The 51,971-nt window shown below is 59.7% G+C and carries 38 protein-coding genes and 1 pseudogene; 17 read left to right on the forward strand and 22 right to left on the reverse strand.

Annotated features, from left to right (window positions below; all coding sequences use genetic code 11):
- Nucleotides 1–274 precede the first annotated feature (274 nt).
- The 6 genes from P406_RS06665 to fadD2 all read right to left on the reverse strand — a co-directional run bounded on the left by P406_RS06665 (nt 275) and on the right by fadD2 (nt 15,863).
- The gene (locus P406_RS06665) at nt 275–1,402 is read right to left on the reverse strand and encodes a GNAT family N-acetyltransferase (protein WP_046235735.1); all 1,128 of its coding nucleotides are present in this window, start codon (nt 1,400–1,402) and stop codon (nt 275–277) included.
- 39 nt (nt 1,403–1,441) lie between these two features.
- Nucleotides 1,442–6,337 (reverse strand): NEL-type E3 ubiquitin ligase domain-containing protein, encoded by a 4,896-nt coding sequence (locus P406_RS06670; protein WP_046235736.1) that lies wholly within the window; start codon nt 6,335–6,337, stop codon nt 1,442–1,444.
- Between the two features lie 120 nt (nt 6,338–6,457).
- Nucleotides 6,458–7,579 (reverse strand): beta-ketoacyl-ACP synthase III, encoded by a 1,122-nt coding sequence (locus P406_RS06675; protein ID WP_003412820.1) that lies wholly within the window; start codon nt 7,577–7,579, stop codon nt 6,458–6,460.
- 241 nt (nt 7,580–7,820) lie between these two features.
- Nucleotides 7,821–11,732 (reverse strand): ATP-dependent RNA helicase HrpA, encoded by a 3,912-nt coding sequence (hrpA, locus tag P406_RS06680; RefSeq protein ID WP_046235752.1) that lies wholly within the window; start codon nt 11,730–11,732, stop codon nt 7,821–7,823.
- A gap of 396 nt (nt 11,733–12,128) precedes the next feature.
- Nucleotides 12,129–13,820, reverse strand: coding sequence for a long-chain-fatty-acid--CoA ligase FadD1 (gene fadD1 / locus P406_RS06685; protein WP_046235737.1), 1,692 nt, complete (start codon nt 13,818–13,820; stop codon nt 12,129–12,131).
- Between the two features lie 354 nt (nt 13,821–14,174).
- Nucleotides 14,175–15,863: a long-chain-fatty-acid--CoA ligase FadD2 gene (gene fadD2, locus P406_RS06690; RefSeq protein WP_046235738.1), complete on the reverse strand. Its 1,689-nt coding sequence runs from the start codon at nt 15,861–15,863 to the stop codon at nt 14,175–14,177.
- A gap of 368 nt (nt 15,864–16,231) precedes the next feature.
- Between fadD2 and P406_RS06695 the strand changes: the two genes are divergently transcribed.
- Both P406_RS06695 and P406_RS06700 read left to right on the forward strand, forming a co-directional pair.
- Nucleotides 16,232–16,702, forward strand: a complete 471-nt coding sequence (locus P406_RS06695) for a MaoC family dehydratase (RefSeq protein ID WP_003314447.1) — start codon at nt 16,232–16,234, stop codon at nt 16,700–16,702.
- A 170-nt stretch (nt 16,703–16,872) separates the two neighbouring features.
- Nucleotides 16,873–18,498 carry a pectate lyase family protein gene (locus P406_RS06700; protein ID WP_046235739.1) on the forward strand — a complete coding sequence of 542 codons (1,626 nt, stop codon included), beginning with the start codon at nt 16,873–16,875 and terminating at the stop codon, nt 18,496–18,498.
- 218 nt (nt 18,499–18,716) lie between these two features.
- Here P406_RS06700 and P406_RS06705 read toward each other — a convergent pair whose 3' ends face one another.
- Together P406_RS06705 and P406_RS06710 are read right to left on the reverse strand one after the other, a co-directional pair.
- On the reverse strand, nt 18,717–18,875 hold the full coding sequence (locus P406_RS06705) for a hypothetical protein (protein WP_011268687.1): 159 nt from the start codon (nt 18,873–18,875) through the stop codon (nt 18,717–18,719).
- A gap of 100 nt (nt 18,876–18,975) precedes the next feature.
- Nucleotides 18,976–19,317 (reverse strand): hypothetical protein, encoded by a 342-nt coding sequence (locus tag P406_RS06710; RefSeq protein ID WP_003418438.1) that lies wholly within the window; start codon nt 19,315–19,317, stop codon nt 18,976–18,978.
- Nucleotides 19,318–19,550: 233 nt separating this feature from the next.
- On the opposite strand from P406_RS06710, the gene rapA reads away from it, so the two are divergent.
- Together rapA and P406_RS06720 are read left to right on the forward strand one after the other, a co-directional pair.
- Nucleotides 19,551–22,397, forward strand: coding sequence for an RNA polymerase-associated protein RapA (gene rapA, locus P406_RS06715; protein ID WP_046235753.1), 2,847 nt, complete (start codon nt 19,551–19,553; stop codon nt 22,395–22,397).
- A gap of 349 nt (nt 22,398–22,746) precedes the next feature.
- Nucleotides 22,747–25,038, forward strand: coding sequence for a putative bifunctional diguanylate cyclase/phosphodiesterase (locus P406_RS06720; RefSeq protein ID WP_046235741.1), 2,292 nt, complete (start codon nt 22,747–22,749; stop codon nt 25,036–25,038).
- Nucleotides 25,039–25,188: 150 nt separating this feature from the next.
- Here the strand turns inward: P406_RS06720 and P406_RS06725 are convergent, their stop codons facing one another.
- Complete coding sequence (locus tag P406_RS06725; protein WP_003418442.1) at nt 25,189–25,494, reverse strand: DUF2288 domain-containing protein; 306 nt, start codon at nt 25,492–25,494, stop codon at nt 25,189–25,191.
- Between P406_RS06725 and P406_RS27240 the strand changes: the two are divergent.
- From P406_RS27240 to P406_RS06760, 8 genes and pseudogenes are all read left to right on the forward strand, one after another.
- Nucleotides 25,493–25,744, forward strand: a pseudogene (locus P406_RS27240) (hypothetical protein); the annotation flags it as partial. The gene P406_RS06725 and the pseudogene P406_RS27240 sit on opposite strands and share 2 nt — an antisense overlap.
- Before the next feature lie 75 nt (nt 25,745–25,819).
- On the forward strand, nt 25,820–26,944 hold the full coding sequence (locus tag P406_RS06730) for a branched-chain amino acid ABC transporter substrate-binding protein (RefSeq protein WP_003412836.1): 1,125 nt from the start codon (nt 25,820–25,822) through the stop codon (nt 26,942–26,944).
- A gap of 227 nt (nt 26,945–27,171) precedes the next feature.
- Entirely contained in the window at nt 27,172–28,095 is a 924-nt protein-coding gene (livH, locus tag P406_RS06735; RefSeq protein WP_003314436.1) for a high-affinity branched-chain amino acid ABC transporter permease LivH, read from the forward strand.
- Entirely contained in the window at nt 28,092–29,357 is a 1,266-nt protein-coding gene (locus tag P406_RS06740) for a high-affinity branched-chain amino acid ABC transporter permease LivM (protein WP_003418445.1), read from the forward strand. The genes livH and P406_RS06740 overlap by 4 nt, the downstream gene beginning before the upstream one ends.
- Nucleotides 29,354–30,121 carry a high-affinity branched-chain amino acid ABC transporter ATP-binding protein LivG gene (gene livG, locus P406_RS06745; RefSeq protein WP_003314434.1) on the forward strand — a complete coding sequence of 256 codons (768 nt, stop codon included), beginning with the start codon at nt 29,354–29,356 and terminating at the stop codon, nt 30,119–30,121. Before P406_RS06740 ends, livG begins: the two co-directional genes overlap by 4 nt.
- On the forward strand, nt 30,122–30,823 hold the full coding sequence (locus P406_RS06750; protein ID WP_003314433.1) for an ABC transporter ATP-binding protein: 702 nt from the start codon (nt 30,122–30,124) through the stop codon (nt 30,821–30,823).
- A gap of 254 nt (nt 30,824–31,077) precedes the next feature.
- Nucleotides 31,078–31,758, forward strand: a complete 681-nt coding sequence (locus tag P406_RS06755; RefSeq protein WP_003314432.1) for a COG3650 family protein — start codon at nt 31,078–31,080, stop codon at nt 31,756–31,758.
- A 97-nt stretch (nt 31,759–31,855) separates the two neighbouring features.
- The gene (locus P406_RS06760; RefSeq protein ID WP_046235742.1) at nt 31,856–33,469 is read left to right on the forward strand and encodes an NAD(P)/FAD-dependent oxidoreductase; all 1,614 of its coding nucleotides are present in this window, start codon (nt 31,856–31,858) and stop codon (nt 33,467–33,469) included.
- Between the two features lie 106 nt (nt 33,470–33,575).
- Here P406_RS06760 and P406_RS06765 read toward each other — a convergent pair whose 3' ends face one another.
- The 5 genes from P406_RS06765 to dinG all read right to left on the reverse strand — a co-directional run bounded on the left by P406_RS06765 (nt 33,576) and on the right by dinG (nt 39,824).
- Complete coding sequence (locus tag P406_RS06765; RefSeq protein WP_003314430.1) at nt 33,576–34,040, reverse strand: outer membrane lipoprotein; 465 nt, start codon at nt 34,038–34,040, stop codon at nt 33,576–33,578.
- Nucleotides 34,041–34,187: 147 nt separating this feature from the next.
- Entirely contained in the window at nt 34,188–34,835 is a 648-nt protein-coding gene (gene pdxH / locus P406_RS06770; protein ID WP_003363512.1) for a pyridoxamine 5'-phosphate oxidase, read from the reverse strand.
- A gap of 296 nt (nt 34,836–35,131) precedes the next feature.
- Complete coding sequence (locus P406_RS06775) at nt 35,132–36,268, reverse strand: OmpA family protein (RefSeq protein ID WP_046235743.1); 1,137 nt, start codon at nt 36,266–36,268, stop codon at nt 35,132–35,134.
- Between the two features lie 153 nt (nt 36,269–36,421).
- Nucleotides 36,422–37,570, reverse strand: a complete 1,149-nt coding sequence (locus P406_RS06780; RefSeq protein ID WP_046235744.1) for an EstA family serine hydrolase — start codon at nt 37,568–37,570, stop codon at nt 36,422–36,424.
- 109 nt (nt 37,571–37,679) lie between these two features.
- Nucleotides 37,680–39,824, reverse strand: coding sequence for an ATP-dependent DNA helicase DinG (gene dinG / locus P406_RS06785; protein ID WP_003402334.1), 2,145 nt, complete (start codon nt 39,822–39,824; stop codon nt 37,680–37,682).
- A gap of 107 nt (nt 39,825–39,931) precedes the next feature.
- Between dinG and P406_RS06790 the strand changes: the two genes are divergently transcribed.
- The 3 genes from P406_RS06790 to P406_RS06800 all read left to right on the forward strand — a co-directional run bounded on the left by P406_RS06790 (nt 39,932) and on the right by P406_RS06800 (nt 42,594).
- Nucleotides 39,932–40,396, forward strand: coding sequence for a CopD family protein (locus tag P406_RS06790; RefSeq protein WP_003314423.1), 465 nt, complete (start codon nt 39,932–39,934; stop codon nt 40,394–40,396).
- A 180-nt stretch (nt 40,397–40,576) separates the two neighbouring features.
- The gene (locus P406_RS06795) at nt 40,577–41,536 is read left to right on the forward strand and encodes a nucleoside-specific channel-forming protein Tsx (RefSeq protein ID WP_046235745.1); all 960 of its coding nucleotides are present in this window, start codon (nt 40,577–40,579) and stop codon (nt 41,534–41,536) included.
- A 26-nt stretch (nt 41,537–41,562) separates the two neighbouring features.
- Nucleotides 41,563–42,594 carry a purine-nucleoside phosphorylase gene (locus P406_RS06800; RefSeq protein ID WP_046235746.1) on the forward strand — a complete coding sequence of 344 codons (1,032 nt, stop codon included), beginning with the start codon at nt 41,563–41,565 and terminating at the stop codon, nt 42,592–42,594.
- Nucleotides 42,595–42,660: 66 nt separating this feature from the next.
- On the opposite strand, the gene P406_RS06805 is transcribed toward P406_RS06800, so the two are convergent.
- From P406_RS06805 to P406_RS06840, 8 genes are all read right to left on the reverse strand, one after another.
- Entirely contained in the window at nt 42,661–43,419 is a 759-nt protein-coding gene (locus tag P406_RS06805) for a hypothetical protein (RefSeq protein ID WP_003412857.1), read from the reverse strand.
- The gene (locus P406_RS06810; RefSeq protein WP_003402324.1) at nt 43,412–43,687 is read right to left on the reverse strand and encodes a DUF1145 domain-containing protein; all 276 of its coding nucleotides are present in this window, start codon (nt 43,685–43,687) and stop codon (nt 43,412–43,414) included. The genes P406_RS06805 and P406_RS06810 overlap by 8 nt, the downstream gene beginning before the upstream one ends.
- 242 nt (nt 43,688–43,929) lie before the next feature.
- Nucleotides 43,930–44,877 carry a DMT family transporter gene (locus tag P406_RS06815; RefSeq protein ID WP_046235747.1) on the reverse strand — a complete coding sequence of 316 codons (948 nt, stop codon included), beginning with the start codon at nt 44,875–44,877 and terminating at the stop codon, nt 43,930–43,932.
- A 15-nt stretch (nt 44,878–44,892) separates the two neighbouring features.
- Nucleotides 44,893–45,990 carry an arginine deiminase family protein gene (locus P406_RS06820; protein ID WP_046235748.1) on the reverse strand — a complete coding sequence of 366 codons (1,098 nt, stop codon included), beginning with the start codon at nt 45,988–45,990 and terminating at the stop codon, nt 44,893–44,895.
- 15 nt (nt 45,991–46,005) lie between these two features.
- Entirely contained in the window at nt 46,006–47,169 is a 1,164-nt protein-coding gene (locus tag P406_RS06825; RefSeq protein ID WP_046235749.1) for an ATP-grasp domain-containing protein, read from the reverse strand.
- Nucleotides 47,166–48,377 carry an ATP-grasp domain-containing protein gene (locus P406_RS06830; RefSeq protein WP_046235750.1) on the reverse strand — a complete coding sequence of 404 codons (1,212 nt, stop codon included), beginning with the start codon at nt 48,375–48,377 and terminating at the stop codon, nt 47,166–47,168. Before P406_RS06830 ends, P406_RS06825 begins: the two co-directional genes overlap by 4 nt.
- Nucleotides 48,378–48,391: 14 nt before the next feature.
- Nucleotides 48,392–49,279, reverse strand: coding sequence for a 2Fe-2S iron-sulfur cluster-binding protein (locus P406_RS06835; RefSeq protein ID WP_046235751.1), 888 nt, complete (start codon nt 49,277–49,279; stop codon nt 48,392–48,394).
- Between the two features lie 24 nt (nt 49,280–49,303).
- Nucleotides 49,304–49,981: a hypothetical protein gene (locus P406_RS06840; RefSeq protein ID WP_003412868.1), complete on the reverse strand. Its 678-nt coding sequence runs from the start codon at nt 49,979–49,981 to the stop codon at nt 49,304–49,306.
- 643 nt (nt 49,982–50,624) lie between these two features.
- Here P406_RS06840 and P406_RS06845 point away from each other — a divergent pair.
- Nucleotides 50,625–51,122: a DUF6231 family protein gene (locus P406_RS06845; protein WP_003314411.1), complete on the forward strand. Its 498-nt coding sequence runs from the start codon at nt 50,625–50,627 to the stop codon at nt 51,120–51,122.
- 3 nt (nt 51,123–51,125) lie between these two features.
- The gene (locus P406_RS06850) at nt 51,126–51,599 is read left to right on the forward strand and encodes a YchJ family protein (RefSeq protein ID WP_003412870.1); all 474 of its coding nucleotides are present in this window, start codon (nt 51,126–51,128) and stop codon (nt 51,597–51,599) included.
- Nucleotides 51,600–51,971 lie beyond the last annotated feature (372 nt).

A 51,971-nucleotide genomic window follows, 5' to 3' on the forward strand; every position in this document is an offset into this window, starting at 1 on the left:
CCCCTCTCACCCCAGACTTTATCTTGATCAAAGACGCAAGCGAGCTTGCTCACGAAGGTGCCAGTGCAGTCGCTGGATGTCTTCTGGATAGCTACTCACCTGTCGGTCAGGTGTACACCGAACTTGTGGGAGCGAGCTTGCTCGCGAAGAGGCCAGTGCAGTCGCTGAATGTCTTCTGGGTAGCTGCTCACCTGCCGGTCAGGTGTACACCGCACTTGTGGGAGCGAGCTTGCTCGCGAAGAGGCCAGTGCAGTCGCTGAATGTCTTCTGGCCGTTACTCCGTCTGCCGATAAGGCAGCGCGCTGCGCGCGTCCTCGGCATAGGCCATTACGCCAACTCGCTCCTGCTCCAGAAACTCGCTGACCGCGTCTTTCAGGCCTGGGTGCATCAGGTAATGCCACGAACGGGTGATCTGCGGTTCGAAGCCGCGGATCAGTTTGTGTTCGCCCTGCGCACCGGCGTCGAAGCGTTGCAGGCCGTGGGCGATGGCGTAGTCCATACCCTGATAGAAACAGGTCTCGAAATGCAGCCGGTCAAACTCGGCCAGGCAGCCCCAGTAGCGCCCATAGAAACTGTCGTCGCCAATAAGGCTGAAAGCCATCGCCACAGGCCGTGAGCCCTGCAGCGCGATGACCACACGGATCGATTCGGGCATGCGCTCGGCCAGCAGGCTGAAGAACTCACGCGTCAGGTAAGGCGCCTGCCCGCGCACCTCGTAGGTATTGGAGTAGCACGCATACACGAAGTCCCACAGCACTTCGCTCATCTGCGCGCCTTCGAGCCATTCAAACTCGATGCCCTGCCCGGCCACCTGCTCACGCTCCTTGCGCATCTGTTTGCGCTTGCGCGAACTCAATGCGTCGAGAAAATCCTGAAAATCGCGGTAGCCGCGATTCTGCCAATGAAACTGGCAGCCGATACGTTGCAGCCAGCCCGGCTGGGTTTCAAGCAAGGCATCGGCCGCCGGATCGGTAAAGTTCACGTGCGCGCTCGACAGTCCCTCACGTTGCAGGTACGCCGGCAGCTCGCCGAGCAACTCGATGCCACCCTGAGGCGTCGCGGACAGAATCCGCGAACCGCCGACCGGGCTGAAAGGCACGGCGACCAACAGCTTGGGGTAGTAGGCGATGCCAGCACGACGGCAGGCGTCTGCCCAGGCGTGATCGAACACGTACTCGCCATACGAATGCCACTTTCGGTAGGCCGGCAACGCCGCCACCAACTGATCATTTTCGTAGTGCAGCACGTGCTCGGCACGCCAACCTGATCGTGGTCCGAGACTGCCGCTGTCCTCCAGCGAGCTGAGAAACGCATGCCGCAGGAATGGCTGATTGCCAGGCACCAGCGCATCCCACTGGGCAGGCGCGACGGTGCCGAGGCTGTCGATTACGTGAACAGGCATGCAGGTTCCCCGATAGGCAGACAGGGTGAAGAATATCCCTTATTGAGCCGTCATGTTCATCGCCTCCGCAATCTGCCTGGAAAGAATGATCGCGAATTGGTTGATCGCCTGCTCACGCTCACGGGAGATCACGCCAATCTGCTCGAGGTACTGCTGATCGGATTGCTGGTCAGGCGGCAACTCATCCAGGGCCACCAGGCGCTGATTGAAAGGCTGCTTGATCGGCTCGAACTCCGGGGCGTAACGAATTTCCAGATAACTCATCCAGAACTCCCGGGCAATCATCGACTGGAAAAACTCAGGGGTGGCTTCGCGATCGATGATTTCGTTGTAAGCCGCCTGCAAATCCGCTTCGCTCACCTTGGCAATAGCGCGGAACCACATGGTTCGCGGCTGGCCCGGCAGTTCAAGCCGCGCTTGCAAACCGACGCGGTAGGCCAGGCGTACTTCGACCTCATCGACCCTTTCGCCGCTCGCCTGACGAAACGCGATATCGCGCAGGGCAATTTTCTCCACCTGGTCCAGACGGTCCAGACTGCGGGTCATCCTGAACAGCTTGTGTGGCTGCGCGGACGCCGGCGTGGATGACATGATCGAGAACAGCTGGACGCGCACTTCCATGTCGCCGAACACCAATGCCAGTCCATCGCCACACGTCTGCGGGTGCGCGGCAACATCGAAGAGCTGGGCACGCAGCTCGGCGTTGACCGACGCCGATTCGATCATCGACCAGACTCGCGCAATCAGCTCATCGCGGCTACTTGAGAAGTCGGCAGAGTGCGTCAGATCGCTCAGCATCTGAAAAAAATCCGCAGACCCGACACAGGCGCGCAGGTCTTGCCACAGCCTGATGCGGGTATTCACCTGCTCACGATTCAGGCCTGCAAGCCACGGCGCACTGTCAGGTCCGGCCTCAACCGGATTGACACTCTGGCTGACACCCCATCGCGGGCGAAGCCTGCCCTCGCGAAACAGCCTGATGCGTTCCAGCGTGGGCGAATTCAACGGATTGCCGTTCAGATGCAGGTGCAGGCGCGAGGAACTGAGGGAGCGCTCGATGTTATCGAGTTCATCGATGGATATTTCCGAGATGCGATTGTCGCGCACATCAATACGAATCAGCTCAGACCGCAGCCAGTTCCACGCCGGCAATGCGCTAATGCCGGTGCCGCGCAGAAACAGCAGGCGCAGCGAGTTCAGTGCGGTGATGGGGACGTCCGAGCCGAGCGAGCAAAAATTGAGGTCCAGAATTTCCAGCCGGTTCAGGTTCTGCAACGCGACGTTGGCGGACTCTGTCCAGATCAGCGGATTGTGGCTGATGGACAGCTCTGCAAGCTGAGGCATTTGCCCTATCGAGGTCGGCAAGGATCGCAGGTCATTGAAGTCCAGGCTCAGCGAACGCAGCCTATTGAAGTTTTTCAGCAATGCATTCGCTTGTGAATCGGTAAGCTGCATGGCGCGGACTTTCAGCACCGCCACATGGTCGAAGTTGGCCGTGATATCCGGTAGCTCTCCGATACGCAGATTATCCAGATCGAGCGCATACCCTAAAAAATCACCCTGAAAGTTTCGGCACTGAAAGCTCAAGCGTTTCCAGCAGTCGTGAATGCGCGTCGCGGCGACCTCCCTCGGCCTGCGCAACGAAGAAAAGGGCGTTTCCGCAACCCAGGTGTCCAGGGTAACCTGAAGCGTTCGCAATTCATCGGCGAGGCCGCTCAGTCTTTGCCGGACGAAAGTCGACAACTCCCGCGCCGGCCCGGTGTGTTCGGCGCGTAACGCGCTCAGGAAGCCGGACACTTCTGCATCGGAAAAACCCGGGTACAGACTTCTTACCGCAAGCTCCGGCGAGTGCCTGGACGCGCCAATGCCCAGACGACGAAAGAAACCTCGCAACCGTCCGCTCAGCGGGTAGCCGATACGACCATGGGGCAAGCGCTGCGGCCATTTGATACCCGGCTTGATCGACTGCAATTGCAAGATGGCAGCCATGCGCTCACGTCGTTCGACTGCCGTATTGCGCAACAGACTGCGCAGTTGCTGCTCATCCGCGCCATCAGGCAGCTGAATGTCGAGCCGAACCTGTTCGGGAAGCGCCAGCAACAACGCCCTGAAAAACTGCTGATCGATTTCACCGAGCGACTCACCTGACGGATCGAAGCACTGAACACCCGACTCGGTGCTGACCAGCAGCCGATGCGATGAGGCCTGATCGCTGTCGAGACTGGCAATTTCGTCGCCCTCCAGCGAATCCTTCAGCAGATCGATCGATACATCACCCCGCCAGCCTGGCACGTATTGCAGCATGCCCAGCCCCGCCGCCTGCGTGTCCAGATTGTCGGTTACCGCCCGATAGAAGCCTTCGTTGGCGCGGTTTATCCGCAGTTGCTGCTGGTACTCGCGGGCATGCTCGGCAAGTGTCAGAGGAATGCGTTTTTCCGTGGTCATCCGCGCTTTGTCAGCGTCGCTGGCCATGCCGATGAGTTCGAGCGCCACGCTGCTCGGCAAGCTGCCGAAGTCGCGCTGTATCAGCTGAACATGCGGGTCATCGCTGCGATCCTTGAGCGCCTGCACGTCATCCAGCAGGCGCCCCACGTGCGTCTGGGCGTAATCGGCCAGATAGCGTTTGAGGCCGCGCAGTTGAACGGCCTTGTCGGCACTGTCGCTCCCGGTCAGACGAGTGACTTCATCGGCGGGCAGACTTTCCAGCAACTGGCCGAGCACTTGACTGAGGTGCCCGGTCGGCCCTGTGACATGGGACGACAGCGTCATCTGCGATCCCGCGTTCCAGGATTCCAGCAGCGCCCCTTGGGCGTCGATGAGTAACAGGCCGCGGGGCTCATGCCAGCGCGGTGACGACACCAGCAGTTTCAGCCACGGCTCAAGATGAGAAACATGGACCTCAGACACGTCGGCGGCCTGAAGAGCGTCGATGCAGACGTGCAGCTGCCGTTCTGTTTCAACGCGCTGAATCGCGTCCTTCAGCAAGGCCGGAGGCTGGAGGTTCTCGACATGTATCTGGCGCAGCAACGCCTCGTGGGTGCCGGTGATGCGCAGGACTTTCTGAATGTCTTCTTCCGGGAGCGCATGACACGTCGGGTTCAGGCGCCTGAACGCCGTTACCTCATCCCAACCCATGGGGTTTTCCCATTCATGGCGCCAGGCGCCGGCACCGTTGTGCTTGAGCTTCGGCGCGTACGAACGCTCATTCAAAGGATGCCTGACGCGCCATTGGGTGCCGGCGGCATCGGACTCGACGCGATACAGTTTGCCGTCCAGTGGCAGCCAGGTCTTGCCATCGTGCTCATAAAGCCCAAGGGCGTTGCTGCTCAGGTTGTCGGGCAACGACACCGCATGCGCATAGGCATCGATGCTCGGCTTGCCGAGACGTACGGCCCCGTCGACACGCCGTTGCACCAGGCTTTCGATGAACATCGAGGGTTGCAACCCGCTCACCGCGCCCACCACGCCGCCTACCACCAGCATCTGTGCAACGTTTTCGCCGATGTTGTAGACATGTTGCATGGCGTCTTCGACTTCATCGTGCTTCCAGTCTTCGTAAGCGACGAACGCTTCGCTGGCGAGCTGATAGAGGGCGACCACGGACATGATTTCACCCAGCACCGGCACAAAGAACCCGGCCACGTTGAGCAGGTTCATGCCATTGTTTTCAAGGCTTTCGATCAGTGCATCGTGAGCCTGCTGGTCCACCTGAGCGGAAGGCACCGCGATAGCCTTTGAGTCGTCATAGGTTTTGGCCAGCAAATGGTCGTACAGCAGCTCGAATGGCGGTTTCGAGAATGGCTGTGCCTGCACGACCAGGTCGGCGTCGGGGTCCAGCTTGCGATCCCCGGCCGGATACAGCCGCGCGTCCAGTTTGGTAAAAAATGCCGGAGCCTGGCTGAGGCTGACGAAACGGCTGAAGTAGCGTCGATAGTGTTCGCCGCCCAACGCCGTCACCAGCCAGGCGTTGAAGGCCCGCAACGATGCGAACTGCTTGATCGGATGCGAGGGCTCGGAAGGCAGGTAGACCAGACAAGGACCGTCATCGGGCCTGGCGCCATCTTGCTGTATGAGCAAAGCACCCCGTAACAGCGAGCCGGGGAACGTATAGGTGTCGAGCATGTGCAACTGGCAATAACGCACGCCCTTGCCATCCCATCGCGGCTGGTCAACGGACTTCACCATGTCCAGCAGGGTCTGGTACGCCGCTTCCGTGATATCGCCTTTCATCACAGCGATATGCGCAAGCACCTCGACGGCAGCCCGCTCGCTGTCCATGAATGCGCTGGCAACCGCTTGCGCAGCCGGGCCTGGCGGCTTGAACACGCTGTCCAGATGGGTCTGATACTGACGGCCCAGATCCAGCTCATGGCAAAAATCAGCGAACTGCTCAAGATCGATCGCCTGACGGTCGCGGTATTCCACCTTGTAGCGGCGCTGGGCGCTGTCGATCAGCCAGTAGCGCAGGCCACCTGTACGCAGGATTGCCGAGTAGGGATCGAAGCGGCTTCTGTTGCTCGGAGCGAAGTTCTGCAAGGCCGCCTGGAGCAAGGTCTGCTCGAGCGGGGCCGGGTTCCAGGTGCTGTCGTAGCGCCAGGTCATCAGTTGAAAGGCTTCAACGTCAAGGTCGAGCTGGAAACGTTCGACAAAGGCTTTCGACAGCAAGGGCGCTGCAAACTGCTGCGCCGATAACAGCCGGTTGCGCACCGGCTCCAGCGCCTGCGCGTAACGGCGGGCGCCTTGCTGGCTGGCATGCAGCGCCTGGCGCAGTGCCGTGGGCGCAGCCACATACCAGTCTGGCAAGTTGAGCCTGATGAATTCGGTGTTGGCGTGCTCCGCTTCGAACGGCGCAGAGTCCTGCGGTGGAGGCGTTACAGAGGCGTGTGCAACGGACGATTCTAGTGTTTCAAAGGGGTTGTATCTGAGGGTGAACATGGTCGATACCGCTAATGGCTTTGTGAATAGCCAATACGATAAAGACCCAACGGCCTGCACATGACATAACGGGATATGACAGGTAGCGCCCGTCTCGAGAGCGCTACCCGTCGAACGCGATCAGCGCTTGCGCAGAATCACGCTGCCGATCGAGTAACCAGCGCCGAACGAGCTGAGTACCGCCAGCGCGCCTTGCGGCAAGTCATCCTGATAGGTGTGAAACGCAATCACCGAACCCGCCGAACTGGTATTGCCATAGGTGTCGAGAATCACCGGCGCTTCTTCGACGCTGGCGTCGCGGCCCAGCAGCTTCTTGACGATCAGATGGTTCATGCTCAGGTTGGCCTGGTGCAGCCAGAAGCGTTTGACGTCAGTGATGTTGATGCCGTTGTCCTGCAAATGCGCAGCGACCAGCTCGGCGACCATCGGGCACACCTCGCGGAATACCTTGCGGCCTTCCTGCACGAACAGTTTGTCCGGCGCACTCTGGCCCTCGTCCGAGGTACGGTTGAGGAAACCGAAATTGTTGCGGATGTTGTTGGAAAACTGGGTCAGCAGCCGGGTACTGACGATATCGAACTGATAAGGCGATGTGGCAAGGTCGGCGCGCTCGACCACCACCGCCGTGGCGCCGTCACCAAAGATGAAGTGGCTGTCACGGTCACGGAAATTAAGGTGCGCGGTGCAGATTTCCGGGCTGATCACCAGCAAGGCGCGAGCCTGACCCAGTTGCACGCTGTTGCAGGCTGCCTGAATGCCGAAGGTGGCCGACGAACAGGCCACGTTCATGTCAAACCCGTAACCGGCAACACCCAGCGCCTGCTGAATCTCGATGGAAATCGCCGGATAAGCCCGTTGCAGGTTGGAGCAGGCAACGATTACACCGTCGATGTCGGCAGCGGTTTTGCCGGCGCGTTGCAGCGCCTGTGTGGCGGCAGCTACACCCATCTCACAGAGGATCGACCATTCGTCATTGCTGCGCTCCGGAAGGTTGGGCTTCATGCGCTGCGGATCGAGAATGCCCTCCTTGTCCATGACGAAGCGGCTTTTGATACCCGAGGCCTTTTCGATGAAAGCGGCGCTGGATTCACTCAGCGCCTGCACGTCGCCACGTTCGATAGCGGCGGCATTATCGCTGTTGAACTGTGCAACATAGGCATTGAAAGACTGCACCAGCTCTTCGTTGGAGATGCTGTTGGCCGGGGTAAACAGGCCTGTGCCGCTGATGACGACGTTGTGCACGGTCGTTCCTCTCTTATTGAGTTGCAGGTAATGACCTGCTCAGGCACGGCAATCGAAGGCCCACTGCTTTTTGGGACCTGCGTACCAGTGCGACTGTAAAAGCTGCCCGTAACCGGGAGCAGCATTTCATGACACGGTGAAGACAGGCGCGGAGTGTGCCACAGAGCCCGGTTTTGGCGCTATCGGGCCAATGAATATAGGCACGATAGACGCCTTTTACTTCGTGACAGAAAGCAGCGGATCAGCTCTCCACCTGACTCCACTGCTTGCTCAACCGTTTGTCCGACACCGGCATTTTGGTGCCCAGTTGCTGGGCGAACAGCGAAACGCGGTATTCCTCCATCCACCAGCGGTACAGCGCCAGTTCCGGGTCGCGCTTGCCTTCTTGCGCGTGCTTGTCGGCGCGTGCCTGGTATTGCGTCCACAGACCTGCCAGCTCGATGCTCCACACCCGGTCCTTCTGCACCTGAGACGGCAGTTTTTCCAGACGCATCTCGATGGCCTTCAGATAACGCGGCAGCTCCTTGAGCCATACCGCCGGGGTCTCGCGGACGAATCCGGGGTACACCAGCTTGCTCAGTTGCGCCTTGATATCGTTGAGCGCCACCGCCTGGGACAGGTCGATCTTGCCTTTGAAGCGCTTTTGCAGACCGTGCCACAGCTTGAGAATTTCCAGCGTCAGCTTCGCGAGCCGCTCGGCATGCTCGGTCCAGTCGGCGCGCTTGCGTTCAGCCAGTGACAGCAGGCCGGCACCGTCGCGCGGCAACTCGGCTTCACCTTCCAGCACGCAACTGTCGAGACTGGCCAGCAGGATGTCTTCGATCAACGCATCAATGCGCCCCAGTTCGCGATGCAGCAAGGCCAGCTCGGTCTGCCCCGGCAATTTGTTGCGCAGAAACTTGGCGGGTTCGGCCAACTGCTGCAACAGCAAACGCTGCAAGGCGCGGCGATGCTGATACTCGGCCTCGGCCTGGGTCGAGAACCGGCCTTCCTTGACCGCGCCGCCCTCTTCGACCAGCGCCGGATAAACTGTCATCGACAGCCCGGCGATGTTCTGCTGGGTTTTCTGCGCCACCGCTGCAAAGGCCTTGGCCTGCACCGGCTGCTGGCTTTTTGCGGTTTGCGGCACGGCCAGCGCGGCCTGGCTCGCCTCGGCAAAGCGCGCGGTCAGCTCGGCCAGATCACGCCCCTCACCGAGAAACTTGCCGCTGCCATCGACGATTTCCAGGTTCATTTTCAGATGGCCTTCAAGCTGCTGTGCCGCCTCGGCCCAGGCTTCGTCGCTGACCCGCACGCCGGTCATGCGCAGCAGTTCACGGCCCAGCGCCTGAGGCAACGAGCCTTCGCCGAAAGTAATGCGCTGCAACGCCGCCTTGATGAAATCCGGGACCGGCACGAAGTTCTTGCGCACCGCCTTGGGCAGGTTGCGGACCAGCGCGATGCACTTGGTCTCGAGCAACCCCGGCACCAGCCACTCAAGGCGCTCGGCAGGCAGCGACAGCAACAACGGCGCGGGAACGCGTAAGGTCACGCCGTCACGCGGGTGATTGGGTTCGAAGTGGTAGCTCAGCGACAGGCTCAGGTCGCCCAGCCGCAGGGTGTCCGGATATTGCGCGGCGGTGACTTCGCTGGCCTCGCGCGCCAGTACGTCCTCTTCGCGCATGATCAACAGCTGTGGATTCTTCTGGCTTTCGGTTTTGTACCAGCTGTCGAAGGTGGCCGTCTGATGAATCTCGACCGGAATGCGTGCTTCGTAGAAGCTGTACAGGGTGTCTTCGTCAGCCAGAATATCGCGGCGTCGAGCCTTGGCTTCCAGCTCGTCGAGCTGTTCCAGCAAGCGGGTGTTGGCGCTCAGGCACTTGGCTCGCGACAGGATATCGCCACGCACCAGGCCTTCACGAATGAACAGCTCGCGCGAAACCACCGGGTCGATCGGCCCGAAATGCACCGGGCGACGGCCCACCACGATCAGGCCGAACAGGGTGATCTGTTCGAACGCCACGACCTGCCCGCGCTTTTTCTCCCAGTGCGGCTCGAAGTGGTTTTTCTTGATCAGGTGGCCGGCCAGCGGCTCGATCCAGTCCGAATCGATCTTGGCGACCATGCGCGCGTACAGTTTGGTGGTTTCCACCAGTTCGGCGGTCATCAACCACTGTGGACGCTTCTTGCCCAATCCGGAGGACGGGTGAATCCAGAAGCGCCGCTGCCGTGCGCCGAGGTAATCGCCCTCGTCGGTCTTTTGCCCGATCTGACTCAGCAGACCGGAAAGAATGGCCTTGTGAAACTTCGGGTAATCGGCCGGCTCCTTGTTGACCGTCAGTTGCAGGTCGCGACAGATCAGGCTCAATTGCCGATGGGAATCGCGCCACTCACGCAGGCGCAGGTAATTCAGGAAATTGCGTCGGCACCAGTTACGCAGCGGGCTGGCGGTCAGGGTCTGGCGCTGCTCTTCGAAGCCGCGCCATAGATTGACCATCCCGGCGAAGTCCGAGTCGGCGTCCTTCCATTGCGCGTGGGCCTGATCCGCAGCCTGCTGACGCTCGGGCGGGCGCTCGCGCACGTCCTGTACCGACATGGCGCTGGCGACGATCAGCACTTCCTGCAGGCTGCCCTGCTTCGCCGCTTCCAGCAGCATGCGGCCCATGCGCGGGTCCACCGGCAGACGCGCCAGTTGGCGGCCCAGCGGGGTCAGCTGATTCTCGCGGTTGACCGCCGAGAGCTCCTGCAACAGGTTGAAACCGTCGCTGATCGCCTTGCCGTCCGGCGGCTCGATGAACGGGAAGTCGGTGATCTCGCCCAGGCGCAGGTGCAGCATCTGCAGGATGACCGCAGCCAGGTTGGTGCGCAGGATCTCGGGGTCGGTAAACTCCGGCCGACCGTTGAAATCCTCTTCGCTGTACAAACGCACGCACAGGCCGGGCTCGACCCGTCCGCAACGGCCTTTGCGCTGGTTGGCGCTGGCCTGCGACACCGCTTCGATCGGCAGGCGCTGGACCTTGGCGCGATAGCTGTAGCGACTGATGCGCGCCGTACCGGTGTCGATCACGTAACGGATGCCCGGCACGGTCAGCGAGGTTTCAGCGACGTTGGTCGCCAGTACGACGCGACGACCAGGGTGCGATTGAAAGATACGCTGCTGCTCGGCCGGCGAAAGACGCGCGTACAGCGGCAGAATCTCGGTGTGCCTGAGCTGCGCCTTGCGCAGCACCTCGGCGGCATCGCGGATCTCGCGCTCGCCGGGCAGGAACACCAGCACATCGCCTGGGCTCTTGCGCTCGCTGCGCTCGAAGGCCGCCAGTTCGTCCAGCGTGGCCAGAATCGCCTGATCGACGGTCAGGTCCTCTTCAACGCTGTTGCCGTCTTCGTCCTGCTCGCTGGTCAGCGGGCGATACCAGACGTCCACGGGGAAGGTACGCCCGGACACTTCGATCACCGGCGCATCGTTGAAGTGCTCGGAAAAGCGCTGCAAGTCGATGGTCGCGGAAGTGATGATGACCTTCAGGTCCGGACGACGCGGCAGCAGGGTTTTCAGATAACCCAGCAGGAAATCGATGTTCAGGCTGCGTTCGTGGGCTTCGTCGACGATGATCGTGTCATAGCGCTCGAGAAAGCGGTCATGCTGGGTTTCGGCCAGCAGAATACCGTCGGTCATCAGCTTGATCAGGGTATTGCTGTCGCTCTGGTCCTCGAAACGCACTTGATAGCCGACCAGCGCACCCAGCGGCGTACCGATTTCCTCGGCAACCCGGCTGGCCACGCTGCGGGCGGCGATCCGGCGCGGCTGGGTATGACCGATCAGACCGTGCTGACCGCGACCGATTTCCAGGCAGATCTTCGGCAACTGGGTGGTCTTCCCGGAGCCAGTCTCGCCGGCAATGATCAGCACCTGGTGCTTGAGCAGCGCCTCCTTGATCTCGTCACGCTTGGCCGCGATGGGCAGGTTATCGTCATAACGAATCGCCGGCACACTTTCACGCCGCGCCGTGACCTGCGCACAGGATGCCTGCACGCGCGCAACCCACTGCGCCAGCTTCGCCTCGTCGGGCTTTTTGCGCAGGTCGTGCAACTGACGGCGCAGACGATGACGTTCGCTGATCATCGCTTGGTCGAGGTTTTTCAGAAGTTGGTCGATAGAGGGCGATTCGTCGGTCATCAGGCGCGCAGGGTCTTTTTTCAAATGGCAGATGCGGATTGTCGCAGATTGCGGTGGGTCGTGACGATGGTCTGAGGTTCGGGCAGTACGCAGTATCATCCACTGGACTCCCCCTGGCGCTCAGATCCATGCACAAATCTGACTGCCTATCGTGCCAATGCTCCGCGTTGGCATGCAGTTCGTGACGCTCTGCGTCACAAATCTTCAGTCTGGCGAGACCGCGCGCATAAATGAAACTCAGGCTTTAGTGGGCCTGCATCTCGTAAAGCCTTAAGCAAGCGTCAACGTTGTAATGTGTGACACGGAGCGTGAGGAGCGAGAAGTGTCCGGGAGAACACTTCTCGTGACGATGCGCCTGGCGTGGAAATGAACGTCAATCCGGTTTCGGGCCTGCTCTTACTTCTTCACACCCAGTTTCTTCAATTCCTCATCACGCAGCTCGCGACGCAGGATCTTGCCGACGTTGGTGGTTGGCAGCACGTCGCGGAATTCGACGCTGCGCGGTACTTTGTAGCCGGTCAGGTTGGCGCGCATGTGCGCCATGACCTGTTCCTTGGTCAGGGTCACGCCCGGTTTGGCCACCACGAAGACCTTGATGGTCTCGCCCGACTTCTCGTCCGGGACGCCGATCGCCGCGCATTGAAGAACGCCGGGAAGTGTCGCCAGCACGTCTTCCAGTTCGTTGGGATACACGTTGAAACCGGAGATCAGGATCATGTCTTTCTTGCGATCGACAATGCGGATGTAACCATCAGGCTGGATGATCGCGATGTCGCCGGTCTTCAGCCAGCCCTCGCTGTCGATCATTTCGTCGGTCGCTTCCTGGCGCTGCCAGTAGCCTTTCATGACCTGCGGCCCCTTGATGCACAGCTCGCCGGTTTCACCGAACGCCAGCTCGTTGCCCGCATCGTCGATCACCTTGCACAGGGTCGACGGCACCGGAATGCCGATGCTGCCCATCTGCACGTGCTGAGAAGGATTGACCGTGGCCACCGGGCTGGTCTCGGTCATGCCGTAGCCTTCACAGACCTGGCAGCCCGTCACCTGCTTCCAGCGCTCGGCAGCAGCCTGCTGCAAGGCCATGCCGCCGGACAAGGTGACTTTCAATGCCGAGAAATCGAGGTTGCGGAAGCCTTCGTTATTGCACAGGGCCACGAACAGCGTGTTAAGACCGACAAAGCCGCTGAACTTCCATTTCGACAGTTCCTTGACCATGGCCGGCAGGTCACGCGGGTTGCTGATCAGGATGTTGTGATTGCCAAGCAGCATCATCGCCATGCAATGAAAGGTGAAGGCATAGATGTGATACAGCGGCAGCGGCGTGATGATGATCTCACAGCCTTCGTCCAGATTTGACGCCATCAGCGCCCGGCATTGCAGCATATTGGCGATCAGGTTGCGGTGCGTCAGCATTGCCCCCTTGGCCACACCGGTGGTGCCGCCGGTGTACTGCAGCACGGCAACATCGGCGCTGCCAGGCGACACCTCGGTCACCGGCTGACCACGGCCCTTGCCAAGCACATCGTTGAATTTGACGGCCTTGGGCAAGTGGTAGGCCGGGACCATTTTCTTCACGTACTTGATGACGCTGTTGATCAGCAAGCGCTTGAACGGTGACAGCATATCGGCCACTTCGGTGACAATCACCTGCCTGATCTGCGTCTTGGGTACGACCTTCTCGGCCAGATGGGCCATGTTTGCCAGGCACACCAGCGCCTTGGCACCGGAGTCGTTGAACTGGTGTTCCATTTCCCGCGCGGTGTACAGCGGGTTGGTGTTGACCACGATCAGCCCGGCGCGAATCGCACCAAAAACGGCAATCGGGTACTGCAATACGTTGGGCAGCTGCACGGCGATACGGTCACCCGGCTGCAGGTCGGTATGTTGCTGAATCCAGGCGGCAAACGCGCCGGACAGTTCATACAGTTCGCAGTAGGTGATGGTCTTGCCCAGGTTGCTGAACGCCGGCTTGTCGGCGAAGCGCTGGCAGGACTGCTTCAGGACCGCCTGGACGTTAGGGTACTCGTCGGGGTTGATATCGGCAGGGATACCGGACGGGTACTTGTCCTTCCAGAAGTTATCAATCATTCAGTCGGCTCCGTAGCGATAGCGAATTCTTCACATCGCCTGAAGCGATGATTTTCTTGTGCTTGGAATTATGCAGTAGACGCTTTTTCCGCTTTATGACTGATCAAAAAGCGCGCCGAGAGTAGCAGCTTTGCCAAAGGTCGACTAGAGGCAGAAGAAGGCTGAACAGTCACTAATGAGACTAAAAAATAACAAATGGTCACTTTAAATACACTTAATAAAACTTCATCAATACCTCAAAAGCACCGGACCAGAGCGGGCCCTCAGCATAATCGCCTTTTTCCGAAAAAAATCGACCCCGTTTGCAGCACTCTGCAAACGGGGTCAGGTACACAGATGGAGACGATTAAAGGGTCAGGCGATGTCCCGAAGCTCGCGGCGCAGAATCTTGCCCACCGGAGTCATCGGCAATGAATCACGCAAAACAATTTGCCTGGGCACTTTGTAGCCGGTGAAATTCTCTTTGCAGAAGGCCTTGAGCTCTTCGATGCTCAGCCCCGGGTCTCGCGCCACCACGAACAGCTTCACGGCCTCCCCCGAGCGCTCGTCCGGCACGCCGATACAGGCGCAGTTGGCGACTTTAGGATGAGCCATGACTACGTCTTCGATTTCGTTGGGATAGACGTTGAAACCGGACACGATGATCAGGTCTTTCTTGCGGTCGACGATACTGACGAACCCGTCAGCGCCAATCACGGCAATGTCACCGGTCTTGAACCAGCCTTCGGCGTCCAGGCATTCGGCTGTGGCATCAGGCTGGTTCCAGTAGCCTTTCATGACCTGCGGCCCCTTGATGCACAGCTCGCCACGCTCGCCGAAAGGCAACTCGATGCCATTGTCATCGATGACTTTCATCGCGGTGCCGGGTACGGGAATGCCCACGGTTCCCAGGCGCGCCAGAGTGCCGTAGGGATTGGCACTGGCAACAGGCGATGTTTCGGTCAGGCCGTAACCTTCGACAATCGTGCAGCCGGTGATCTGCGCCCAGCGCTCGGCCGTGGCCTTGACCAGTGCAGTGCCACCGGAGTTGGTGCTTTTCAGCGCGGAGAAATCCAGATTCTTGAATTCCGGATGGTTCATGAGCGCAACGAACAGTGTGTTGAGGCCGATCATGGCAGTGAACTTCCACTTGCCCAGTTCCTTGATGAAGCCGCCGATATCGCGAGGGTTGGTGATCAGGATGTTGTGATTGCCGCTGATCATCATGCACATGCAATTCGCCGTGAACGCGTAGATGTGATAGAGCGGCAGCGGCGCAATCATCACCTCTTTGCCTTCTTCAAACAGCGATCCGCCTTGCGGCCCATGCTGGCGCATGCAGGCATAGACCTGTTGCATGTTGGCGACCAGATTGCCATGGGTGAGCATCGCGCCCTTGGCCAGCCCCGTGGTGCCACCGGTGTACTGCAGAACGGCAACATCCTGCAGACCTCGCGGTACGGCCTGCATGCGGCTGTCGCGCCCCAGGCGCAGCGTTCGCTTGAAGCCGACGGCCTGAGGCAGATGGAATTCAGGGACCATCTTCTTGACCTTGTCGACAATGGTATTGACCAGCCAGCCCTTGGCAGCCGATTGCATGTCGCCCATTTTCACTTCGATCAGGTATTCGATAGCCGTGTCCGGCAGCACTTCCTGCACGAGCTTGCCGAACAGATTGAGGTAGACCAGCGCCCGGGCACCGGAGTCCTTGAATTGATGGCGCATCTCGCGCGCGGTGTACAACGGATTGGTGTTGACCACCGTCAGACCGGCACGCATCGCACCGAATACGGCGATCGGGTACTGCAGGATATTGGGCATCTGTACGGCAATGCGGTCACCCGGCACCAGTTGCGTGTGCTGCTGCAAATACGCGGCGAAGGCGGCGGAGTGACGCTCGAGCTCCGCGTAGGTCAGCGTCACGCCCATGTTGCTGAACGCAGGCCGGTCGGCGAATTTCCTGCAGCAGCGCTCGAACACCTCGACGACCGATTGGTAGGTCTGCAGATCCACCTCGGCATCGACACCCGCCGGACGCTTGTCATCCCAGAAGTCAGCTTGCATTATTTTTATCCTTTTTCCCTGCATAGGTCTGGGCGGACGTTAGCAGTTAAAGTGCCTCAGGCAAATAATCGTCCGGGCCTCATCAGCAGCATGAATCTTGTCTCTGTTCAGACTGAAATCTGTCGCCGGCGATACACTGCTCACGGCAATCGGGCGGGCAAAGACACCTGCGCGATAGCGCAGTAGCCGTATTCACACGACGTTTGCTTATTATTTGCCTTGAATGTGATCCGGGGAGCGCCAGCAAGCGTCTGAATGATCTTGTCCGCGCATTGGCGGCGACAGGTCATCAAGTGTTACAAATCAAGGCCAGGTCGGATTGCACGAACCGGCGCGCTTCAATTCATTTTTATTGTCAGGACAGCCACATGACTCAAGTCACCAACACGCCTTACGAAGCCCTTGAAGTCGGTCAGACCGCCAGCTACAGCAAGACAGTGGAAGAGCGTGACATTCAACTGTTCGCCGCCATGTCCGGAGACCACAACCCGGTCCACCTGGACGCCGAATACGCCTCCAAGACCATGTTCAAGGAGCGTATTGCCCACGGCATGTTCAGCGGCGCACTGATCAGTGCGGCGGTTGCCTGCGAGTTGCCTGGCCCCGGCACCATTTATATCGGTCAGCAGATGACCTTCCTCAAGCCGGTAAAACTGGGCGATACCCTGACTGTGCGCCTGGAAATCCTGGAAAAACTGCCGAAGTTCCGCGTGCGCATCGCCACCCGCGTTTTCAATCAGAACGATGAGCTGGTTGTAGACGGCGAAGCCGAGATTCTCGCACCGCGCAAACAGCAGACCGTCGACCTGACCGTATTGCCCGAGATCACTTTCGGCTGATACCGCGCACGGGCGTGTGCCACGCACCGCGCACGCCAGACTCGCCAGTGGCCTGAACAAAAAATTCATGATGCAACCGGAACTGCTTTCCTGCGCTTTCCACTCAGGGAACCAGTAGCGCTCCCTATCCGGGTCACGAATTGTTCATTTCACAGGCGGGGAAATCAGCCATGAATACGATCAACAGAAACTATTACCCCGTCTCCGGGGTTTCTGCGCAGGATGCCCCGGCACAGACCGATCAACTGCAGCCTCAAGGCCAAGGCATCAAGCCGGGCCACAATAGCAACCTGATCGACTTCGGCCTGACACAGCAGGCCAATGGCCCGCACTCCTCGCTGAATACACTAGGCTCCAGAGTCCAGCCGACTGACACGAGCACGTCTTCAAACGCGATGGGGGGCAACGGTGAGCAGGTGCTGAACAAACTTGTGCAAGCGATCCGCAACATCCTCAACAACCTGCTCTCGCTGCTGGAAGGCAATCTACACAACGGCTCTGGGCCTGCACAGCCTCAAAGCGAACAGACGCCGACGCTCGCTCAATCGCCCTCTTCCTCTTTCTCGTCGTCGCCTTCAACACCTCAGGGCAACGCAGAAAAACCCTTTGTAGTGCAGAACGATCACCCTTCAGAACAACCTGTATCACTGCAAAAAAATACAGAGCCGACGCCCGCTGCGCCGTCACAAACAGCACCCCGGACGGCCGAGCCAAGCAGTGCCACCCCAGACAAGACACCCGCCAGACCCGATGCGGCAAAACCGGCAGTGGTCCATGATCCTGCGTTGCCGAAAACTTCGACGGACACCACCGCCAAAACCGATAACACGGTTAACGCAGCCAAAACCGCGACCCCGGCGGCGCATAGCCAGGGTGCTGACATGTCCGGCATCGTGGGTTTCGCCAAAGAGGCCAACACCACCGGCGGTAATGGTGGCGAAGTCGTCACGGTCAATACCGTGGCGGACCTCAAGAAGTACATGGAGGACGACAAAGCCCGTACCGTCAAACTGGGGGCCAACCTGTCTGCCGACAGCAAGGTGACCATCAACTTTGGCGCCAACAAGACCCTGCTCGGCACCGACAAGGGCAACAGTCTGCACAACATCTACCTGGCCAGCGGCAAGACCGCCAGCAATGACATCTTCCAGAACCTGAACTTCCACCACGACAGCCGCTATCGCGAAAACGGCGACATGCAGATGTTCATCAGCAGCGGTCAGAAATACTGGATCGACCACAATACCTATTCAGGCACCAAGGATCAGAACCCCAAAGGTCTGGACAAGCTGCTCTATGTCGGCGGGACGGCAGACAACGTCAGCCTGACCAACTCGAAATTCCAGAACAACGAATATGGCGTGATTCTCGGTCAGCCGGACGACTCCGCTCAAGCCAAGGCCGAGTACAAGGGCTACCCGCGCATGACCATCGCCAACAACGTGTTCAGCAACCTTGATGTTCGGGCACCTGGCCTGATGCGTCACGGGCAATTTGATGTGTTCAACAACTCGATCGACGACTTCCACCTCGGCTTCACCGCTACGGGGGATGCGACGATCCTTTCGCAGGCCAACTATTTCGCAAAAGGCGTGGATGTTTCCAACAAGGCCAGCAACTCCGGCGTACTGGATGACTATGGCGATGCGCACTTCAAGGACATCGGCAGCAATGTCAGCTTCACCCAGAAGTCAGCGGTGACCGCCTGGACGCCGAGCTATCAGCGCGACATCAAGACCGCCGAAGCCGCCAGAGCCTATGACCTGGCCCATGCCGGCGCCAACACCGTGAACTGATAACGCCCGACGCTCGATACAGGGCGTGGCATACAGACGAAAAAAAGGGCGACCGAAGTCGCCCCAAGTGCCTTGCGTGCTCATTGAATGCAGTCAGGCGAGTGTCCGCCTACAGCGCATCCGATGGAACAAGATTAATGCAGCGTGCATAAGGGCGAGTTGATCCAGATCAGCTGTTGTAAAACCAGACTGATCAGATCAAGGGTGTGACGGCGGGATCAGCGCTTTTTAGGCTTTTTGCCGGACTTTTTCTGCTTGCCCAGCGGCATGGCCTGCTCGAAGGCATTGCGTACTTCATTGAGGCGCTTGTCATTCAGATCGTGGATACGCTTGGCGCGCTCGGCGCCCAGGTCGATCAGTTGTGCATCGTCGCTCATGGCTTGCGGTTCTCGAACACGGGAAATCAGGGCCAATAATGCTCAATCGCAGCAGCCCTGACCAGTCCCGTGACCCGTACAGACATGGGCGGTGCAGCGATCAGATCTGAATATCCACCCAAAGCCCTTGGCGCGGCTCGTCGTCGATGAGCGGTACGACGGGTACGGTATTGTCGGCGTTCAGCGAATCACCCGGGACCACCAGCCCCACGTATTCCTCGGCTTCTCCGCCGCCATGAGCCTGCTGCTGTTGCTGCTGGCGCTGTTGCTCTTCACGCAACAGCAACGCGCTGCGCTCAGTATCTTCATTGTGCAGGTCGATGGAGGTCTCGCTGGAGCTCTGCTGCACCGGCGCTACAGGTGGGATGTCCGGCATGCGTTTGGCCGGATCCAGCTGTGATGTCACAGGCACCACACTTAACGGAAGCATAGGTTGCAGCATGGTTTTATCTCCTCTTACCGGGGTTTCGGCCGTGCACGAGGCAACTTGAACCGGGCTGAAATAGCCAGTGGTGGTTTATAAGATCTTTTTTGACCCCTCTCAGTGAAATAAGTGTCATGGAACCAAAAATTCGATAGGTTCCGGCGCTGACCATGAGTTTTTTCACGCTGCCTTTGGCCTTCGGGGCGCGTTCCGTTAACATACTCAGCTTTTTCAAGCGGGAGACAGGCAGCATGGCGCAGCAGTATCAACCGGGGCAACGCTGGATTAGTGACAGCGAAGCCGAGCTGGGTTTGGGCACCGTTCTGGCACAGGACGGCCGCTTGTTGACCGTGCTCTATCCGGCCACTGGCGAAACACGTCAGTACGCACTGCGTAACGCGCCGCTGACCCGCGTGCGCTTCTCCCCTGGCGACGTGATCACGCACTTCGAAAACTGGAAAATGACCGTTCGCGAAGTCGACGATGTCGATGGCCTGCTGGTCTACCACGGCCTGAACGCGCAAAACGAAGTGGTCACGCTGCCGGAAACCCAGTTGTCGAACTTCATCCAGTTCCGTCTGGCGACCGATCGTCTGTTCGCCGGCCAGATCGACCAGCTGTCATGGTTTTCGCTGCGCTACAACACGCTCGAGCACACCAGCCGTCAATTGCAGTCCTCGCTCTGGGGCCTGGGTGGCGTGCGCGCACAGCCTATCGCCCACCAGTTGCACATCGCTCGTGAAGTTGCAGACCGCATTGCGCCACGCGTTCTGCTGGCCGACGAAGTGGGCCTGGGTAAAACCATCGAAGCCGGCCTGGTGATCCATCGCCAACTGCTGTCGGGCCGCGCCAACCGCGTACTGATCCTGGTCCCGGAAAACCTCCAGCACCAGTGGCTGGTGGAGATGCGTCGCCGCTTCAACCTGCAGGTCGCGCTGTTCGACGCCGAGCGTTTCATGGAAAGCGATGCCGGCAACCCGTTCGAAGACACCCAGCTCGCGCTGGTTGCCCTGGAATGGCTGGTCGAAGACGAAAAAGCCCAGGACGCCCTGTTTGCGGCAGGCTGGGACTTGATGGTGGTTGACGAAGCGCACCACCTGGTCTGGCACGAAGACAAGGCCAGCCGCGAATATTCGCTGGTCGAACAGCTGGCCGAAGTCATTGCTGGCGTACTGCTGCTGACCGCGACGCCGGAACAACTGGGCCAGGACAGCCACTTTGCCCGTCTGCGCCTGCTGGACCCGAACCGTTTCCACGACCTCAAGGCCTTCCGCGCCGAGAGCGAGAACTATCGCCCGGTGGCCCAGGCCGTTCAGGAGTTGCTCGACAAGGGCAAGCTGTCCGCAGCAGCGCAGGAGACCATTCACGGCTTCCTGGGTGCCGAAGGCGATTCGCTGCTGGCCGCAGTGAATACCGGCGACGAAGAAGCCAAATCGCGTCTGATTCGCGAACTGCTCGACCGTCATGGCACCGGCCGCGTGCTGTTCCGCAACACCCGCGCCGCGGTGCAGGGCTTCCCGGAGCGCAAGCTGCATCAATACCCGCTGCCCTGCCCCGTCGAATACCTCGAATTGCCGGTCGGCGAGCACGCCGATCTTTACCCGGAAGTCAGCTTCCAGTCGCAATCGGAAGTCAGTGAAGAAGAGCGCTGGTGGCGCTTCGATCCACGCGTCGACTGGCTGATCGATACCCTGAAAATGCTCAAACGCGTCAAGGTGCTGGTCATCTGTGCCCACGCCGAAACCGCCATGGACCTGGAAGACGCGCTGCGTGTGCGCTCCGGCATCCCCGCGACGGTGTTCCACGAAGGCATGAACATTCTCGAGCGCGACCGTGCAGCGGCCTACTTTGCCGACGAAGAGTTCGGCGCCCAGGTGCTGATCTGTTCGGAAATCGGCAGCGAAGGCCGCAACTTCCAGTTCTCCCACCATCTGGTCCTGTTCGATCTGCCGTCGCACCCGGACTTGCTGGAGCAGCGTATCGGGCGTCTTGACCGGATCGGCCAGAAGCACACCATCGAGCTGCACGTCCCGTTCCTGGAAACCAGTCCGCAGGCCCGTCTGTTCCAGTGGTATCACGAAGCGCTCAACGCGTTCCTCAATACCTGCCCGACCGGCAACGCCCTGCAGCATCAGTTCGGCCCGCGCCTGCTGCCGCTGCTGGAAAGCGGTGACGACGACGAGTGGCAAACCCTGATCGATGAAGCCCGCAGCGAACGCGAGCGCCTGGAAAGCGAACTGCATACCGGTCGCGACCGTTTGCTGGAACTCAATTCCGGCGGCGCTGGCGAAGGCGAAGCGCTGGTCGAAGCAATCCTCGATCAGGACGATCAGTTCAGCCTGCCGATCTACATGGAAACCCTGTTCGACGCGTTCGGCATCGACAGCGAGGACCATTCGGAAAACGCCCTGATCCTCAAACCGAGTGAAAAGATGCTCGACGCCAGCTTCCCGCTGGGCGACGACGAAGGCGTGACCATCACCTACGACCGCAATCAGGCGCTGTCCCGCGAGGACATGCAGTTCATCACCTGGGAGCACCCGATGGTGCAAGGCGGCATGGATCTGGTGCTGTCCGGTTCGATGGGCAACACCGCCGTGGCGCTGATCAAGAACAAGGCGCTCAAGCCGGGCACCGTTCTGCTGGAACTGATCTACGTCAGCGAGGTGGTTGCGCCGCGCTCGCTGCAACTGGGACGTTATCTGCCGCCTGCCGCGCTGCGCTGCCTGCTTGACCCCAATGGCAACGATCTGGCCAGCCGTGTGTCGTTCAACACGCTCAATGATCAGCTCGAAAGCGTGCCCCGCGCCAGCGCCAACAAGTTCATCCAGGCACAACGTGACCAACTGACCCCGAGGATCAACGCGGGCGAAGAGAAAATCACGCCGAAACACGCAGAGCGCGTCGGCGAAGCCCAGCGCCGCCTGGCAGCCGACACCGAAGAAGAGCTGGCCCGCCTGACGGCATTGCAAGCGGTCAATCCGACCGTGCGCGACAGTGAACTGGTAGCTCTGCGCACGCAACGTGAACAGGGGCTGGCCATGCTTGAAAAAGCGGCCCTGCGCCTGGAAGCGATCCGGGTACTGGTCGCAGGCTGAGGGCCGGTTACACACCCGCCTGCCACGCCCATGCGCCGCATGGGCATGGCGCTCCTGCTCAGGCTATGACGCAGAGCGTCATGAAAGGCGTTCCCGTCCACTGGAGCGTGAGGAACGATGCGTCCCGTAGCGCCTAGATATCCGCCCCCCCTATCGTGCCCATGCTCCGCGTGGGCATGCCTTTCCGGACGCTCTGCGTCCTCCCAATCATGGAGCCTGAACGCGCCAGCCATCACTTTGATGCCAAATTGGCACCTCGTGTATTGGCAGGTTGTAAACAGCTTCTATACTCAGCTTACAACGCCAGGCTTTCAGCCCTGGCGCCCTTGCAGTGAGAATAGGGCAAGCTATGGATTGGCTGGGTTTGAACGTATTCGCTGACCCACCAGCGGACGTGCAATTGTTGATCGACTGTAGTCACAACCTGTTTCTGGTCGCGCTGGCTTACGGCGTGGCCTGTGCTGCGTGCTTTGCCACGCTGGACATTGCGGACCGTGTCATCCAGGTCGACGCCCTCAAAAGCCGTCGCCTCTGGAAAGCGCTGGGCGCGCTTTGCCTGGCCGGTGGCGTATGGGCGATGCACTTCATCAGCATGCTGGCCTTCCAGGCACCGCTCAAAATCGCCTATGACCTCTCCATCACGCTGACTTCCCTGCTGATCGTATTGATCACCGCATTGGTGGCCATGCGAGCACTGACCGTCCCGGAGTTGACCGTAAGGCGCTGCCTGATCAGCGCGGTGGTAATGGGGATCGGCATCAGCGTCATGCACTACCTGGGCATGTCGGCCATGCGCTCCAGCGCCACGCAGTACTACGAGCCGCGGATGTTTGCCCTGTCGATTGTGGTGGCGGTCCTTTCCAGCATCGCGCTCCTGACCCTGTCCCGGCACTTGCGCCAGTACAACGGCATGTTTCATCAGATGTTCCGTTACGCGGTCAGCCTTCTGCTGGGCGCAGGCCTGTTGACCATGCACCTGATGGGCATGAAGGCGCTGCGGCTGGTGGTACCCGAAGGCACTGAACTGCACGGCCCCACCACCGAAAACAGCCTACAGCTGGGGCTTACCATCGCGGCCATCGCCCTGCTGATCATCGCCGGCAGCATCAGCGCGGCAATGGCCGACAAGAAACTGCAAGGCAAGGAGCATGATCTGCAGCGGGTCAATGCACTGCTTACCCAGCTGGATCAGGCACGCGTCTCGCTTCAGCAGGTTGCGCATTACGACCCGCTGACCAATCTGATCAACCGCCGCGGTTTCAATCAGATCTTCGCCGAGAAGCTGCAGGAGCACACTTACACCAAAGGCATGCTCGCAGTGATGTTTCTGGACATCGACCACTTCAAGCGCATCAACGACAGCCTGGGCCATGACGCGGGTGACGAGTTGCTCAAGGTGATCGCCGAGCGCATCCGCAGTGCTACCCGCGCCCAGGACGTGGTAGCCCGTTTCGGCGGCGACGAATTCTGCATCCTGCTGAGCATTCCGGACTACGAAGAGGCACGGCACCTGGCTCATCGGGTCATGCACAAAATGAAGGAGACCATCGCGCTGGCAGGCAGGCGCATGGTCATGACCACCAGTATCGGCATTGCCGTGTTTCCGCGTGACGGCTCGACCTGCGATGAGCTGCTCAAGCACGCGGACCTCGCGCTTTACCAGTCAAAGGACAAAGGGCGCAACGGCGTCAACTTCTTCAACCCGGCGCTCAAGACCAAGGCCAGTCTGGAGCTGCAGCTGGAAGAAGAACTGCGCAATGCCCTGCGCGAGGGCACGGGGCTGCAGGTGTATTACCAGCCTATCGTCGACATGCGCACCGGCCACGTTGCCAAGCTCGAGGCGCTGGTACGCTGGAATCACCCGCACCACGGCCTGCTGGTACCTGCACGCTTCATCGGCATTGCCGAGGCCAACGGCCTGATTGCCGAACTGGACAACTGGGTGCTGCGCCGCGCCTGTCACGACCTGCGCACTTTGCATCAGGAAGGGCTGGAACAGCTGATCATCTCCGTCAACTGCTCAGCGCTGACGCTGGGCCGCAATGAACTGGTCGAGGAGGTTGAGCGGGCGCTGGCCGATGCCGACGCAGCGCCTGGACGGCTGGAACTGGAGGTGACCGAAAATGCCTTGATGGGCAACATCAGCAACACCATCCTGATGCTCAAGCACATTCGCAGCCTGGGTGTTTCCCTGTCGATCGACGACTTCGGCACGGGTTACTCGTCGCTCGCCTATCTCAAGCGGCTGCCACTGGACACACTGAAGATCGACCGTTCGTTCATTATCGACATCCCCCAGTCCCCGCAGGACATGGAAATCGTTCAGGCAATCCTCGTCATGGCGCATACGCTGCGCTTGAAAGTCGTGACCGAAGGCGTCGAAACCCAGGATCAGCTGGAGTTTCTCAGGCAGTTTGGCAGTGATTACGTACAAGGTTATCTGTTCAGCAGGCCCCAGCCGCTGGAGCGCATCCTGCCCCTTGCCAGACAGATGAACCAGCGCGAACCCACGACCCGCTGGTCTGCCCTGCCACAACAGCACAGCCAGGAGCCGGACAGCGAAACACCGGACATTCCGGATGTGTTTGCCGAACTGTCTGAGAATGACGATTTCGCCAGCCCCAGACCTGTTCGTACCTGAAGGCGCAGCGCACGGCTTCATCGTCGAAAGAAACAGTGCAGCCCGCGAAAACCGCGACCTCCACGGTGTGGTTTTACGCTACGCGGGCTGCCGAAGAGTTACCTTCCAACTCACTCCGGAAAGCCGCAAGGCACCTGACTGGTGCGCAAATCAGTCCTGCGCCCTGTTTTGAATCAAAACCCAAGGTGCCACTACCACAGCCCAGAGCAGCGGATCTGACTCCACCAGCTCAAGCGCCTTGGTTTCAGACACCTTGCCAACCCGCCCCTCAGCCAGCCATGCAGACACCCTGGCTGCATCATTTTCGGCCACTGCCTCGGCGACTTCGATCAAATCCAGAGGCAACTCGACCCACAACAGGGCACCCTTGGCAAAGAATGGTTGCAATTCAGTCCAGGTGATTGAGGCGGTTTCGCCAAGCAGTTTGGCATAGAGGGTGCTAGGTTCTTGCGTCATGGGTTTCACCAAAAAGAAAATCGGCGCAATGATAGCGCTGACTTTCCCACCGGCAAGCCCAGAAGCAGGCGATTTATCGCAGGGAAGTGCAGATAACCTTATGGATCTGAAGTGATTTCAGACGCTCAAGCGGTTCGATTCTGTAACTTTCTTTCGATTAAGCGACACCCACAGGTTTGTCCCCAGACGCCCGGCTTTCCAAGCCAGCGAACCGCGCTCTAAACTGTTCCGGTACAGTTGGCGGCGTGGGACAACCGGTGATCGAATCGGTCCTGGAGCCTTGGCCATCAGGATTATAAAAACTACAACGCAAGAGTGGAGCATCATGACTAAGGGTACCAATAAGCTTTCAAGGCTGTTTGCCGCACTGGTTATGGCGGGGGTTGCCAGCCATTCGTTCGCAGCTGACACCATCAAGATCGGCATCGCCGGCCCCAAGACCGGCCCTGTCGCCGAATACGGCACCATGCAGTTCAATGGCGCCAAGATGGCCATCGAGCAGATCAACGCCAAAGGCGGCGTGGATGGCAAAAAGCTTGAAGCCGTCGAATACGATGACGCCTGCGATCCGAAACAGGCCGTTGCGGTCGCCAACAAAGTGGTCAACGACGGCGTGAAATACGTGGTCGGCCACCTCTGCTCCAGCTCTGCTCAGCCAGCCTCCGACGTTTACGAAGACGAAGGCATCATCATGGTGACCCCGGCTGCCACCAGCCCGGAAATCACCGCGCGCGGCTACAAACTGGTGTTCCGCACCATCGGTCTGGACAGCGCCCAGGGTCCGGCCGCTGGCAACTACATTGCCGACGTCGCCAAGCCGAAAATCGTTGCAGTCATCCACGACAAGCAGCAGTACGGCGAAGGTATCGCGACAGCCGTCAAGCAGACGCTGGAGAAAAAAGGCGTCAAGGTTGCACTGTTCGAAGGCATCAACGCTGGCGACAAGGACTTCTCGTCGCTGATCGCCAAGCTCAAGCAGGCCAACGTCGACTTCGTCTACTACGGCGGCTACCACCCTGAACTGGGCCAGATCCTGCGACAGTCCAAGGAAAAAGGCCTGAACGCCAAGTTCATGGGCCCTGAAGGCGTCGGCAACGAGTCGATCTCGCAAATTGCTGGCGAAGCTTCCGAAGGCCTGCTGGTCACCCTGCCAAAATCCTTCGACCAGGACCCGGCCAACAAGGCACTGACCGAAGCCTTCAAGGCCAAGAGCCAGGACCCGAGCGGCCCGTTCGTGTACCCGTCCTACTCCGCCGTGCAGGTCATTGCTGACGGCATCGCGGCCGCCAAGTCCGAAGACACCACCAAGGTGGCTGCTGCCATTCATGCCGGTACCTTCAAGACGCCAATGGGCGAGCTGAGCTACGACGAAAAAGGTGACCTGAAGAACTTCCAGTTCGTGGTCTACGAGTGGCACTTCGGCAAACCCAAGACCGAAGCCGCCAAATAAGCTGCTTGCGTCAACCCTCAAAGCCCACTGCCAGCGCAGTGGGCTTTGTTTTACGAATCCAGGCCCGTACGCACGTTTCGGCGATCCGAACGGCATGCACGAGGCCCCCTGAAAATCTTAAAACCGTCAATAGCGGTTCCTTGGCAGCGCAACAGGCTACGCATCGACAGAATGCCACCCCGGCGCAGGTCAGAGAAATGCAGATCAGGTTTTTAGGAGCGCGGTAAATGCCCGAGTTATTCCACTACATGCAGCAGCTGGTCAATGGCCTGACCATTGGCAGTACGTATGCATTGATCGCCATCGGTTACACGATGGTGTACGGCATCATCGGAATGATCAACTTCGCCCATGGCGAGGTGTACATGATCGGTTCCTATGTAGCTTTCATGGCACTCGCCGGTCTGGCGATGCTGGGGATTCACAGCCTGCCGTTGCTGATGATTGCCGGTTTTGCCGCTGCGATCATCGTGACCAGTGCCTACGGATACAGCATCGAGCGCGTAGCCTACCGTCCGTTGCGCAACAGCAACCGTCTGATTCCACTGATTTCTGCCATCGGCATGTCGATCTTTCTGCAGAACTCGGTCCAGCTTTCCCAGGGCTCCGGCAACTTCGCCATCCCCAACCTGCTGCCCGGCAGCCTCTCGTTCGGGCCCGGTGGCGCAGAGGAAGTGCTGATTTCCTACATGCAGATCGTGGTGTTCGTCGTCACCCTGGTGGCCATGACCGGCCTGACCCTGTTCATCTCCCGCTCGCGAATGGGCCGCGCCTGCCGCGCCTGCGCCGAGGACATGAAGATGGCCAATCTGCTGGGGATCAATACCAACAACATCATCGCCCTGACCTTCGTGGTGGGTGCTGCACTGGCCGCCGTCGCCGCCATGCTGCTGAGCATGCAATACGGCGTGATCAACCCCAACGCCGGTTTCCTCGTCGGCCTGAAAGCCTTCACGGCTGCGGTACTGGGCGGTATCGGTTCGATCCCGGGCGCCGTGCTCGGTGGCCTGGTGCTGGGCGTCGCCGAAGCCTTCGGTGCCGACATTTTTGGTGATCAGTACAAGGACGTCGTGGCTTTCGGCCTGCTGGTCCTGGTGCTGCTGTTCCGACCGACCGGCATTCTGGGTCGTCCGGAGGTTGAGAAAGTATGAGCAAGTCTTTCAAACAGGCGTTGTTCAGCGCCGCACTGGTCTGGGCTGTGGCCTACCCGGTGTTCGGCCTGAAACTGGCCTTTTCCGGCGTCACCCTGCAAGTGCAGAACGCCAGCCCGATGACCCTGACCATCATTGCCGTATGTTCGGTCCTGCTGTTTCTGCGCGTATTGTTTGCCGAGCAGATCAGCGGCCTGCGTCGCGGCTCCGACAAACCTCTGATCCCGCAAAAGACCAGCGACTTCCTGACCCAGCCGAAAACCCAGCGCTGGGGCCTTGCGGCGCTCATCGTACTGGCCTTCATCTGGCCATTCTTCGGGTCGCGCGGTGCGGTGGACATTGCCACGCTGATCCTGATCTACGTGATGCTCGGCCTCGGCCTGAACATCGTGGTCGGCCTGGCAGGTCTGCTTGACCTGGGCTATGTCGGTTTCTATGCGGTCGGCGCCTACAGCTATGCCCTGCTGTCGCACTATTACGGGCTCGGTTTCTGGATCTGCCTGCCGATCGCGGGGTTGATGGCGGCGCTGTTCGGATTCCTGCTGGGCTTTCCGGTGTTGCGTCTGCGCGGCGACTATCTGGCCATCGTGACGCTGGGGTTCGGCGAGATCATCCGTATCTTCCTGCGTAACCTGACCGATATCACTGGCGGTCCGAACGGCATCAGCAACATCGAAAAGCCGACCCTCTTCGGTCTGACCTTCGAGCGCAAGGCCGCTGAGGGCATGCAGACCTTCCACGAGTTCTTCGGTCTGCCGTACAACTCGATCAACAAGGTCATCTTCCTCTACCTGATCGCCCTGCTGCTGGCGCTGGCGGCGCTGTTCGTCATCAATCGCCTTCTGCGCATGCCGATCGGCCGGGCTTGGGAAGCCTTGCGCGAAGACGAAATCGCCTGTCGCGCACTGGGTCTGAACCCGACCGTGATCAAGCTCTCGGCCTTCACCCTTGGCGCTGCATTCGCAGGCTTCGCGGGCAGCTTCTTTGCTGCGCGTCAGGGTCTGATCACTCCGGAATCGTTTACTTTCATCGAGTCGGCAATCATCCTGGCCATCGTGGTGCTGGGTGGCATGGGCTCGCAACTGGGTGTGATCCTGGCAGCCATCGTGATGATCCTGTTGCCTGAGCTGATGCGTGAATTCAGTGACTACCGCATGCTGATGTTCGGCGCGCTGATGGTGCTGATGATGATCTGGCGTCCACAAGGCTTCCTGCCGATGCAGCGGCCCGAAATGAAGTTGAAAGCGGAGCTGCCGAAATGAGCCGCCCTTTACTGCAAGCCACTGGCTTGAGCATGCGTTTTGGCGGCCTGCTGGCGGTCAATGGCGTTGCCCTGACCGTCAATCAGGGGCAGGTCGTGTCGATGATCGGCCCCAATGGCGCCGGCAAGACAACCGTCTTCAACTGCCTGACCGGTTTCTACCGGCCGAGCGCGGGCACGATTCTGCTCGACGGTGAGCCGATCCAGGGCCTGGCTGGCCATCAGATCGCGCGCAAGGGCGTGGTGCGTACCTTCCAGAACGTGCGCCTGTTCAAGGAAATGACCGCCGTGGAGAACCTGCTGGTTGCCCAGCACCGGCATTTGAACACCAACTTCCTGTCCGGCCTGTTCAAGACGCCCGCGTTCCGCCGCAGCGAACGTGAAGCCATGGACTACGCCGAGCACTGGCTTGAGGCGGTCAACCTCAGGGAATTCGCCAACCGCCCTGCCGGGACGCTGGCCTACGGTCAGCAACGCCGCCTGGAAATCGCCCGCTGCATGATGACGCGTCCGCGCATTCTGATGCTCGACGAACCGGCAGCGGGTCTGAACCCCAGAGAAACCGATGATCTGAAAGCACTGATCGGCGTGTTGCGCAGCGAGCACAACGCGACGGTCCTGTTGATCGAGCACGACATGAAACTGGTGATGAGCATTTCCGACCACATCGTGGTGATCAATCAGGGCACGCCTCTGGCCGATGGCACGCCGGAACAGATTCGTGACAATCCCGATGTGATCAAAGCCTACCTGGGGGAAGCGTAAATGCTGCAGTTCGAAAACGTTTCCACCTTCTACGGCAAGATCCAGGCGCTGCACAGCGTCAACGTGGAAGTACGCCAGGGTGAAATTGTCACCCTGATCGGCGCCAACGGCGCGGGCAAGTCCACCCTGCTGATGACCCTGTGCGGCTCGCCGCGCGCCCAAAGCGGCAGTATTCGCTACATGGGCGAGGAACTGGTCGGGCTGGAGTCGTCGATCATCATGCGCAAGAGCATTGCCGTGGTGCCGGAAGGCCGTCGGGTGTTTGCGCGTCTGACCGTTGAAGAGAATCTGGCGATGGGCGGCTTCTTCACGGAAAAAGAGGATTATCAGGAACAGATGGACAAGGTTCTGCACCTCTTTCCCCGCCTCAAGGAACGCTTCAATCAGCGCGGCGGCACCATGTCCGGTGGCGAACAACAGATGCTGGCCATCGGTCGCGCACTGATGAGCAAGCCCAAGCTGCTGTTGCTGGACGAACCTTCTCTGGGTCTGGCGCCGATCATCATCCAGCAGATTTTCGAGATCGTCGAACAGCTGCGCCGCGATGGCGTGACGGTGTTTCTGGTCGAACAGAACGCCAACCAGGCCCTGAAAGTCGCCGACCGTGCCTACGTACTGGAAAACGGCCGCGTGGTCATGCAAGGCACAGGCGAAGAACTGCTGGTCGATCCGAAAGTGCGGGACGCGTATCTGGGCGGCTAAGCGCACGCCACGTCCCGAGAGGCCTGAGCGGTTTTGCAGGAGCGAATCGGGCAACACTTCGCTTGTTCGCGAAGGCGTTCGTTTAAACGATGTATTTTCGTCGAACAAAACGGCCCTTTCGCGAACAGGTTCTCCTACGGTCAGCGTCAAACCTGCACGATAGTCAAAGCCACTGCTCGCGCGATAAGCATCCCGACCCTTGTGATGCATCTCCAGTCTGAGTAACGTGGCGGCACTTGTCTGGAGACCACATCATGTTCGCTGCCCGTTCCGTCCTCGTATTTGCTCTTCTACCGTTGTTTGCCGGGTGTCAGTTGCTCGGTAAACAGACCGAGGAACCGAAGGTTTCCACGGCGGGCATGCTCCGTATGCAGGGCGACCTGACCGGGGAAAACGGCCAGTTGCTGTTCAAGCCGTGTAACGAGCAGCGTCGCTACGTGGTCAAGGATCGCGGCAACACCGGCATTCTGCAGGAAGCGGCCTCGCTGGCAGACAGCAAGGGCACGGTGTTTGCCGATCTGCGCGGCAGCTTTGCCGCAAGCAAGGCGGCCAACAGTGACGGTCAGCTGGATCTGCATCAGTTATACCGCGTCGAACGTCCCGGCCAGGCCTGTGAAGACCTCAATTTCAAACGCCTGACATTGCACGTCAATGGCAACAAGCCCGCCTGGAACGTCAATGTCAGCGGCAAGGGCATGGTTCTGGAGCGCGAGGGCGTTGCGCCACTGGCGCTGCCCTACGTGGAAGAGAAGCTGCCGGACGGCAGTTTCAGCGTCAGCAGCGAAGCCAACAACCAGCGCATCGAGATTTGGGTCGCGCCACAGCGCTGCGTCGACAGCGTCGACGGCTCGGTGCAACACCTCACCGCAGAGCTGCGCATCAACGGCCAGGCCCAGCGTGGCTGCGGTTATTACGGCGGTTCACGCGACGACTGATCGCCCAGGCTCGCCGCCAAAGGGGTTCAGCGCTTATAATCGCCGGTTCTTGTAGTGCTGTCGGGCTGAACCTGCGGCCCGAAAACTGGACCCCTTAATGTTACGAATCACCGAACTCAAGCTGCCGATCGATCATCCGGAAGAAGACCTGCGCGTTGCGCTCTTGAAGCACCTGGGTATCGACAGCGGCGAACTGCTGGACTTTACCCTCTTCAAGCGCAGCTACGACGCGCGCAAAAAGTCTTCCGAGCTGTGCTTCATCTACACCATCGACTTCCAGGTCAAGGATGAAGAAGCACTGCTGCGCAAGCTGGCCAATGACCGCCACGTCGGCCCGGCACCTGATGTCAGCTACAAAGTCGTCGGACACGCTCCCGAGGGGCTGACAGAGCGCCCGATCGTCGTGGGTTTCGGACCCTGCGGTATCTTTGCCGGGCTGCTGCTCGCGCAGATGGGCTTCAAGCCGATCATCCTCGAGCGCGGCACCGAAGTTCGCCAGCGCACCAAGGACACCTGGGCGCTGTGGCGCAAAAACGTGCTCAACGCCGAGTCCAACGTGCAATTTGGCGAGGGCGGTGCCGGGACGTTTTCAGACGGCAAGCTTTACAGCCAGATCAAGGACCCGAAATTCATCGGCCGCAAGGTGCTGCACGAGTTCGTGAAGGCCGGCGCGCCGGAAGAAATCCTCTATGTCAGCAAGCCGCATATCGGCACGTTCCGCCTGACGGGCGTGGTCGAGAACATGCGCCATCAGATCGAAGCGCTGGGCGGCGAAGTGCGCTTTCAGCAGCGCGTGACCGATGTGATGATCGAGGACGGCCAACTACTGGGTGTGCAACTGGACAGCGGCGAACACATCGAGTCCCGGCACGTGATTCTGGCGCTGGGCCACAGTGCCCGCGATACCTTCCGCATGCTGCACGGCCGTGGCGTGTTCATGGAAGCCAAGCCGTTCTCGGTGGGCTTCCGCATCGAACACCCGCAATCGTTGATCGACCGCGCGCGACTGGGCAAATACGCCGGTCACCCGAAGCTCGGCGCAGCCGATTACAAGCTGGTGCACCACGCCAGCAACGGCCGTTCGGTCTACAGCTTCTGCATGTGCCCTGGCGGCACGGTCGTGGCAGCCACGTCAGAGCCAGGCCGAGTGGTCACCAACGGCATGAGCCAATATTCACGCAACGAGCGCAATGCCAACTCGGGCATCGTGGTCGGTATCTCGCCGGAACAGGACTACCCTGGCAGCCCGCTGGCCGGTATCGAGTTGCAGGAGCGTCTGGAATCCCACGCCTATCTGCTCGGCGGCAGCAGCTACGAGGCTCCTGCGCAACTGGTCGGCGACTTCATTGCAGGCCGGGCCTCGACCGCTCTGGGCAGCGTTGAACCGTCCTACAAGCCGGGTGTGAAGCTGGTGGACCTTGCCGAGGCCCTGCCCGCCTTTGCCATCGAAGCGATTCGTGAAGCGTTGCCTGCGTTCGACAAGCAGATCAAAGGCTTCTCACTGCACGACGCTGTGCTGACCGGCATCGAAACCCGCACCTCGGCGCCGCTGCGCATTACCCGCGGGCCGACTCTGCAAAGCCTGAACACCAAAGGCCTTTACCCGGCCGGTGAAGGCGCTGGCTATGCGGGCGGGATTCTCTCGGCTGGCGTAGACGGCATTCGGGTGGCCGAAGCGCTGGTGCGCGACATGCTGGGTATCGAGGGCTGAGCCCAGGCTGACTATCGTTATACATAAGCCTTGTGGGAGCATTCACGCCTGGCAATAAAAAACCCCGAGCATTGCGGCTCGGGGTTTTGCTGTGCGGTGTTGCAGATCAGTGGGTAACGCGGCTGGTGCCGTTGACGCTCATGATGCGCACGCGTTCGCCGACCCGGAAAATCTCGTTTTCCTGAACCTGCTGCACGTAGGCACGCATGCTGCCGTCATCCTCACGCACGGTGATTTCGACACCTTGCGTACGGGTCAGGCCTTCCTCGGTCGCCGAACCCAACAGACCACCGGCCACTGCACCGATGACCGCTGCCACGATACTGCCGCGACCGCCACCGATAGCGCTGCCGCCCACACCACCAACGACTGCACCCGCCGCGCCGCCGATCGGGGTCTTGGTGCCCTCGATCTTGACCGGACGCAAGGATTCGATCGTCCCCATGCGAACTGTCTGTACGGTCCTGGCCTCGTCACGGGAATAGGAATCACCGGTCAGATTCGAGGTACAGCCGCCCAGCGTCAGAGCCATGGCAGTGAACGAAGCAACCAGAAGAGCAGACTTGCGCATAAAAGGAATCTCCAGAGGAATCAGTGGCCATTAGACTACCCGACAAAGGTGCTGTCACGGCCCCGAGCCTGCAAATTAAATTGATTCAGGCCTCATACAGCCACAGCCCGTATAACGCTCAGACGATTGAGCAAACGAATAATTCAATCAGGGTGCAAGGCGCTCGCGTGTCCATCTGTCGTCTATCAAACGATAGTTCAAACGGTCGTGAAGTCGACTGGAGCGACCCTGCCAGAATTCGATCCGCTCGGGCAGAAGACGATAGCCACCCCAGTGCTCGGGGCAGTGTGGCTGGGTGTCTGCGAAGCGTTGTTCCGTCTGTCTGATCAGGCCTTCCAGTTCGTCGCGATCCGCGATCACGCGACTCTGTGGCGAGGCCCATGCACCCAGACGGCTGCCCAGAGGGCGCACCTGGTAATAAGCGTCGGATTCTTGCGCTGAGACTTTCTCCACCCGGCCCTCGATACGCACCTGGCGCTCCAGTGTCGGCCAGAAGAAAGTCATCGCGGCAAATGGACGTGCAGCGATCTGCTGACCCTTGGCGCTTTCGTAGTTCGTGAAAAACGTGAAGCCCTGAGTGTCCAGGCCCTTGAGCAGCAAGACGCGGCAATGTGGACGTCCTTGCTCATCGACTGTCGCCAATGTCATGGCGTTAGCCTCGACCGGCGGCTGCTCGGTGTTCACCGCGTCGGCAAACCATGCATGAAAGAGTGCAAAGGGCTCGTCCGGCGATTGCGCTTCGGTCAACCCGTCGCGGGTGTAATCACGGCGCATGTCGGCCAGGGTCTGAGTCATGGTTTCATTCCTGCGCAGATATCATGAACGTTAGCTAACTCTCGTTACGAGGCTCGGCGCTCGCCGTTATCACACATTCGTTTTTGATTCTGGCCGAAGGCCGTGGGAGCGAACTTGTTCGCGAAGACGGTGATTCAGACGATACGTTTCGCAGACTGTACCGGCCTTTTCGCGAACAAGTTCGCTCCCACGCCCTCCGGGCAGAAGCCTGAAAGCCTTGTTTTTCAGGCTATTCAGGACTTGTGCACAACGCAAAGCGCGGAGCGTGGAGACGAAAGTCGTGAGGTAACCAGGCCTCAGTTACTGGCCTGGCTGTCATCTTTCTTGGCGGGCGCCTTGGCCTTGGTCGCTGCTGGTTTTTTAGCTGCTGCGGTGGTCTTGGCAGGCGCTGCCTTTTTGGCAGTGCTGGCCTTGGCCGGCGCTTTCTTGGCAGTGTCTTTCTTCGCCACGGCGGCTTTCTTGGCAGGCGCGGCAGCAGGTGCTGGCGCTACTGGCTTGACGTCCTGGGTGGCAACCATGACCGGAGCAACCGGCGGCAGCGCATAACGGGCCATCAGCGCGCGCATGGTGTCCTGCGGCGTCATGAGGATCTCGACCCGACGGTTGAGCGCGCGGCCCTGCAGGCTGTCGTTGGCAGCGCGCGGCATCACGGCACCCATGCCACGCTGGCTCAGGCGGTTACGCTCCAGGCCACTGAGACGGAAAATCGCGGCAACCGACTGGGCGCGCTCCTGGCTGATCTTCTGGTTGGCTTCGGTAGGACCCGAAGTGTCGGCATGACCGAGGATCAGCACGGCAGTTTTCTGATCGCCTTCGACCACCTTGGCCAGACGGGTGATCGGACCCAGCGTGTTCGGCAGCAGCATGGCCGGACGGTCAGGGTTGAACGAGCTGTCGACTGGCGCGGTGATTGCCAGCAGGTCTTCGCGACGCTCCAACTGGAACGGGCTGTCCTTGATTGCAGCGCGCAGGCGCGGCTCGTACTCGTCCAGCCAGGCCTGGGTCACTTTCGGATCAGGCATCGGCAGCGCTTTCGGCTCGTCCTTGGCGGAATCGTTGCCAAACGGCCACCACCACTTGGTGTCAGTCTCCGATTTGGCAACCATCGCCGGCGCAGCGGGCTTGGCTGCCGGCTTGTCGGCCACGGCATCAGGTTTGGCCTGCGCGTTATCGTTCGAACCGAACGGCCAGTACCACGGCGCGCTGTTTTCAGCACCTGCCGCAGGTGCCGGCGTTGCAGCAGCCTTGGCAACCGGAGCGGGCGCCGGGCTCGGTGCCGGAGCCTTGGCAGCGGTGCCTGCGTCAGCGGACTCGCTGCCGGAACCGAACTGCCACCAATGGCCTCCGGTTGCAGCAGAGTCGGATTGTGGGGTTTGGGCACAGCCGGTCACGGCGATGCACAGGGCGAGAACGAGGCTTTTATTAGACGACATGGGTAACCCGCAACGGTTTTGATCAGACAGAAGGACGTAACTACGCCGGTATAACATGCATAAAGATGCAGTTGGAAAAAGAAACCGTCGTACGGTTCCTGTTACAGCCATTTAACTGACAGTCGGTATGAAACAAGCACTTATGGCCGATACTTACTGCAAACACTCACGCAGAACCCCGACCAGTTTCTGAGCACGTGGGTCCATCAAAATGTAGGGCCCCAAGGTGTTGGTAACGAAGCCAAAGGCAACCTCGTGATCCGGATCGGCGAAACCTACCGAGCCGCCCGCCCCCGGATGGCCAAAGGCTTTGGGCCCCAGGCCGTAGGTCGCGTTGGCAACGCCCGGCTGATCGAGCATGCAGCCCAGTCCCAGACGGGTCGAGGTCAGCAATGTCTTGTCCTGGCCGAGGCTGTGTTCGCGGGTCAGCTCATTGAGCATGTCTGCTTCAAGCAGGCTGCCATCGAGCAGACCGTTATAGAAACCGGCAAGACTGCGCGCATTGCCGTGGCCGTTGGCCGCCGGTTGCTGCATGCGGCGCCACTCCGGCTTGTTGGTGCTGGTCATGATCGACGGCGGGTTGGTAAACGCCTTGGCAGTGATCGAAGCCGGCTCACGCATCGTCGCCTGCAGCACGCGCTGGGCAGCGTCGTCACCGGCATTGCCTTTGCCGCGTGCGATGTGGGCCACGCGATGAAACTGGTCATCCGCCAGGCCCACATGAAAATCCAGCCCCAGCGAGCGGGCGATACGCGCAGCAATGGATTCCCCCGGGCCTCGACCATCGGCGCGGCGCAGCATCTCGCCCACCAGCCAGCCATAGGTGATCGCCGCATAACCATGCCCCTGACCCGGTGTCCACCAAGGTTCTTCGGCTGCCAGGGCGGCGGTCATGGTGTCCCACTGGTAAAGCGCTTCGGCCGGCAACGGCTCACGCACCGCAGGCAGGCCGGCCTGATGGCAGAGCAATTGGCGCAGAGTGATGGAAGCCTTGCCCGCCGCGGCGAATTCAGGCCAGAGCCTGGCCACGGGTTCGTCCAGCTTCAACTTGCCCTCTTCGACCAGTTGCAGAACGGCCACGCTGGTAAAAGTCTTGGTGCAGGAGAACAGGTTGAGAATGGTGTCGGTGTGCCACGCCTCGGCACCGTCCTTGTCGGCAGTGCCCGCCCACAGATCGATGACGGTCTGGCCACCAACCTGAATGCACAAGGCAGCGCCGCGCTCCTGAGGGTCGTCAAAGAGCGCCGCAAAGGCTTCACGTACTGCTTCGAATTGAAGTTCGTAATGACCCTGGATCTGCAACGGCTGACTCCTGACTGGCAACATGAGCCCGACGACAGGCTAAATGGCGCATATTGTTTCAGCGATCGAGCGCTTTGGGAACAGATGTGAAACGCTCTTCATCTTTGGCTCAGGTTATTTCCCGACGGAACGGTGGCAGCGCATTGAGAATCGCCTTGCCATAGCGCTGGGTGACCACGCGGCGGTCCAGCAGCGTGATGGTGCCGCGGTCCTCTTCGGTACGCAGCAAGCGACCACAGGCCTGCACCAGACGCAACGAGGCGTCGGGCACGGCGATCTCCATGAACGGGTTACCGCCACGCGCTTCGATCCACTCGGCCAGCGCAGCCTCGACCGGGTCATCCGGCACCGCGAACGGGATCTTGGCGATGACCACGTGTTCGCAGTAGGCGCCAGGCAAATCCACACCCTCGGCAAAGCTGGCCAGCCCGAACAGTACGCTGGACTCGCCGCTGTCGACGCGTGCCTTGTGCTTGTTGAGGGTTTCCTGTTTGGACAGGTTGCCCTGAATGAACACCTGCTTGCGCCAGTCACGGTCCAGGCCGTCGAAGACATCCTGCATCTGCTTGCGCGACGAATACAGCACCAGCGTGCCTCGCGAACCCTCCACCAGACCGGGCAGGTCGCGAATGATCGCTGCGGTATGCGCCACCGAGTCACGCGGGTCGGCCTTGAGGTCGGGTACGCGCAGCACCCCGGCATCGGCGTGATGGAACGGGCTTGGCACCACGGCGGTCACCGCCCCTTTGGGCAGCCCGGCACGCATGCGATAGCGGTCGAACTTGCCCAGCGCGGTCAGGGTCGCTGAGGTGACCAGCGCCCCGTAGGCGATGTTCCACAAGTTGCGACGCAGCATTTCCGCCGCCAGGATCGGGCTGGCATTGACCTCGATATCGAACATTGCACCGCTGTCGGCCAGGGTCAGCCAGCGCGCCATTGGCGGGCTGTCTTCCGGGTCTTCGGCGGTGAAGGCTGTCCATAATTCCCAGTTGCCATGCGCGCGGGCCAGCAGGCTGCCGAACAGCGGATACCATTCTTCGGCCTGATGGCTGGCGATGCCGATGTTGACTTCACCGTCCATGCCTTCCTTGAGCAGCTCGGTCAGGCGCGTGAACAGGTCGTCGAGGCGCGCGAAGCCCTTCTTGAGCTCGATACCCATCTCGCGGATGTGCTCGGGAATCACGCCGCCGACAAAGCGGTGACGTGGACGCTCGCGGCCCTGCATGTCTTCACCGGCGCGGAAATCCGCCAGTTGCTCGCAGGCACCGAACATGAACTGCTGATGGCCTTTGATTTCGCGCGCCAGCTCCGGCACCTGCTCGATCAGCTTGCCCAGATCGCCGGGCAGCGGATGCTGGGCCAGCAGCTTGGCGAGGTTCTTGGCGGTCTGTTCCAGCCAGTCGGCGGTCGATTTCAAACGGGTGTAATGGGCAAAGTGGCCGATGGCCTTATCCGGTAGGTGATGACCCTCGTCGAATACATACAGGGTGTCACGCGGGTCCGGCAGCACCGCACCGCCGCCCAGTGCCAGGTCGGCCAGCACCATGTCATGGTTGGTGACGATCACATCGACCTTGCCCATGCCTTCACGCGCCTTATAGAAGGCGCACTGCTGAAAGTTGGGGCAGTGCCGGTTGGTGCACTGGCTGTGATCGGTGGTCAGACGCGCCCAGTCCTGATCGGCGAGTTCCTGCGGCCAGCTGTCGCGATCGCCGTCCCACTTGTTGCCCGCCAGCTTCTGCAACATGCTGGTGAAAAGCTTCTGACTGGCCTCATCGACTTCGATCTTGAAGCCTTCTTCTTCAAACAGCTGCGCGGTCGCGTTGGTCGCGTCACTTTCCTGCAGCAATGCGTCGAGCTTGGACAGGCACATGTAACGCCCGCGCCCCTTGGCCAGGGCGAAGGTAAAATTCAGACCGCTGTTGCGCATCAGGTCCGGCAGGTCCTTGTAGACGATCTGCTCCTGCAGGGCGACGGTCGCGGTGGCGATCACCAGCCGCTTGCCGGCCGCCTTGGCGGTGGGAATCGAGGCGATGGCGTAGGCCACGGTCTTGCCGGTACCCGTTCCGGCCTCGACCGCCACTACCGCAGGATCGCCCGAACGACGGCCCTCTTCATCGGTGTCAATGTCCCCCAGCACCTTGGCGACTTCAGCGATCATCAATCGCTGGCCATAGCGTGGCTTGAGGCTCTTGGCTTCGAGGAAACGCGAGTAAGCGCCCTGGATCTGGGTTTTGAGTTCGGTACTGATCATTGGCTTCGGTTCGGGGGCACGGCTAAAAAGGCTGGATAAATTTTCAGTAGTTCTGAGTGGGCGCTATCATAGCGCGCTAAATCCATCCGCGCAGAACGGAGTGTCCGATGACCGCTTTTTCTACTGTCTATACATTGCATCTGCTGGCTGCCCTGGTGTGGGTTGGCGGCATGTTTTTCGCCTGGATGGTGTTGCGCCCAGCAGTCATTGCAGCACTTGAAGGCCCTTCTCGCCTGAAAGTGTGGGTCCAGGTGTTTCCGCGCTTCTTCGCCTGGGTCTGGGCTGCGGTGGTGCTGCTGCCGATAACCGGCATCGGCATGATTCAGCTCAACTTCACCGGCTTTGAAACCGCGCCGCGTTATGTGCAGATCATGATGGGCCTGTACGTCGTCATGGTTGCGCTGTTCTTGCGTATCCAGTCATTGCAACTGCCGGAGCTGCGTCGTGCCGTGGAAGCCGAACAGTGGGCCGAGGGTGCGGCGGCATTGGGCAATATCCGCCGCCTGGTCGGCATCAATCTGATTATCGGTCTGGCCGTGGTCATGCTGGCGGCGGCGCGTCCGGGCCTTTGAGGCAAAACGGAACATCGCGGGGCACTGGCGGTGACACCGCGCACAGCTTGCGGGCGTTTTCCTGCCCGATCGGTCATCTTCTGTGCCTGATATCCAAGCCATTCAACATCTTGAAACAGTTTGGCATGGGCTGTGCAAACGCTTGCGATCAGCAGTACGCGCCCACGAAAAGGAGCTTCAATGCCACAGCCGCCGTTCACTCCACCCGCAACGCCCTCAAGATTCTTTATGCCCCTGCTGTTCGCCGCAGCCGCAGCGCTGCCCTGTACCAGCGTCCTGGCACAGCCCGCTGCGGCCGAAGACTCGGCGCAGGGCGAAGCACTCAGCCCGCCCGCCTCGCCCAAGGAAGGTAAAGGCGCGTATTTTTCAGACTGGTTCAATCAGGACCTGACGCTGATCGGCAGCAAGGACATCAGCTTCGGCCCCAAGCCCAACGATGACATCTACCTGGAATACGAATACTTCGGCCGCAAAGGGCCGTTCGAGCTGTATGGCTATGTCGACGTACCGAAGATCCTCGGCATCGGCAATGATAATGACAAAGGCGTCTGGGACCATGGCTCGCCGCTGTTCATGGAGCACGAGCCACGCGTCTCGATCGACTACCTCGCCGGGCGCAGTCTGGCCATCGGGCCGTTCAAGGAATGGTACGTCGCCTTCGACTGGATCTACGACCACGGCAGCAATACGGCGAACCGGGCCAACACCCTGTACAGCGGCCTGGGCACTGACATCGATACCCACTCGCGGGTCAATCTGTCGGCCAACTTCTATGGCCGCTACCAGTGGGAGAACTACGGCGCCAGCAACGAGTATTCGTGGGACGGCTACCGCGCCCAGCTCAAATACATCGTACCGATCAGCACGTTCGACAACGGCGCCTCGCTGACCTACATCGGCTTCACCAACTTCGATTTCGGCTCGGACCTGAAAAACGATCCGGCACGCACCGGCAACTCCACGGTCGCCACCAATGTGCTGCTTTACGCCTTCACGCATCTGCGCTTCACCCTGGTTGGCCGCTACTTCCACAATGGCGGCAACTGGCAGGACGGCAGCGAGCTGAACTTCGGCGATGGCAACTTCCGCGCGCGCTCCGACGGCTGGGGCTATTACGCAGGCGTGGGTTACCAGTTCTGAACCTTATTATGACGACAGGAGTTTTCATGAAACACACCACTCGCAACACACTGTGCGCCACGCTGGCACTGCTCAGCCCGGCTGTCTGGGCGGCTACCGCACCGGTGGCACCGGTCACGCCCAAGGTCATGCTGGTCGCCATGTTTGCGCCCGAAGCACAGAACTGGATCGACCGGCTGCACTTGACCAAGGAAATCCAGGTGCCCGGTCTTGCCGCCGAGTACCCGGCCATCCGCTGCAATGATCAGGACGTCTGCCTGCTGGTCACCGGCATGGGCCAGACCAACGCTGCGGCATCGACCCTGGCGCTGGCCCTGTCGCCGCAATTCGACCTGCGCAAGACTTACTTCATTGTCGCGGGCATTGCCGGCATCAACCCGCACCGCGGCACACTCGGCACCACGGCCTGGGCGCACTATCTGGTGGAGTTCGGCACGCAGTGGGAAATCGACTCCCGCGATGTGCCCAAGGACTGGCCGACCGGTTATCTGGGCATCAACACCAAGGGCCCGAACGAGAAACCGCCGCTGGACTACAAGACCGAAGTCTTCGAGCTCAACCCCAAGCTGCAGGCCAAGGCGTTTGCCCTGTCGCACAAGGTGACCCTCAGCGAAAGCAAGGAATCAGCCGCGTGGCGCGTCAAATACCCCTATGCGCCGGCCAACCTGCCGCCGCAGGTCACGCAGTGCGACACGCTGGCAGGCAATACCTGGTTCTCCGGGACGCGTCTGAGCGAGCGTGCGGAAGTCTGGACCAAGCTGCTGACCGACGGTAAAGGCGAGTATTGCACCACTCAGCAGGAGGATAACTCCACCTACGAGGCTCTGTTGCGAGCGAGCAAGGCCGGCAAGGTCGATGTCAATCGCCTGGCTGTCGTGCGCGCGGGCTCCGACTTCGATCGTCCGTATCCGGGTTACAGCGAAGTGGACAACCTGCTCAAGTACGCCGATCAGGGTGCCTTCGTCCCGGCGCTGGAAAACCTCTACCGCACCGGTAACCCGCTGGTGCAGGCAATTGTCGGCGACTGGAAGAATTGGGAAAAAGGCGTACCGCAATAACGTGATGTGAAGCGATTCGCGACTGTCCGGATCATGGCCTTGCGCCTGATCCGGACAGCTCGCAGGTTACAGACGTTGCAGGATCAACGCGCCTGCCGGTCCCGGAGCACCTGGCAGACCGGGCTCACCCTGTCTGCCAGCCTTGCCGCCCTCAGCGCGGTAGACGATGCAGCCTTTGGACGCACCGCCCTTGCCTGCCTTGCCGCCTTCGCCAGCCTTGCCCGCTGCGCCACCTGCGACATTCACCTTGATGCGTTCGGCCGGATAGCTCTGTGGCAGTTCAAGACGAACCTGCGCGCCCGCAGCGCCGTCATGCCCATTACCGCCGCTGTCGCCGTTATAACCACGCCCGGCCTGGCCCCAGGTGCAACCAGGGTCTTCGCCCGTGCCGCCGTCCAGCCCGGCATAGCCTGGGCTGCCTGCACCACCGCGGGCGTCAATCGACAGTTCTTCGGCATTCAGGCTCTGCAGGCGCAGGGTCAGGTTGCGCCCTGGCCGTGCCGGTTTCTCGAAAGTACCCGGTGCGCCGCGTGCGGTGATCTGGCTGCCGGTGCCGAACTCACCGTGCAGCACGACCATGTTGAACGCCTGCACACCAGGAACGATGGCAATTCGCGCTTCATGCCCCAGCACCAGCTCGCCAATCTTCACATCATCGATACCGGCCGGAATCAGCAGAGTGCCGTAGTCGGCCACTTCAAGGCGCTCGACCTGCAGAACGCTGCTGTTACCAGGCAGACGCATCAGCGAGTGCGGAGCAACGATAATTGCCTGGGCCATGGCCAGAGGGCTGAACAATGCTGCCAACAGAACGAGCTTACGCATGAGTGTGCCCCCTGACCGGACGGCCGATGGATTGAACGTGAAAGATGCCGAACAGGATGATTTTGCCCCGGTCGCGCCACGGATGCCGGCGACCGCGCAGGCTGCCGTTGAACAGAATCAGCTCCAGCAAATGCGTCAACAGCAGCACCGCGCCGGCCATGTCGATCATCACGCCAAACGGGCTGGGCGCCTCGATCGCCGCGTTGACCAGCACCACCAGCCAGAAGCCCAGCATCAATATCTTTCCCAGCCCCCAAAACACCTTCATTGCCCGCCCACCCCTTGTCATGATCCGTTACGAAATTGCAGTCTTCGCATGCTTTTCGTCGCCGCACAGTAGACGTGCTGTACGCCGAATATGCCAGCGGTGTGTTGAAAAAGATCCGCAATGATCTCGACGCAAGACAATGTTTGTGTGCGGCAGTACCGCAATCAAGGATAGCGGACACCAAAAAGCCCTGTCACAAAGGATGCAGGGCTTTTTGCAGGACCTCTGGTGTATCGAGCCTGTCAGGCCTCGCTGGGAGTCTTGGCCTGGACGACTGGACGCACCACCGGCACCGGACGCTTGTACCACCAGACACCTACCAATACCGCAGCAACGCCAACCCACTGCACGAACGTGAGCTGCTCATCGAAAAAGAAAAACCCGATCAGAATCGCCACCACCGGACGGGCCAGTGCCGAAACAGAGGCCAGCACCACATCGACGTGCCTGAGTGCATACGCCATCAGGCCATGGCCCAGAAGCTGGCTGATCAGCGCGAGCAACGCAATGACCACCCAGCCCTGGACGGTGTCCGGGAGAATCTTCGGACTGGTGAGCAAAGCGATGGGCAGTAACAGCACTGCACAGGTAAAGCTGTTCCAGATAATGATCTTGCGAGACGTGAAGCAGTCGCGCAACGACTTGATCAGGATCAGGTAGATCGCATAGAAAAGCGCGGAGTTGAGGGCCAGCAGGTCGCCGGTCACGCTCTGACTGGAAAACGCCACGCTGGCACTGCCGTCAAACACCAGCAGACACGCCCCGCCGATACTCAGGGCCAGCGCCAACACTTGATAGACGCCGATTTTTTCTTTCATGAACAGATAGGACAGCAGCGCCACGAACACCGGGGACAGGTTCATCAGGACCGAGGTGTTGGCCATGCTGGTCAGCTTGACCGCCCAGTGATTGGACAGCAGATCCACACACGACACCACGCCCGACAATACCAGCAGCCAGAGCATCGCCCGCCGGCTGCGCGCCGTACCGACAGTTCCTGTCTCAGTGTTTTTACCTGCTGGCCACGCAGCCAGCGCAGAGGCCATGCCGCTCGCCATGAACATTCGTAGCATCAGGGTAGACGTGGCATCCACTTCACTGAGCTTGACGAACGCGATGGCGGAGGCCACACCGATGGTACTTATGACCAGTGCCAGAACAGGCAGAAACGCCTTATTGCCCACTTTCATGACGATCCCTCGAAATTATAGGAGTTGAGTGGCGCAATGAATGCCGCCGAACTGCTTTTGATGCTCTGTAAAGGCGATCAAATGAACATGACAGTCAAGCTCAGCCAGCTGATCAAGCAGGCGTACCGGTGCGTTTTGATCGATCCAGACATGATTGCCCAATGAAAATGCATTCGCGCACCATGCCGCCATCATTTCGTCGTCCAGCGGTATCAGCCCGATACCCGCTACCTGTGCTGCCTGGCGAAACGTCAGGTCCTTGCCAGTCAGTTGCCAGCCCGATGACATGCGCCGATAAACGCTGACCAGGGAACGGTCGGCTGCGTCCGCTCTTGTCGCGTCGATCAGCAGGGCGTCGCGCAGCAGGCAGGCGTAGTGATCCAGGTGAAACTGTTCGGGATTACGCCATATGTCCTGCACCGCCAGCACAACCTCGCCCTTGAGCAGGTTTGAAGCCAGCAAGAACTCGAGCACCGGGGCCTCGGTACGAAAGCCGGTGTTGATCACGGATACGTGTTCGTTTTCCAGATAATCACCGCCCTCGAGCACCTGATCGAGTTCGACAGGAACGTGACCATGAGCAGCGACCACCTGCTTCACCACGTCCACCTCGCGCGCCCTGTCCTGACGCTTCAGGCGCCCAAAAACCGGCTGCCCGCCGACGTTCATGAAGTGGTCCCGCGGAAACAGAAGCCCGTACAGCGGTTGAATACGGTAGCTCTCGTAGGTAGCGTCCGGACTGATCCGGCCCAACTCGTCATCGTAATGCAGCCGTAGCTCGGGCTGGTTGATGATGATCTCGGCCAACTCCTGCCGACTGCAGCGGAGCAATTGCTGGTGAGCAAGCTGCTGGCGCCCGTGTTCGACATTGTCAGCAAAGCGCAACGCACGCCTTGCCAACTGCCGCATGTCCTCAATGGCCACCTGCGGACCGTCTTCGCTGAACAGCGCATCGGACAGGAAAACGGTCGGGAAACCCGCTGCATTGAAAGAGCTGGCCAGAGCCATGACATCGGCATCTGCCTGCCGAAGCGAATACGGCTGCTGCGATTCCATGAATACCGACATGGAAACAGGCTGCACGACAGAGGGAAGCTGCAGGAGCACTTTCATTCAGGGTTCCAGAAATCAGGTTGCGCGAATCGACGTCTGCAAAATATTCATGCACTGCACAATGGCCTGCTCTATCGCAGCCTGGCTGTCGGCGGCGAAGTGCAATCTGGCGGGGATATCCTCGTAGCTGAACGCATTTGAATCGCCCTGGGACTGCACGCTGCTATAGGTCAGCAGCGGATGGGAGAGTTCCATCAGCGGATCGAAGGTGAACCCGCCGCGGAACGGATTGGGCATCATCAGAAAACCGGTGATTCGGGTGTCTACCGGAGCGATAGCCACTTCCAGCGCGGCGCGGGTCCAGAGCTCATACAGGTCGATCCCCTCGCTGCGTAACGCGACAAACGGAATCTCACCGCCGCCGACTCGACCGCCGATCTCCAGAAACACCAGCTCGCCACGACGTTCGATGATTTCCAGGTGAATGGCCTGGTTGTGCAAGTTGAGACGCAGGCAGACTTCTTCGGTGAACGCGCGCACTCGCGCGATGAACGCCCGGTCATCGACTGTGACCGAGCCGAGCGGCAGGCCGTTGCGAAAGTCCAGGCAGGTGTTCAGGTACTTGGACACCTTGAAGTACGGCATGCTGTCGGCCGCCAGTATCGCGTCGACATGATAGATATCGCCTTCTATATATTCTTCGACTTCGTAACCATTGAAATCCGGCAGGTCGGGTATGTCTTCCAGGCGCTCGATCTTCACCACGCCGTCCGAGGCCGCGCCAACCTGGGGCTTGAGGATGACCGGAAAGCCGTGCTCATGACAGAAGGCTTCGACGCCGCCACGCGACGCTACATTCCGATACTGAGGATAACGAACCGAAGAACCGGTCAATGCTTCCTTCATGCTCGCCTTGTTACGGCACAGCAGGTTATCGGCGACCTTGGCACCGGGTATGTCGAATTCGGTACGCACCAGCGCAGCGGCGTCCAGATCGTATTCCGAAAAGGCGATCACGAAATCGACAGACTGACGACGATGAATGGCCCGCGCTTCCTGAAGTATCAGATCGGCGTCCAGTGCGTTGACTTCGACCACGTTGGCGCTGACCTGCGGATCAATCAGCCGCGAGTGCCCTGCCAGTGATATGTAGGAGACATCGACCTGTGAGTGATCGATGTAGTTGCGGTAGTCCGAAAGCTCGTCGTCATAGCGGTTGATGATCAGGACATGCTTCATACGATTCCAACCTCTGTGTGTACCCGCCCGACAAGGCTTCTTACAAGCGCCTCGTCGGCACCGCCGAACATGACGTAGCCGATTCTTGAGGTCCAGTCCTGATCGGAGCCCAGAGCGTCGCCGGATCGGTAATAGACCTGATGCGAAAGGTAATAAGGACTGTCGAAAATGTCGGAGAGCCCCTGCAGCTCGGTAAATTCGCTCTTGTCGCCTCGGGGGATGAAGGCGATGGCACTGACGCCGTTCGCACATGGCACGGCCCGACTGTCGATGTCCAGGTACTCACACAGCGTCTCTTTGGCAAGGTCAATGCCGCTGGCACGCCTGATCAGCTCGACGATATTGTCGCCTGGAAGGCGGGCCGCCAGTTCAACCGCTACCGGCTGGCCTTGTGGCGTGACGCGCAACTCCAGATGGAAGGGCCCGACGTTCAGCTTTATGGCCTCAAGCACCGCCAGCGAATAGTCGGTCAGCACCCTGCGAAACCCTTCGTCATAGCCCTGGCCCACGATGTGACCGACTTCGACGAAGTACGGCTCCGAGCCGAGCAGTTTTTCCGTTATCGACGCAAGGGTGACGCTGCCATCGCTGCGCACGATGCCTTCGACACTGTATTCAGTGCCGGGAATGTACGCTTCGACAATCAGCCGGCCACTGGCAGTAAAGCCGATGTCGTCGGGCAGTGATTGACGAAACGTCTCCACCGCTTCGATCAACTCTTCATGGCTGTAGAGCTTGCGCACACCGATGCTGCCCGCCATATCGATCGGCTTGACCACCGCCGGAAAGCTGAAGCCCTCCGGCACAGCTACCGGCGCATGGGCATCCAGAAGGAAAAAGCCGATCGTGCTCAGCCCCGCCTCCGTCAGCCGGCTGCGGAAATTGAATTTGTTGCGCACTTTCTCTACTGCACTGTCGTGCAGATGCGTTGTGCCTGACGCAGCCCCCAGGCGCGCGGCCATGGGCACGGCGTACTCCACACCGGGAAGAACGGCGCGGATGTCTCCCAACTCATTGATTTTCTTCAGCTGTGCATCAAAATCACCGGTGTCGATTTTGATCACCTGACGTACCTTGGCCCGCAACTCTGCGTTGAGCTCCTGCTCGCCACCGTCACAGGAAAACACATAGACACCGACGCCCAGTTGCTGCGCCGCATTGATATAGTTAATGCCGGATGAAACAGGATCAATGACAACGATGGACATGGCTCAGTCTCCGACTATCCAAAACTTTCAAGTTCACACAAGGGAAGGTTCTTTAACTTGCCGATCACCCCATCCGACCCGACGCCGATGGTGAGCGTGTCGTGCATCAAGTGGTCGCCAATGGCGAAGTCAGGGTGGGTCCATTCGGAAAAGGGAAAGTTGGTCACATGAACGTCGCATTCAATCGTCTTGCGGAAGACCTCTATACACCCTGCGTGATAATCGCTGAGGTCTGCACGGTTGACGGCATAAATGGCAACTTCACGAATACCGTACTTCGCCACCAGTTCCTGCGCACGACTCAATGCGGCGCCCATTCCACTTCCACCGCTCACGACATTCAAACGACTCAGGGACTGCTCATAAACAGGTAAGGCAGGACTTGCAATTGAATACTCCAGCGGTTCGCCCACTGGCCACTGCACCAGTAACGCCGAGAACAGGCCTCCCTCACGCAACTTCACATGGCAGGTCAGGCTGTCGTAATCCTTGCCACCCAAGGTGACCACGGAATAACTGCGCACCGCTGAACCCTCGGGGTATTTCAAGCTGATGACCGACTTGGCGTTATAGAAAACCTTTTTTACCTCAAGCACGACTTCCATGATTTGCCCGGACAGCATCCGTTTGCTTTTCAGCCTGGCCTTATGAAAGGTGCTGATCGCAACACGGATATCAATATCCGTTTCAGCACGACTGACGCATGGCAGAAAGGCTTCATTCAAGGCAACGACCTTTCCCTGTTCCAGAACGCGCCCCGAAACAAGTGTGCACTTGCACACTCTGCACACCCCTTTGAGACACCCCCTTACCAACGCTTCATGAGGAAGGGCATCGGTAAGGGGTTGCTGACTCTCGGCGGTGTAAGTCTGGTCTCCAATACGAACACTGTAGATTGCCATTACACCAACCCTGAGTAAGGTGTATTAAAGCGTTGCTGCACGCAGGGCCTGGAAGTACTCACCGACCATCGGTATGAATGCCTTGATATGAACGACAGCCTTTTGCAGATCCTTCTCGTCCTTGATAACCGACGCCAGCATGTTGTTCATCATGCCGCTGTGGTCCTCGGCTTCGTCGAAAGCCACGTGCGAAGCCGCTCCGCTGACTGCTGGCTGGCCCATGCTGGCACTGGCCTTCTGGGTGATGAACGAGCTGTACTTGTCGCCGTAGTATTCGAGGAACCAGTCCCAGGTAATCGAGGACAAAGGCCCGAACTTGCTGACGCAGAAGTTCAGGTAACCCATGAGTTTCCAGGTTTCCGGAAAGGCGAACTGCGCCTGAACATCGGAAGGAGAATAGCCGTACGTGATGAGGTCCTGACCGAACATTTCGTCGTGGCCGAACTCATCATACAAATAGTAAGACAATTGTTTGGCGGCGGAAATGTTGTCGACTGCCGCAACCTGTACAGCACGTGCGTCCAGTTCGTTATTCATGTGAATGCGGATCACGCACTCCAGGATATGACGCTTGTAGTAAGACTCGTTGAACCAGTCGCCTTTATGGAACTCGCCCATGACGGTGTCTTTTTTGAATTCTGCTTCCAGGCAGGCATCAACGGTGCTTTCAAGCGTCTTTAGCATCTCAGCGGTGGATATCATCGGTTGCTTCTCTCCATGTTAATCATTAATGGCTTAATGATATTTAATATTCAGCGCCCTGCTGAATCGTGTTATCCGTAGCACAACAAAACAAATGACCGACGGCCAGAACCGCGAGCGAAAGCTGATCGATAGGTCAAACAACGATTGCGTAAAATAAAAAAATGACGTCAACCAAGTGCCCTTGCCTATTGCCAGAGGCGGCAGCTAAACAACCGGTGTTTTTTAACAGCCGTCACTGACACGCCCCCGAATGGCCCGGGCAATATCATCGCTTTACGTATTCAAGGCGCACAGAAAGACGGTCCATAATAATGAACGTTGCACGTCTAATAGCCCATGGCCAGAATATTCTGCGTGCCCGCCGGACACACAGCACATACCACGCCTTTATCAAGGCATCGCAGAGATTACAATTCAGTTACATAGTAGGTGTTTATACGTCGCGTCCATGCAGCCACTCTTGGGATCCAATTTGTGTTGCGGATCCTAATGCGTCTGAAAACAGCTTGCAAGTAACTTTATAATCTAAGTATCTGCCAAATGGCTTAATAACTCGGTCGCTGCAGCTGAAAGCCCGTGAACGATGCTTTCCAGACCTCGCCGGGCAGGCTAGTCTTGTCAGCTAACCAGAGGACTTTCAATGACCGTCGGCTACTCGAACCGTACGCCCCAACAAGCGCTGGCTGCCCTGCTCGATCGCTACGCGCCGCAGCGCCTGCTGTTGATCGGCGCTCAGGCGTTTCCGGCGTTGCAAGCCTTTCAGGAGGCCCACCCGCAGACCGAGGTCGCGCTGGCCGAACCCGGTGCGCTGCCTGCTCATCTGGCCGCACAACGTTTCGATCTGGCGCTGGTGGTCGATTGTCTGGAACACATCCCCAAGCGCACCGGCCTGGAATTGTTGGGTGGCATCCGCAACCTCAACGCCAGCCGCATCGCGGTGCTCGCCGACTTGCAGGCCTGCGGTTGGCAGGAGACGGATTTTTTCTCGCTGGCGCTGCAGTCCAGCGAACGCTTCGCCCGCGACGAGCAGGTGCTGAACCTGTTTACGTACGACTTGCGTGAGTACAAACAGGTGCCCGACTGGCTGAACGCGAAGTACTGGGCCAACCCGGAGAATTTTGGAAAGTATTGGTGGTGACCTATGAGTAGTGCCATTTGCCCCTGCGGCAGCGGCGATCTGTTGCTGGCCTGCTGCGGTCGCTATCACGCAGGTCAGCCTGCGCCCGGTGCGGAAACGCTGATGCGCTCGCGTTATAGCGCCTATGTGCTGGGGCTGACTGATTATCTGGTCCAGACCACGCTGCCGGTGCAGCAAGGCGGGCTGGACCGTGAGGCTATCGCTCAGTGGAGTGCGCAGAGCACTTGGCTGGGGCTGGAGGTAGAAAGCTCGGAGGTGTTCGGCGGCAAGCCGGAGCATGCGTTCGTGACGTTTACCGCTCGCTGGCATGATGGCAATGGTGAGCACAGTCACAAGGAGCGTTCGTCGTTCGTGCAGAATCAGGGGCGCTGGTATTTTATCGATTCAACCGTGCCGTTGAAGGCTGGGCGTAATGATGCGTGTCCGTGTGGCAGTGAGCAAAAGTTCAAGAAGTGCTGTTCGGCTTATGTGGACTGAGTTGCGGCTCTTTGCTTGAACGTCGAGAACTCCGCGGTTGACTATCGTTCCCATGCTCCGCGTGGGAATGCAGTTCGTGACGCTCTGCGTCACACGGCTGTTCTGTGATGTCAGGTGGATTGAGGTTCGGCTCAGGTCACCTTTCACCCCCTGACTATCGTTCCTCACGCTCCGCGTGGGAATGCAGTTCGTGACGCTCTGCGTCACACGGCTGTTCTGTGATGTCAGGTAGATTGAGGTTCGATCTCAGGTCACCTTTTCGCCCCTCGGCGAGTCACTTTGATGGGGCCAAAGTGACCAAAGCCCCTGGCTCCGTTTCCGGCCCGACTTCGTCGGGTTCCTTCGCCCTGACACTGATCCGGGGGTCGCCGC

The organism is Pseudomonas syringae pv. coryli str. NCPPB 4273, from assembly GCF_000972175.1.
Lineage (GTDB): Bacteria > Pseudomonadota > Gammaproteobacteria > Pseudomonadales > Pseudomonadaceae > Aquipseudomonas > Aquipseudomonas syringae.

Excerpts from the sequence above, each read along its gene's own strand:
- P406_RS06755 (WP_003314432.1), top strand. The coding sequence starts at position 31,078 with ATGTTCGCTGCCCGTTCCGTCCTCGTATTTGCTCTTCTACCGTTGTTT.
- P406_RS06805 (WP_003412857.1), bottom strand. The coding sequence starts at position 43,419 with ATGCGTAAGCTCGTTCTGTTGGCAGCATTGTTCAGCCCTCTGGCCATG.
- P406_RS06800 (WP_046235746.1), top strand. The coding sequence starts at position 41,563 with ATGAAACACACCACTCGCAACACACTGTGCGCCACGCTGGCACTGCTC.
- P406_RS06700 (WP_046235739.1), top strand. The coding sequence starts at position 16,873 with ATGAATACGATCAACAGAAACTATTACCCCGTCTCCGGGGTTTCTGCG.
- fadD2 (WP_046235738.1), bottom strand. The coding sequence starts at position 15,863 with ATGCAAGCTGACTTCTGGGATGACAAGCGTCCGGCGGGTGTCGATGCC.
- P406_RS06810 (WP_003402324.1), bottom strand. The coding sequence starts at position 43,687 with ATGAAGGTGTTTTGGGGGCTGGGAAAGATATTGATGCTGGGCTTCTGG.
- rapA (WP_046235753.1), top strand. The coding sequence starts at position 19,551 with ATGGCGCAGCAGTATCAACCGGGGCAACGCTGGATTAGTGACAGCGAA.
- P406_RS06765 (WP_003314430.1), bottom strand. The coding sequence starts at position 34,040 with ATGCGCAAGTCTGCTCTTCTGGTTGCTTCGTTCACTGCCATGGCTCTG.
- P406_RS06850 (WP_003412870.1), top strand. The coding sequence starts at position 51,126 with ATGAGTAGTGCCATTTGCCCCTGCGGCAGCGGCGATCTGTTGCTGGCC.
- P406_RS06725 (WP_003418442.1), bottom strand. The coding sequence starts at position 25,494 with ATGACGCAAGAACCTAGCACCCTCTATGCCAAACTGCTTGGCGAAACC.
- P406_RS06790 (WP_003314423.1), top strand. The coding sequence starts at position 39,932 with ATGACCGCTTTTTCTACTGTCTATACATTGCATCTGCTGGCTGCCCTG.
- hrpA (WP_046235752.1), bottom strand. The coding sequence starts at position 11,732 with ATGACCGACGAATCGCCCTCTATCGACCAACTTCTGAAAAACCTCGAC.
- livH (WP_003314436.1), top strand. The coding sequence starts at position 27,172 with ATGCCCGAGTTATTCCACTACATGCAGCAGCTGGTCAATGGCCTGACC.
- P406_RS06840 (WP_003412868.1), bottom strand. The coding sequence starts at position 49,981 with ATGATATCCACCGCTGAGATGCTAAAGACGCTTGAAAGCACCGTTGAT.
- P406_RS06845 (WP_003314411.1), top strand. The coding sequence starts at position 50,625 with ATGACCGTCGGCTACTCGAACCGTACGCCCCAACAAGCGCTGGCTGCC.
- fadD1 (WP_046235737.1), bottom strand. The coding sequence starts at position 13,820 with ATGATTGATAACTTCTGGAAGGACAAGTACCCGTCCGGTATCCCTGCC.
- P406_RS06795 (WP_046235745.1), top strand. The coding sequence starts at position 40,577 with ATGCCACAGCCGCCGTTCACTCCACCCGCAACGCCCTCAAGATTCTTT.
- P406_RS06705 (WP_011268687.1), bottom strand. The coding sequence starts at position 18,875 with ATGAGCGACGATGCACAACTGATCGACCTGGGCGCCGAGCGCGCCAAG.
- P406_RS06750 (WP_003314433.1), top strand. The coding sequence starts at position 30,122 with ATGCTGCAGTTCGAAAACGTTTCCACCTTCTACGGCAAGATCCAGGCG.
- P406_RS06825 (WP_046235749.1), bottom strand. The coding sequence starts at position 47,169 with ATGAAGCATGTCCTGATCATCAACCGCTATGACGACGAGCTTTCGGAC.
- P406_RS06760 (WP_046235742.1), top strand. The coding sequence starts at position 31,856 with ATGTTACGAATCACCGAACTCAAGCTGCCGATCGATCATCCGGAAGAA.
- P406_RS06720 (WP_046235741.1), top strand. The coding sequence starts at position 22,747 with ATGGATTGGCTGGGTTTGAACGTATTCGCTGACCCACCAGCGGACGTG.
- P406_RS06665 (WP_046235735.1), bottom strand. The coding sequence starts at position 1,402 with ATGCCTGTTCACGTAATCGACAGCCTCGGCACCGTCGCGCCTGCCCAG.
- P406_RS06710 (WP_003418438.1), bottom strand. The coding sequence starts at position 19,317 with ATGCTGCAACCTATGCTTCCGTTAAGTGTGGTGCCTGTGACATCACAG.
- P406_RS06695 (WP_003314447.1), top strand. The coding sequence starts at position 16,232 with ATGACTCAAGTCACCAACACGCCTTACGAAGCCCTTGAAGTCGGTCAG.
- P406_RS06815 (WP_046235747.1), bottom strand. The coding sequence starts at position 44,877 with ATGAAAGTGGGCAATAAGGCGTTTCTGCCTGTTCTGGCACTGGTCATA.
- P406_RS06775 (WP_046235743.1), bottom strand. The coding sequence starts at position 36,268 with ATGTCGTCTAATAAAAGCCTCGTTCTCGCCCTGTGCATCGCCGTGACC.
- P406_RS06820 (WP_046235748.1), bottom strand. The coding sequence starts at position 45,990 with ATGAAAGTGCTCCTGCAGCTTCCCTCTGTCGTGCAGCCTGTTTCCATG.
- P406_RS06835 (WP_046235751.1), bottom strand. The coding sequence starts at position 49,279 with ATGGCAATCTACAGTGTTCGTATTGGAGACCAGACTTACACCGCCGAG.
- pdxH (WP_003363512.1), bottom strand. The coding sequence starts at position 34,835 with ATGACTCAGACCCTGGCCGACATGCGCCGTGATTACACCCGCGACGGG.
- P406_RS06730 (WP_003412836.1), top strand. The coding sequence starts at position 25,820 with ATGACTAAGGGTACCAATAAGCTTTCAAGGCTGTTTGCCGCACTGGTT.
- dinG (WP_003402334.1), bottom strand. The coding sequence starts at position 39,824 with ATGATCAGTACCGAACTCAAAACCCAGATCCAGGGCGCTTACTCGCGT.
- P406_RS06670 (WP_046235736.1), bottom strand. The coding sequence starts at position 6,337 with ATGTTCACCCTCAGATACAACCCCTTTGAAACACTAGAATCGTCCGTT.
- P406_RS06740 (WP_003418445.1), top strand. The coding sequence starts at position 28,092 with ATGAGCAAGTCTTTCAAACAGGCGTTGTTCAGCGCCGCACTGGTCTGG.
- P406_RS06830 (WP_046235750.1), bottom strand. The coding sequence starts at position 48,377 with ATGTCCATCGTTGTCATTGATCCTGTTTCATCCGGCATTAACTATATC.
- livG (WP_003314434.1), top strand. The coding sequence starts at position 29,354 with ATGAGCCGCCCTTTACTGCAAGCCACTGGCTTGAGCATGCGTTTTGGC.